At 43.7% G+C, this 57,671-nt stretch carries 52 protein-coding genes (2 of these 52 cut by a window edge); 32 read left to right on the top strand and 20 right to left on the bottom strand.

All coding sequences use genetic code 11. The annotated features are described in order from the left end of the window. Positions 1 to 37: the beginning of an aconitate hydratase gene (locus GVN16_RS01790; RefSeq protein WP_166562117.1), read on the bottom strand. The gene continues 2,234 nt to the left of window position 1, outside the view; 37 of the gene's 2,271 nt are visible here — the first part of the coding sequence; the start codon lies at positions 35 to 37; its stop codon lies off the left edge, out of view. A gap of 439 nt (positions 38 to 476) precedes the next feature. On the opposite strand from GVN16_RS01790, the gene topA reads away from it, so the two are divergent. Further along, a complete protein-coding gene (gene topA / locus GVN16_RS01785) occupies positions 477 to 2,951 on the top strand; it encodes a type I DNA topoisomerase (RefSeq protein WP_166562116.1) in 2,475 nt (824 codons plus the stop codon). A 110-nt stretch (positions 2,952 to 3,061) separates the two neighbouring features. Continuing rightward, positions 3,062 to 3,757 (top strand): NAD-dependent deacylase, encoded by a 696-nt coding sequence (locus GVN16_RS01780; protein ID WP_166562115.1) that lies wholly within the window; start codon positions 3,062 to 3,064, stop codon positions 3,755 to 3,757. 116 nt (positions 3,758 to 3,873) lie between these two features. Here GVN16_RS01780 and GVN16_RS01775 read toward each other — a convergent pair whose 3' ends face one another. Continuing rightward, positions 3,874 to 4,458 (bottom strand): 50S ribosomal protein L25/general stress protein Ctc, encoded by a 585-nt coding sequence (locus GVN16_RS01775; RefSeq protein ID WP_166562114.1) that lies wholly within the window; start codon positions 4,456 to 4,458, stop codon positions 3,874 to 3,876. A gap of 2 nt (positions 4,459 to 4,460) precedes the next feature. Further along, positions 4,461 to 5,411 carry a ribose-phosphate pyrophosphokinase gene (locus GVN16_RS01770; RefSeq protein WP_166562113.1) on the bottom strand — a complete coding sequence of 317 codons (951 nt, stop codon included), beginning with the start codon at positions 5,409 to 5,411 and terminating at the stop codon, positions 4,461 to 4,463. A 115-nt stretch (positions 5,412 to 5,526) separates the two neighbouring features. Between GVN16_RS01770 and GVN16_RS01765 the strand changes: the two genes are divergently transcribed. After that, complete coding sequence (locus GVN16_RS01765; protein ID WP_166562112.1) at positions 5,527 to 5,877, top strand: hypothetical protein; 351 nt, start codon at positions 5,527 to 5,529, stop codon at positions 5,875 to 5,877. Positions 5,878 to 5,898: 21 nt separating this feature from the next. On the opposite strand, the gene GVN16_RS01760 is transcribed toward GVN16_RS01765, so the two are convergent. Together GVN16_RS01760 and GVN16_RS01755 are read right to left on the bottom strand one after the other, a co-directional pair. Continuing rightward, complete coding sequence (locus GVN16_RS01760; RefSeq protein WP_166562111.1) at positions 5,899 to 6,726, bottom strand: DUF3822 family protein; 828 nt, start codon at positions 6,724 to 6,726, stop codon at positions 5,899 to 5,901. 11 nt (positions 6,727 to 6,737) lie between these two features. Continuing rightward, entirely contained in the window at positions 6,738 to 7,208 is a 471-nt protein-coding gene (locus tag GVN16_RS01755) for an NUDIX domain-containing protein (RefSeq protein ID WP_166562110.1), read from the bottom strand. Between the two features lie 150 nt (positions 7,209 to 7,358). On the opposite strand from GVN16_RS01755, the gene GVN16_RS01750 reads away from it, so the two are divergent. The 9 genes from GVN16_RS01750 to GVN16_RS01710 all read left to right on the top strand — a co-directional run bounded on the left by GVN16_RS01750 (position 7,359) and on the right by GVN16_RS01710 (position 12,087). Then, a complete protein-coding gene (locus tag GVN16_RS01750; RefSeq protein ID WP_166562109.1) occupies positions 7,359 to 7,652 on the top strand; it encodes a DUF3817 domain-containing protein in 294 nt (97 codons plus the stop codon). A 56-nt stretch (positions 7,653 to 7,708) separates the two neighbouring features. Then, entirely contained in the window at positions 7,709 to 8,140 is a 432-nt protein-coding gene (locus GVN16_RS01745) for an META domain-containing protein (RefSeq protein WP_166562108.1), read from the top strand. Beyond that, positions 8,137 to 8,667, top strand: coding sequence for a molybdopterin-binding protein (locus GVN16_RS01740; protein WP_166562107.1), 531 nt, complete (start codon positions 8,137 to 8,139; stop codon positions 8,665 to 8,667). Before GVN16_RS01745 ends, GVN16_RS01740 begins: the two co-directional genes overlap by 4 nt. 1 nt (position 8,668) lies before the next feature. Continuing rightward, positions 8,669 to 8,989, top strand: coding sequence for a low molecular weight protein tyrosine phosphatase family protein (locus tag GVN16_RS01735; protein WP_166562106.1), 321 nt, complete (start codon positions 8,669 to 8,671; stop codon positions 8,987 to 8,989). A gap of 6 nt (positions 8,990 to 8,995) precedes the next feature. Then, positions 8,996 to 9,199 (top strand): YwbE family protein, encoded by a 204-nt coding sequence (locus tag GVN16_RS01730; RefSeq protein WP_166562105.1) that lies wholly within the window; start codon positions 8,996 to 8,998, stop codon positions 9,197 to 9,199. A 135-nt stretch (positions 9,200 to 9,334) separates the two neighbouring features. Then, a complete protein-coding gene (locus GVN16_RS01725; protein WP_166562104.1) occupies positions 9,335 to 10,021 on the top strand; it encodes a hypothetical protein in 687 nt (228 codons plus the stop codon). 19 nt (positions 10,022 to 10,040) lie between these two features. Then, positions 10,041 to 11,072, top strand: coding sequence for a glycosyltransferase (locus tag GVN16_RS01720; protein ID WP_166562103.1), 1,032 nt, complete (start codon positions 10,041 to 10,043; stop codon positions 11,070 to 11,072). A 5-nt stretch (positions 11,073 to 11,077) separates the two neighbouring features. Continuing rightward, positions 11,078 to 11,800 (top strand): hypothetical protein, encoded by a 723-nt coding sequence (locus tag GVN16_RS01715; RefSeq protein ID WP_166562102.1) that lies wholly within the window; start codon positions 11,078 to 11,080, stop codon positions 11,798 to 11,800. Positions 11,801 to 11,877: 77 nt separating this feature from the next. Next, on the top strand, positions 11,878 to 12,087 hold the full coding sequence (locus GVN16_RS01710; RefSeq protein WP_166562101.1) for a heavy-metal-associated domain-containing protein: 210 nt from the start codon (positions 11,878 to 11,880) through the stop codon (positions 12,085 to 12,087). Between the two features lie 137 nt (positions 12,088 to 12,224). On the opposite strand, the gene corA is transcribed toward GVN16_RS01710, so the two are convergent. The 5 genes from corA to GVN16_RS01685 form a co-directional block, all read right to left on the bottom strand. Beyond that, positions 12,225 to 13,307 (bottom strand): magnesium/cobalt transporter CorA, encoded by a 1,083-nt coding sequence (gene corA, locus GVN16_RS01705; protein WP_166562100.1) that lies wholly within the window; start codon positions 13,305 to 13,307, stop codon positions 12,225 to 12,227. Between the two features lie 6 nt (positions 13,308 to 13,313). Next, positions 13,314 to 14,765, bottom strand: coding sequence for an ATP-dependent RecD-like DNA helicase (locus GVN16_RS01700; RefSeq protein ID WP_166562099.1), 1,452 nt, complete (start codon positions 14,763 to 14,765; stop codon positions 13,314 to 13,316). Between the two features lie 113 nt (positions 14,766 to 14,878). Next, on the bottom strand, positions 14,879 to 15,358 hold the full coding sequence (locus GVN16_RS01695) for a hypothetical protein (protein WP_166562098.1): 480 nt from the start codon (positions 15,356 to 15,358) through the stop codon (positions 14,879 to 14,881). A 102-nt stretch (positions 15,359 to 15,460) separates the two neighbouring features. Further along, positions 15,461 to 16,810, bottom strand: coding sequence for an NAD-dependent succinate-semialdehyde dehydrogenase (locus tag GVN16_RS01690; protein ID WP_166562097.1), 1,350 nt, complete (start codon positions 16,808 to 16,810; stop codon positions 15,461 to 15,463). 5 nt (positions 16,811 to 16,815) lie between these two features. Further along, positions 16,816 to 17,229, bottom strand: coding sequence for an Rrf2 family transcriptional regulator (locus tag GVN16_RS01685; RefSeq protein WP_166562096.1), 414 nt, complete (start codon positions 17,227 to 17,229; stop codon positions 16,816 to 16,818). Between the two features lie 202 nt (positions 17,230 to 17,431). Here GVN16_RS01685 and GVN16_RS01680 point away from each other — a divergent pair, with 202 nt between their 5' ends. Next, positions 17,432 to 18,718, top strand: coding sequence for an RsmB/NOP family class I SAM-dependent RNA methyltransferase (locus tag GVN16_RS01680; RefSeq protein ID WP_166562095.1), 1,287 nt, complete (start codon positions 17,432 to 17,434; stop codon positions 18,716 to 18,718). A 13-nt stretch (positions 18,719 to 18,731) separates the two neighbouring features. Here the strand turns inward: GVN16_RS01680 and GVN16_RS01675 are convergent, their stop codons facing one another. Both GVN16_RS01675 and GVN16_RS01670 read right to left on the bottom strand, forming a co-directional pair. Further along, a complete protein-coding gene (locus GVN16_RS01675; protein WP_166562094.1) occupies positions 18,732 to 19,154 on the bottom strand; it encodes a thioredoxin family protein in 423 nt (140 codons plus the stop codon). An 80-nt stretch (positions 19,155 to 19,234) separates the two neighbouring features. After that, positions 19,235 to 19,588 (bottom strand): hypothetical protein, encoded by a 354-nt coding sequence (locus GVN16_RS01670; protein ID WP_166562093.1) that lies wholly within the window; start codon positions 19,586 to 19,588, stop codon positions 19,235 to 19,237. Between the two features lie 338 nt (positions 19,589 to 19,926). Between GVN16_RS01670 and GVN16_RS01665 the strand changes: the two genes are divergently transcribed. Next, positions 19,927 to 20,544 carry an inorganic pyrophosphatase gene (locus tag GVN16_RS01665; protein WP_166562092.1) on the top strand — a complete coding sequence of 206 codons (618 nt, stop codon included), beginning with the start codon at positions 19,927 to 19,929 and terminating at the stop codon, positions 20,542 to 20,544. Positions 20,545 to 20,821: 277 nt separating this feature from the next. After that, positions 20,822 to 22,093: an amidohydrolase family protein gene (locus GVN16_RS01660; protein ID WP_166562091.1), complete on the top strand. Its 1,272-nt coding sequence runs from the start codon at positions 20,822 to 20,824 to the stop codon at positions 22,091 to 22,093. A 75-nt stretch (positions 22,094 to 22,168) separates the two neighbouring features. Here the strand turns inward: GVN16_RS01660 and GVN16_RS01655 are convergent, their stop codons facing one another. Both GVN16_RS01655 and GVN16_RS01650 read right to left on the bottom strand, forming a co-directional pair. Then, the gene (locus GVN16_RS01655) at positions 22,169 to 23,152 is read right to left on the bottom strand and encodes a pyruvate dehydrogenase complex E1 component subunit beta (RefSeq protein ID WP_166562090.1); all 984 of its coding nucleotides are present in this window, start codon (positions 23,150 to 23,152) and stop codon (positions 22,169 to 22,171) included. 216 nt (positions 23,153 to 23,368) lie between these two features. Continuing rightward, complete coding sequence (locus tag GVN16_RS01650; protein ID WP_166562089.1) at positions 23,369 to 23,698, bottom strand: tRNA-binding protein; 330 nt, start codon at positions 23,696 to 23,698, stop codon at positions 23,369 to 23,371. 121 nt (positions 23,699 to 23,819) lie between these two features. Between GVN16_RS01650 and GVN16_RS01645 the strand changes: the two genes are divergently transcribed. Next, positions 23,820 to 24,530, top strand: a complete 711-nt coding sequence (locus tag GVN16_RS01645) for a hypothetical protein (RefSeq protein ID WP_166562088.1) — start codon at positions 23,820 to 23,822, stop codon at positions 24,528 to 24,530. A gap of 32 nt (positions 24,531 to 24,562) precedes the next feature. Continuing rightward, positions 24,563 to 25,363, top strand: coding sequence for an MOSC domain-containing protein (locus tag GVN16_RS01640; RefSeq protein WP_166562087.1), 801 nt, complete (start codon positions 24,563 to 24,565; stop codon positions 25,361 to 25,363). A 343-nt stretch (positions 25,364 to 25,706) separates the two neighbouring features. Here the strand turns inward: GVN16_RS01640 and GVN16_RS01635 are convergent, their stop codons facing one another. Together GVN16_RS01635 and GVN16_RS01630 are read right to left on the bottom strand one after the other, a co-directional pair. Next, the gene (locus GVN16_RS01635) at positions 25,707 to 27,032 is read right to left on the bottom strand and encodes a T9SS C-terminal target domain-containing protein (protein ID WP_166562086.1); all 1,326 of its coding nucleotides are present in this window, start codon (positions 27,030 to 27,032) and stop codon (positions 25,707 to 25,709) included. Between the two features lie 35 nt (positions 27,033 to 27,067). Then, positions 27,068 to 29,890, bottom strand: coding sequence for a TonB-dependent receptor (locus GVN16_RS01630; protein ID WP_166562085.1), 2,823 nt, complete (start codon positions 29,888 to 29,890; stop codon positions 27,068 to 27,070). 981 nt (positions 29,891 to 30,871) lie between these two features. On the opposite strand from GVN16_RS01630, the gene GVN16_RS01625 reads away from it, so the two are divergent. The 6 genes from GVN16_RS01625 (at position 30,872) to GVN16_RS01600 (ending at position 40,309) form a co-directional block, all read left to right on the top strand. After that, entirely contained in the window at positions 30,872 to 31,543 is a 672-nt protein-coding gene (locus tag GVN16_RS01625) for an RNA polymerase sigma-70 factor (RefSeq protein WP_166562084.1), read from the top strand. 56 nt (positions 31,544 to 31,599) lie between these two features. Next, positions 31,600 to 32,592: a FecR family protein gene (locus GVN16_RS01620; RefSeq protein ID WP_166562083.1), complete on the top strand. Its 993-nt coding sequence runs from the start codon at positions 31,600 to 31,602 to the stop codon at positions 32,590 to 32,592. Positions 32,593 to 32,603: 11 nt separating this feature from the next. Next, positions 32,604 to 35,954 (top strand): TonB-dependent receptor, encoded by a 3,351-nt coding sequence (locus tag GVN16_RS01615; protein WP_166562082.1) that lies wholly within the window; start codon positions 32,604 to 32,606, stop codon positions 35,952 to 35,954. Positions 35,955 to 35,981: 27 nt separating this feature from the next. Then, positions 35,982 to 37,658: a RagB/SusD family nutrient uptake outer membrane protein gene (locus GVN16_RS01610; RefSeq protein WP_166562081.1), complete on the top strand. Its 1,677-nt coding sequence runs from the start codon at positions 35,982 to 35,984 to the stop codon at positions 37,656 to 37,658. A 63-nt stretch (positions 37,659 to 37,721) separates the two neighbouring features. After that, complete coding sequence (locus tag GVN16_RS01605) at positions 37,722 to 39,041, top strand: polysaccharide pyruvyl transferase family protein (protein WP_166562080.1); 1,320 nt, start codon at positions 37,722 to 37,724, stop codon at positions 39,039 to 39,041. A gap of 2 nt (positions 39,042 to 39,043) precedes the next feature. Further along, positions 39,044 to 40,309 carry a polysaccharide pyruvyl transferase family protein gene (locus tag GVN16_RS01600; protein ID WP_166562079.1) on the top strand — a complete coding sequence of 422 codons (1,266 nt, stop codon included), beginning with the start codon at positions 39,044 to 39,046 and terminating at the stop codon, positions 40,307 to 40,309. A 282-nt stretch (positions 40,310 to 40,591) separates the two neighbouring features. Here GVN16_RS01600 and GVN16_RS01595 read toward each other — a convergent pair whose 3' ends face one another. Beyond that, positions 40,592 to 42,268, bottom strand: coding sequence for a GH39 family glycosyl hydrolase (locus GVN16_RS01595; RefSeq protein ID WP_166562078.1), 1,677 nt, complete (start codon positions 42,266 to 42,268; stop codon positions 40,592 to 40,594). A 170-nt stretch (positions 42,269 to 42,438) separates the two neighbouring features. On the opposite strand from GVN16_RS01595, the gene GVN16_RS01590 reads away from it, so the two are divergent. The 4 genes from GVN16_RS01590 (at position 42,439) to GVN16_RS01575 (ending at position 46,518) form a co-directional block, all read left to right on the top strand. Continuing rightward, complete coding sequence (locus GVN16_RS01590; protein WP_166562077.1) at positions 42,439 to 42,672, top strand: hypothetical protein; 234 nt, start codon at positions 42,439 to 42,441, stop codon at positions 42,670 to 42,672. A gap of 62 nt (positions 42,673 to 42,734) precedes the next feature. Beyond that, on the top strand, positions 42,735 to 42,902 hold the full coding sequence (locus tag GVN16_RS01585) for a hypothetical protein (RefSeq protein ID WP_166562076.1): 168 nt from the start codon (positions 42,735 to 42,737) through the stop codon (positions 42,900 to 42,902). Positions 42,903 to 43,027: 125 nt separating this feature from the next. After that, positions 43,028 to 43,525, top strand: coding sequence for a hypothetical protein (locus tag GVN16_RS01580; RefSeq protein ID WP_166562075.1), 498 nt, complete (start codon positions 43,028 to 43,030; stop codon positions 43,523 to 43,525). A 197-nt stretch (positions 43,526 to 43,722) separates the two neighbouring features. Beyond that, complete coding sequence (locus GVN16_RS01575; protein ID WP_166562074.1) at positions 43,723 to 46,518, top strand: COR domain-containing protein; 2,796 nt, start codon at positions 43,723 to 43,725, stop codon at positions 46,516 to 46,518. 58 nt (positions 46,519 to 46,576) lie between these two features. On the opposite strand, the gene GVN16_RS01570 is transcribed toward GVN16_RS01575, so the two are convergent. From GVN16_RS01570 to GVN16_RS01560, 3 genes are all read right to left on the bottom strand, one after another. Further along, positions 46,577 to 47,476, bottom strand: coding sequence for an MBL fold metallo-hydrolase (locus tag GVN16_RS01570; RefSeq protein ID WP_166562073.1), 900 nt, complete (start codon positions 47,474 to 47,476; stop codon positions 46,577 to 46,579). A 531-nt stretch (positions 47,477 to 48,007) separates the two neighbouring features. Continuing rightward, positions 48,008 to 50,425, bottom strand: a complete 2,418-nt coding sequence (locus tag GVN16_RS01565; protein ID WP_166562072.1) for a M56 family metallopeptidase — start codon at positions 50,423 to 50,425, stop codon at positions 48,008 to 48,010. 7 nt (positions 50,426 to 50,432) lie between these two features. Next, positions 50,433 to 50,819, bottom strand: coding sequence for a BlaI/MecI/CopY family transcriptional regulator (locus tag GVN16_RS01560; RefSeq protein WP_166562071.1), 387 nt, complete (start codon positions 50,817 to 50,819; stop codon positions 50,433 to 50,435). Positions 50,820 to 51,074: 255 nt separating this feature from the next. Here GVN16_RS01560 and GVN16_RS01555 point away from each other — a divergent pair, with 255 nt between their 5' ends. From GVN16_RS01555 to GVN16_RS01535, 5 genes are all read left to right on the top strand, one after another. Continuing rightward, on the top strand, positions 51,075 to 53,417 hold the full coding sequence (locus GVN16_RS01555; RefSeq protein WP_166562070.1) for a PDZ domain-containing protein: 2,343 nt from the start codon (positions 51,075 to 51,077) through the stop codon (positions 53,415 to 53,417). Positions 53,418 to 53,950: 533 nt separating this feature from the next. Further along, entirely contained in the window at positions 53,951 to 54,535 is a 585-nt protein-coding gene (locus tag GVN16_RS01550; RefSeq protein WP_166562069.1) for a hypothetical protein, read from the top strand. 136 nt (positions 54,536 to 54,671) lie between these two features. Continuing rightward, positions 54,672 to 55,781, top strand: a complete 1,110-nt coding sequence (locus tag GVN16_RS01545) for a DUF2911 domain-containing protein (RefSeq protein WP_166562068.1) — start codon at positions 54,672 to 54,674, stop codon at positions 55,779 to 55,781. Between the two features lie 118 nt (positions 55,782 to 55,899). Further along, positions 55,900 to 56,694 carry a helix-turn-helix domain-containing protein gene (locus GVN16_RS01540; protein WP_166562067.1) on the top strand — a complete coding sequence of 265 codons (795 nt, stop codon included), beginning with the start codon at positions 55,900 to 55,902 and terminating at the stop codon, positions 56,692 to 56,694. Positions 56,695 to 56,765: 71 nt separating this feature from the next. After that, positions 56,766 to 57,671 carry the beginning of a S41 family peptidase gene (locus GVN16_RS01535; protein WP_229243997.1) on the top strand. The gene runs 2,202 nt beyond the window's last position, so only the first 906 of its 3,108 coding nucleotides appear in the window; the start codon lies at positions 56,766 to 56,768; the stop codon falls past the right edge of the window.

Genomic DNA, 57,671 nt, shown 5'->3' with positions numbered 1-57,671 from the left:
ATATTGCCTTAATCATGTCCAAATCAAATACTTTCATTTGTTTCTATATATATATTGAATAAAATATTGTACACTAACTGCCAAATTTACGAAGGGTTTATTAATAAAAAATAGGATTTTTCTAATTTTTTACTCTTTCATATTTATAATCATTCTATATATGGTGATAAGTGTTTGTTTATCAGATGTATATATGATAATTTCTTCGTGTTTTTTTTTATTTTGGTGTGTGAAAATAGAAAAACTATTGTTTTTAAATGCTTTTTTTCATCATCAGATTCAGGCTGAAATCATTTGCTGTTACAGTAATTGAAATATTCCAAGAAATTACTCTTATAATCTCTGAAAAATGACAGACCTGTTTAAAAAAATACCCCGGAATCCATAGTTTTAAAGGTATTTGAACATTTTCATTTCAATTTCTATTATTAATGTAGTTACTTTGTTTCGAAATCATTGAATTCTCAACAAAATATATGTCAAAAAATCTAGTAATAGTTGAATCCCCGGCCAAAGCCAAAACCATTGAGGGCTATCTTGGAAAAGATTTTATAGTCAAATCAAGTTTTGGGCACATCAGAGATTTACCTGAAAAAGAACTTGGGGTCAATATAGATAAAAACTTTGAACCGACTTATAAAGTTTCAGCTGACAAATCAAAAGTAGTCAATGAACTCAAAAAACTGGCCAAAGACAAGGAAGTGTGGCTCGCGACCGATGATGACCGCGAAGGAGAGGCTATTTCATGGCACCTGAAAGAAGCTTTGGGGCTGGACGACCAGACCAAAAGGATTGTATTCAGGGAGATCACGAAAAACGCCATCAACAAGGCCATCGAAAGCCCGAGGACCATAGACATAGACCTGGTCAACGCTCAACAGGCCAGGAGGATACTAGATCGTCTGGTAGGATTCCAGCTTTCTCCGGTGTTATGGAAGAAAATCAGGGCCGGAGCCGACCGTAAAAATCTCTCTGCCGGAAGGGTGCAGTCTGTGACTGTAAGGATAGTGGTGGAAAGGGAGAGAGAAATTGAGAAATTTGAATCGAAGTCTTCTTATAAGGTAGTAGCACAATTTTTAGTAGATAAAGGGAAAGTGCTTTCGGCTGAACTGGCCAAAAACTTTGAAGCAGAAAATGATGCCTATAAATTCCTGGAGGATTGTAAGCAAGCTATTTTCAAGATCAATGACCTGGAAGTAAAGCCAACGACCAAGTCGCCGGCAGCTCCTTTTACCACCTCAACGCTGCAGCAGGAAGCGGCCCGGAAAATGGGCTTCTCGGTTTCACAGACTATGATGGTGGCACAGAAACTGTATGAATCCGGTAAGATCACCTATATGAGAACGGACTCCACGAACCTCTCCCAGGATGCGATTGAGAGTGCCAAAAACCAGATTCAGGCCGCTTACGGAGAGAAGTTTTTTAAAGCAAGGGTTTACAAAACCAAAAGCCAGGGGGCACAGGAAGCTCACGAAGCCATCAGGCCGACTGATTTCTCTGTGATGGATGCCGGGTCTGACCGCAATGAAAAACGATTGTACGACCTCATCTGGAAGCGTTCTATCGCTTCTCAGATGGCAGACGCCATCATAGAGCGTACCATTGCTAAAATCGGTATTTCCACCAGAACTGAGGAACTTACCGCCACCGGTGAAGTTATCAAGTTTGAAGGATTCCTGAAAGTTTACCTCGAATCAACCGATGATGAAGACGAAGAAAACAGCGACATGCTGCCTCCGTTGAACATCGGGCAGGTTTTACAGTTGTCGACCATGAAAGCCACGGAGCGTTTTACACGTCCGCCGGCCAGATATACTGAAGCGAGTCTGGTGAAGAAACTGGAAGAACTCGGCATCGGCCGTCCTTCCACTTACGCACCGACCATTTCGACCGTTATTAAAAGAGAATATGTAGTCAAAGAAGACAGACCTGGTAATCAGCGTGATTACAAGGAGTATATTCTTAAGAGTCAGGAGATTACCACGAATCACGGTAAGGAAACCTTTGGTTCGGAAAAAGCCAAGCTGTTCCCGACCAACCTGGGGATCATTGTGAATGATTACCTGGTAGAGAACTTCGAAGACATCATGAACTATAAGTTTACGGCCAAGGTCGAGACTGAGTTTGATGATGTGGCAGAGGGGAAAGTGGCCTGGCAGTCTATGATCGATAATTTCTACAAAGAGTTCCAGTCTAAAATCGGACAGGCAGAAAGTGCGGAAATAGAACGTGGTACCAACTCTTATGAATTGGGGATAGACCCGGATTCAGGAAAGAAGATTTTTGCAAAAATCGGTAAATTCGGCCCTTATCTGCAGGTAGGAGAGTCTACAGATGAAGACAAGCCTGCTTTCGTATCCATCAAGAAAGGCACGCTGATTTCGTCGATGACCTTTGATGAAGCCCTGGCCATACTTAAAGGTCCCAAGCTTCCGCTGGAGCTCGGTATTTTTGAAGACAGCCCGTTGGTGGTAAACGAGGGAAGATACGGCCCGTATGTATTGCACAACGGCAAATACTTTAACCTCGACAAAGGAGAAGACCCGCTGTTAATTACCAAAGAAAGGGCTATAGAACTGATTGAGCTGAAGAGAAATGATCCGGGCAGTGCTTTGCCCCGTGAAATGGCTCCTTATGAAGATCAGCCGGTGATCATAGGAAAAGGTCGTTTCGGGGTTTATATCAAACACGGTGCGAGTTATTATAACCTCGACAAGAAAGAGAACCCGCTGGAGCTGACCGATGAAAAAGTAGTGGAAATCATTGAATCGCAGAAGAAAGAGGCTTCCAAGAAAATTATCAGGGAGTTTCCGGAAAATGATAAAGTGAAAGTATTGAACGGAAGGTACGGTCCTTATATCCAGATCGGAAAACGCAATGTCAAAATTCCGAAAGGCACTGAACCTGAAAGTCTTACGCTGGAAGACTGTCTGAAACTGGCAGAAGGCTAAGAACATAATATTTATATTAAAAGCACTTTGAATGGTTTTTCAAGGTGCTTTTTTTATTTTTGTGCAGATGGCTTTTCCATCTTTCAATGCAATAAGCATAACTGAAAAATATGAAGAGAATCGTTGTTTTAACCGGAGCGGGTATCAGTGCCGAAAGCGGCCTCAGGACTTTCAGAGACAGTGGGGGTTTATGGGAAAACTACGCCATTGAAGACGTGGCTACACCGGAGGGGTGGGCTAAAAACCCCGAGCTGGTACTTGAGTTTTACAATCAGAGAAGGAAAAGTGCGATGGAAGCCCTTCCTAATGCCGGTCATCTGGCCCTGGTTGAGCTCGAACAGTATTTTGATGTGACGATCATCACGCAGAATGTAGATGGCTTACATGAAAAGGCAGGGTCGCTGGAGGTGATTCACCTGCACGGGGAGTTATCCAAAGTCAGGAGTGTGAAAAACCCTTTGCTTATTTCGGATATAGGAGGGGACTCTATTCATTTGGGCGACCTGGCCGAAGACGGTGGGCAGCTGAGACCGCACATCGTCTGGTTTGGCGAAATGGTCCCACTGATCGAAACGGCTGCGGCCATTTGCAGCGAAGCTGATATTTTTATCGTGGTTGGTACCAGCATGCAGGTTTATCCGGCAGCCGGCCTGATCCAGTATGTTCCGATGGATGCTCCCAAGTTTATTGTTGACCCTGTTATTCCGGATATGTCATTCAAATACAAGAAAATGACCTATATTACAGACACCGCTACAGCCGGATTGCCCCCGCTGGCCCGGCGTCTCATTTCAGAGTACGCCTGAGGGGTCATGCTGTGATGTCCTCCTTTATCCATTTTCCTTGCTCCATCAGAATAAAAAAAGCCTTCCGGGATACGGAAGGCCTTAACCTATTAGAGTTTTTTAAAGACAAATAGAAATTAATCCTCGTCAGTCGCAACAGCACCTGCAGCACCACGAAGTGAACGTGGGATGGTTACTGTAGCTACCGGATTAGATTCAGAATCAATGATGGTCAAACCTTCCAGTTGGATAGATTTAACTTTGATCGCTTTACCCAATCCTAAAGTAGTAACGTCAAGGTCAACAAACTCAGGAATAGATTTAGCTGGTCCCTGAACACGTAGCTTACGCAATGTCTGAACCAGTTTACCCCCTTGTTTTTGTCCGATAGCCGTACCCGAAAGACGAATAGGAATCTCGATTTTTATGACTTTATCCGGAGTGATTTCAAGAAAATCAGCATGAACAAGTGAATCGTTTACAGGATGGAACTGCTTGTCCTGAAGAATAGCAGTGTATTCTGTACCTTCGATGTTCAATTTAACTTCGTAAGCATCAGACGTGAAAATCAATGGTCTGAACAAATAGGCCGGAGCATAAAAAGATACCTGACCTGAGCCGCCATATAATACACTCGGAACCATACCTTGGGCACGTAATTCCTGAGCCGCCTGACGACCGAGATTCGCTCTTTTAAACCCTACAATCTCAGTTACTTTCATAATTAAAATGCAATTTGATGTTGATAATTTATAAACAATGTACTAATAGATCCGTTGTCTCTGATTCTTCCGATGGCCTTGCCGAACAGTTCAGCTACCGAAAGGACTTTAATTTTTGGATTATCCTGTTTCAGCGGGATAGAATCCGTTACGATCAATTCAGTAAAGACCGAATTGAGGATGTTGTCATGGGCATTGTGCGATAACACCGGGTGGGTACAGATGGCTCTCACCGATTTGGCTCCTTTGTCCATGATCAGCTGAGCGGCTTTACAGATGGTTCCACCGGTGTCGATAAGGTCATCGACCAGCACGACGTTGGCTCCTTCCACATCCCCGATCAGTTGCATTCCTGCTATTTCGTTGGCTTTTTTACGGTATTTATCACAAATAACGATGTCAGCTTCGAAATGACTGGCAAATTTCCTTACCCTGGACACCCCTCCAACGTCCGGAGAAGCAAAAATAAGGTTTTCAATGTTCAGCGTTTTCAGATAAGGAACAAAAACGGAAGTTCCTTCAAGGTGGTCCACCGGGATATCAAAGAAACCCTGGATTTGTCCTGCATGAAGGTCAAGCGTCATGATCCTGTCGGCTCCTGCTGCTACCAGCATGTTGGCCACCAGTTTAGCTCCCACAGCCACCCTTGGTCTGTCTTTACGGTCCTGACGTGCATAACCGTAATAAGGAATAACTGCTACAACATAGTGTGCTGATGCCCTTCTGGCTGCATCAATCATCAGGAGCAGCTCCATCAGATTGTCTGCGTTGGGGAAAGTGCCCTGAACCAGAAATACGTCGCAACCTCTTACGGATTCTTCGTATGCCACAGATATTTCACTGTCTGCAAACTTCTGGATGGATATTTTACCTAACTCTTTACCATAGCTATCGGCTACTTTACTAGCCAGATACCTGGACTTTGTACCTGAGAAAATCTTTACCTCTGCCATTTTTGATATTTTCTGAAAAGTTCCGCAAAATTAGATAAATTCTATGGTAAAAACTATTTGAATTTAATTATTTTCCGTTTAATTTGTAAAAAAATTTATAAACAAGCATTCAGGCATGCAATTATCATTGGTTGACGAAATACCCGAATTATCCAAAAAGTATTTTCTTGACATTTATGCTGAGGCAGTATATGACTCTACCCGGGATAAAATGCGGTTAATGACTATCGACGGCCAGCATGTGCCTTGTAAACTCAAAGTGAGCTGTCCCAACCAGGTTATCGCCAGATATCCTGAAGGAACCATCTACAAACTGGACACCCGTCTGATCCGTAAAGAGGGCAGAGCTCCTTATTTTATAGCCCTTAACCAAAAGAGAGTACAAAGAGCCATAGAGTTTTTTGATTACAATCTTAAAGTTCAGAACGGCTTTGATTTTCGTATCGGCTCTAAACTGAACAAATAAGCGTTCAGAATGTTTTTTCTGTTAAGACAAAAGAAATAAACTCACGTACCTGTGCTGTGGCAAGTCCTGGAAGTATTGTGAAAACTTTACCCTGGCAGAGCTGGATCCGAACTTGATGTTTTTACAGGTCGTTTGCAGCGTTTTGAAAGTTGGTGAATACAAGGTCAGCTCACCGAAAACAAAGCACAGTTTATCTCCGAAGTTCTTAATCAGGTTGGTATATTCTTTTGATTGCAGGGGAAAACGTTCGATCTGCAAAGTATTGAACTGATCAAGATAATAGAAAGTAATGCAGGAGTCATCCAGGAAAATATAAACCAGGTTTTCAGGATCCTGGCCTTCTACCAGCGACCGGGTGATTTCTTCAGCCGTAAAATGAAAAGTCGTTTTTTCTTTGGGATATTTTGACGCAAAAAAGTGCTGAAAATAGGCCGGATAGGCAATCAGCAGTGTTGTCTGGCTTTCCTTGAAGTTTCTGTGCCGGAAAGCGAAATTTTCTGAAAGTTTGTGGTCGAAAAGGATATTCAGGTAATCTTTTTCCTTGCCGGGCATAAACAGGTGCTCAGGGCAAACCAGGTGAAAAGGAGAGACAAAGGACACCTGGACTTTGTGCCAGAAGTTCGCCGCCAGAAACTGGTGCTCTGTGTAAATTCTTTCAATGATGGATTGATTTTCTTCAAAATCGGCACCACCACCCAGGTAGTAATCTTCCAGCCAGACGATCAGGCCTGAACTGATGTTTTTTAGGGAGAACCTGAAACGCTCGGTACTGATTTCAATGGAAAGATCATGCTGGTCGAGGTTTCCAACATCAAATCTTTCATCAGTAACTTTATATATAGGTTCCATTTTAGAAATCGTTACACAAAACTAATTTTTGTATCTGTATTTAGCAATTCATTCAGACAAGAATATTTGTCGATAAATGCGGGTCTTGTACCGGGCTGCAACCCCCTGATTTTTTCAAAACTCATCCATTCAAGACCTGTCAGTATATTGAGTTCGGGATCTGAGCCCAGCTGTGCCGCCTGGCCGTCGCCCGAAACAAGGAAGTAAAGTTCCACACCATGCAGCGGCGGACGGATGAATTCGGTCAGCAGCAGAGGTTTTTCTATCACTACGTTCAGATGTGTTTCTTCAAGAAATTCCCTTGTCAGGGCCTGTTCCAGTGTTTCTCCCGGTTCAACGCCACCACCGGGGAAGCCCCAGAAAAAACCTGCCCCGCCCAGTCCTTCGTGCCTGACCATCAATATGTTTTCTCCTTTTAAAAGTAAGCCGCAGCATCTTATCCGTATTTTATTTCCGTATAAATCTGTGACAGGGTCTGACATATATGCTTTTTGTTTTCAAATTTAGAGTTTTTTTGCTGGTTATATCAAGATATTTCTCATGAAAATTATTATCAATTATATTCCCGGAGACCAAACTTTCATTTCAAAACCTGTGTTGCTTAATCAGAACCAAAATTTTCTGTACTTAATATGATGAATACTACATTGGGCCGTTTCAGGGCGGTGGCTTTCCTGGAAGGTTGTTCTTTTCTTTTGTTGTTTATTACGATGCCCCTTAAATACTGGATGTCTATGCCCAAACCTAACTACTTTGTAGGGATGGTCCATGGCTTGCTTTTTATTCTATATGTCCTTCTGCTGATTTCCGTTTCTTTCGAGAACAAGTGGTCATTCAAGAAGATATTCCTGGCTTTCATTGCTTCGCTGATTCCTTTCGGTACATTTATTGCAGATAAAAAACTGTACAGAACAGAACTCAATTAATTGAGGATAGTATACAATATCCTGAAAACGTTACGTTCACATAAAAACTTCTGGTTATGAAAAAAGCAATGCTTGTATTTGCTGCCGTCTTTTTGGGTTTCATTCCGGCATGTAAAAACTTAAAGACAACCACCGATATGAAAGCCGTTTCACATCTCAACGGGACCTGGGTGCTCAACTATATTTCAGGCCCGAGGATTGCCTTTGACGGATTGTACCCGGACAAGAAACCGGAGATTACTTTTGATCTCAGTGGTAAAAAAGTCAGTGGTAATACGGGTTGCAATAATTTCAACGGCGGGTTTACTGCCCATAATAACACAATCGACCTGAAAGGACCTTTTGCTATGACGAGGATGATGTGTGAAGGACAGGGAGAATCTCTTTTTATAGAAACCCTGAAAAAAGTCAATACTTTTGATGCGGATGAGTCAACCCTCACGCTTATCATGGGAGATATTGCAGTGATGAGGTTTATTAAGAAATGATGAACAGAAACACCATTAATAAAGCCTGCCTTTTCTTGTTTTTACTGGTCGCGGGCTATCCTTTGTGTGCCCAGCAACAGAAACCTACAGAGAAATTTGTTATAACCGGGCTTGTGAATAAGGAAGTGAGCATTGATAAGGACAAGCTCAGGTCTTATGAAGAAAGGAATGTCGGCAACATCCTGCTGATCAATTACCTCGGACATCCGCAGTCTACGCTGAGAAACGCGAGAGGGGTGAGGATCAAGGATATTTTTGCGGATGTATCACTGAAGACCGACAGCCTTGAAAAGTTAAGTGAATTTTACTTCGTTTTTGTCGGATCCTCGGGACACAAAGCTGTGTTTTCGTGGAACGAAATCTTTAATAATCCGGTCGGAGACGAAATCTACATCCTGACGGAACACGATAACCTGAAACTGGAGAGCCTGAAAGGAAGGTTGGCATTACTTTCGCCGTTAGATGAGGCGACAGAAAGAAGGTACGTCAAAAATCTTGAGAAAATCATCGTCAAAAAAGCAGAGTAAGTTGAAAGTTCTTTTTATTTGCAGCAGAAACAAATGGAGGAGTGCCACTGCTGAAACCATTTATAAAAATTCCGGCCGCTTTGACGTAAAATCGGCCGGAACCGAGCCTTCAGCACGGATAAAGGTCAATGCAGGTCACCTGTTATGTGCAGACCTGATCTTTGTGATGGAGCATAAGCATAAAAAGAGGCTCCTGGAGAAATTCAGGGAGGAAATGGCGGGCAAGGAAGTGGTGGTGCTTGATATTCCGGATGAATATCAGTACATGGATCCTGAACTGATAGAAGAAATTGAATCAAAAGTTGAAAATTATCTCATTTAAACGAATATGGACGGAAAAGTAAGAGCCAATATCAAACCCGGTGCCCTGGTGAAAATTGTACAGAAACACCATCAGAAAACCGGAGAACTTACTGAAGGAATTGTAAAAAATCTGCTGACCAGTGCTCCCCATCACCATCGCGGCATCAAAGTCAGACTGGATACAGGGGAGATCGGTCGTGTACAGGAGATCGTTGAAGAAGATTTTTGACGGAATTTCCTGACAAATGGCTCTGAAAGCCTCTGAAAGTCGATTCAGACAAGATTAATCAAATAAATAATATCATTATTCTTAAAAAATAGTGTTACTTTCGCATGTCTTAATTAAACCCTAAAACCCTTATCTATGAAAACTATCCTTTTACTTTTTGTTTCTACATTTACCTTCGCACAGGGATTCATGCCCGGTTTTGATACTTTTTCAGGAAAGAAGCCCTCGTACATCACATTAAAAGACGGAACACAGCTGGAAGGCTCCATTGACGACCTGGACCGCAAGAAAGGATTGATTGAAGAAATTACCCTTAAGATTGATAAAAAGAGCCGCAAAATTGAACCTTCAGAAATAAAAGAAATGTATTTACCCGCCAGCGGCTGGTCCAAACTGGGCAATACGATTGACGTAACCACGAAGGTTGACAAATGGGAGAACTCCAAAATCAATACCGAAACCATCAATAAAGGATACGGTTTTCTTGAAAACTCAATAGTGATTCTGAAAGGAAAGGAGCAGGAGCTTCTGATGCAGATTGTTAACCCTGCCTTTGCCAACAGAATCAGGGTGTATTTTGACCCTTGGGCCAGAGAAACCATGTCGGTAGGTATCGGCGGCCTGACCCTGGCCGGTGGTATTGACAAATCGTATTATGTCAAAGTAGGCAATAAACCTGCGTTTAAGATAGAGAAGAAAAACTACAAGGAATCTATTGATCTGATGTACGGAACCTGTCCGTCACTGGTGAAAAAACTGAAGGAAGATTATAAGTGGGAAGATTTTGCCAAACATGTTTATGAACACTCTAATTGTAAGTAAATATTTAATATAATTTGCCTTGAATTATCCTGATGTAACCATTCTGGTCGCCGCCCGAAATGAGGAAGATAATGTCGTGGATCTTCTGAAGTCGATAGAAAAACTTAATTATCCTAAAGATAAATTGCAGGTATTGGTGGGCAATGACGCTTCTACTGATGCTACAGAAGAAATCATTACGGCATTTATCTCGGGGAAACCTTATTTTAACCTGATCAATGTTGACGAGGCCCTGTTGGCTCAGCAACCTGAAAATATCCGTTCTCTGAAAGGAAAGGCCCGTGTGCTGGCGATCATGTCGCATCACGCTACGGGTGATTTCTACTTTTATACGGACGCAGATGTGGAGTTGCCCGTAACCTGGGTAGAGACCATGTTGAGTCATTTTGAGTTGCCGGACAATACCGGTACAGATACCAAACCTGTGGGTGTGGTTGTCGGTATTACGATTGTCAAAGCCACTTCTGTTTTTACGGCTTGTCAGGCCCTTGAGTGGATCATGGCTATTTCGGAAATGAAGCTTTTCAGCGTCATGAAAATAGCGACGACCGGTATGGGCAATAACATGGCCGTAAGAAAGGAAGCCTATTGGGAAAACGGTGGTTACGAAACTATCGGGTTTTCTATTGTGGAAGACTACGCCCTGTATAGGGCCGTTATCGACAGCGGCTATCCGTTTGTCCAGACTTTTGTACCCGGTGTGCTGGCCCATACCAAACCCCCGAAAAAATATTTTGAGCAACGCAAGAGATGGTTCAGAGGCGGGATGGAATCCAGGTCTTTTCTGATCGTTCCGATCATGATGCAGGCTCTGGCACTTCCGGCGGTGGTGATCCTGGGTTTTTTCAACCTGTGGCTGCCTTTGTACATTTTTCTGGGTGTACTGGTCATTAATCTATGTACCGGAACGTTTGTTTTAAGAAAACTCCGGCAGACATTTCTGATTCCTTATCTGCCTGTTTATACGGTTTATATGTTTGTTTTCTGGTTTTTTCAGCTGGTTTATTATATATTACCTACTAAACTGGTCTGGAAAGGCCGGACTTATTAATCATCATGAAAACTTTTTTCCGTCCTGTCATCGCTGTTGCTTTTGTTTTGGTAAGTGTCTTTTCCTGTCAGCAGAAAGACGAGAAACAGCAGGATGTTCCTGACAAAGCCTCCGTGGTTTTCGAGACGGATTCATTGCTGTTCGACAGCCTTGAGGCCGACAGTTCACTGGCACCGCTGACCGCTTCAGAAGTCAGGGAATTGACCGGCGATTTTTTTGATAAAGACACCCTCAATGATTTCAAATGGATTTTTGGTGAGTTTTACAGGATCGATTCGCTCAAAAAAGCGGGAAAATACAATGAGTACGTTGAGCACCTTGATCTGGGCATGACCAAAGACATAGCGGCCCGAAAACTGAAAGAAGTCAAACTGGAAGACGGTTCTGTTTTCAGAATCTGGACGGTGAAGCACGGAAGTTATGAAGCTTGTCCGTTTACAAGTGGCAGCGAGATATTCGCTACACTGGTGTATGACGGAAAAATAAAGGATTGTTTTTTGGTAGGGCAGGAGTTGCATTCTTCTGATCCCCCGGTCTGGCTGACTGTGGATAAGTATGGAAGTATTTATTCAAACGGCCTTGTGAAAGTTGACTCAAAGGAAAGCAATTGTGAGGGTGAAGTTGATAAAAACAATGTTGACATTGTGCTGAATAAGTTTGAAGAAATATCCTTTGTGATCAGGCAGGGAAAAACTACCAACCTGGTTACCAAGGCCTGGGATAATTAATACAAAAGAAAGGGGAATTTGTATAATGGCCTTTCAGCTGCCGGGTACTAAATTTGCATCAACAAAATGATAATCAAATGAAATTTAAAACAAGCATCAATTGCGGGGGATGTGTGGCAACTGTCACTCCGGTGTTGAATAAAATAGAAGAGATCAGTGAGTGGAACGTGGATACCCTTAATCCTGAAAAAATACTCAGCATTGAGACCTCAGAGCCCCTTGATCCCGCTAAAGTCATAGAAAAGCTGAAAGAAGCTGGCCACAAAGCCGAATTAATAGCTGAATAGTCTGTCAGTCAGCCTATGTTATAAAAGGGGGAAAGTCAGCAAGTTGTTGTTGCTCTTTCTCCCTTCTTTTTTTCTCCGATCAGGCCTTCCTCCATTTTTCAGCTCTCCGTTTTCCATTATCCTTCCTCCTTCCCTCATCAAATATACTTCTTCCATTTAAAGTAAAACCAAAGGAAAATCGTCAGGACGACCATGAAGCCCAGGGTATAAAAATAGCCGTTGGGCCAACGTAACTCAGGCATATTGTCAAAGTTCATTCCGTAAATTCCGGCAATGAATGTCAGCGGCATAAAAATCACCGTAAAAACCGTCAGGGTTTTCATGACGGAGTTCATGCGGTTGCTCAGCAAAGCATGATAACTGCTCATGATGTTTTCTGCGATCTCCCGGTATGAATCAAGGGTTTCTATCGTCTGGATCACATGGTCCTGAACGTCCCTCAAAAATACATTGGTGGTGCGGTCCATGATGGTGGACTCCTCTCTGATCAGGGCACTGATGATATCCCTCAGCGGAGCAATGCACTTCCTGATGACAGACATTTCCCGTTTGAGCCGGTAGAGGTCCTGCTGGTATTTGGTTTGCGGGTCATTCATCACACAATCTTCCAGGTCTTCGAGTTTTTCGCCCAGCTGATCCAGGATGACGTAATAATTATCCACCACAAGGTCGAGCAGGGCGTACAAAAGATAATCGGCCTTGTTTTTTCTCGTGCGGCTGTTTTCGCGGTAAAGCCTTTCCTGTATCTGATCAAAGACGTTGAGACTGTCTTTTTCCTGGAATGAGATCAGGAAATCTTTCCCTAAAACGAAACTGGCCTGTTCTATGTCGGCTTCCCATTTTACCGTATCCAGTTTGATGGCTTTAACGACCACAAAGATCTGGTTTTCATCCTCGAAAAACTCAATTTTAGGCTTCTGGGTGGTATTCAGGATGTCTTCAAGCATCAACGGGTGCAAACCGAATTTTTTACCGACCTGCTCAATCACCGCGGGCTCATGAACACCATCCACATCCAGCCAGAAAACTTTCTGATCATTGGGGCTCTGGCGAAGTTCGGAAATGGTTTTAATATTTTTTTGCTCTATCGAATCCTTGTTGTATTCGATGAGTTTGATGTTGGTGGGACCGGTTACCTCATTGCCAACGTAAAACAAACTTCCCGGTGAAGTGAAAGCCTTTTGCTTCGGACTTTTGAAATGTTTCTTTTTGCCTGGCATAGATATTTAAGGTTTTGGTGCTGCGGTTTTGATTTGTCCATTGAAAAAGTCAGGGTGAAAGTTGATCAGGAATACTTCTTTCACGCCCCTTGTAATGGCGGTATACAGCCATCTGATATATTCTGAATCTATCTGGTTGTCAGGTAAATATCCCTGGTCAATAAAGACGGCGTCCCACTGGCCACCCTGTGATTTATGGCAGGTGAGGGCATAGGCAAATTTAACCTGGAGGGCTGAAAGGTACTTGTCGCTGTTGATCATCTTCTTTCTTTCCTTTTTGGATTTTACCCAAAAATAGTCTTTCAGTACATTCTCATACAGTTCTTTGTTTTCTGCCTGGCTCAGACTCGGTGCATTGGAGTAGAGCGTATCTACAAATATCAGGGTCTCAAATTCAGGTTCTTCGGGATAATCCACCAGTTGCAGGGTCACGTTGACAAAGCGGTGTCCGTGCATTTCTTCTTCCCTGCCGATGCGTTTGACCTGTACAAACTCGCCGTTGGCAATAAATCCCGCCTGCGATTCCTCCCCGAGTATGGTATAATTATTTTTAACGACCATCAGCAGGTCTCCGTTGTCCAGTTCGCTTTCGCTGTAGTCAATTTTATTACGGATATACTGATTATACTGAACCGCATTTTTGTTTGACCTGGTGATGATGATAGAGTTTTCTCGGCCATATTTATCATAGGCATAGCGGATGCCATCTTCGAGTTTTTCTCCGCCCATGCGATAGAATCCCTTGGTGCCTTTGGTTTTCAGCATGATGTTGGTGGCATTCTGAACCAGGAGTTCTCTCAGCTGGGTAGCGTTTTCGAGAATGCCCGATTCTCCTTCCTGTCGCATGACTTCCGTCAGAACATGATGAGTGATGTCTGTTCTGTAAAAATGGGCCAGGTGCTCAATATCCAGTGCCGGACTGAGACTCATCGAAACCGGCGGAAGCTGGGCCTCATCACCGATCAGCAGGAGTTTATTTTCAGTGCCTTCAAAAACGTAATCGATCAGGTCATGAAGCAGGCTGTTTTTGCCGAATTCACGGGTGTCGGAAATCATCGAGGCCTCATCAACGATAAACAAGGTACCTTCACTTTTATTAGGCTGGCGTTCAAAAGCCAGATTGCCCGAGCCGGGGTCTTCTACCTGTTTGTATATTTTGCGGTGGATGGTCTGGGCATTTTTTGAGGAGTAGGAGGTCATTACCTTGGCCGCCCTGCCCGTCGGAGCCAGCAGGACAGACTTCCATCCAAACTTCGGCAGTACTTTGATCAGCGTGCTTAAAAATGAGGTTTTACCCGTACCTGCATAACCTTTCAGGACAAAAACCGGTCTTTCAGATTCTTCATCCAGCAGAAAAGTCTCCATTAAGCTGAAAAGCTTAGCCTGGCCGAAAGTAGGAGTGAACTTATACTTTTTTAATAAAAGCTGCGATATGCTTTGTTCTTCCTCTTTTTTCATTTTCAATTGATCATTCACCCCCAAATTTAGGAGTATATTTCGAAAAACAGTAACGTTTTAAAACAAAGAAGCCCGGATCATCCGGGCTTCTTCAATATGATAAAAGGCAATAATTACCTCATATGTTTCAGATTAACACCATATAGCACGCAGAAAATAACCCCGATAAAGGCTACACCGCTGCTTGAAATAGCACCGACAAATCCTCCGTAAATGATGATGGGAGCCACAACACCCACGGCGGTTCCGATAACATAAAGCCAGAATCCTTTTTTATCAAGACCCCACATCAGGATGGCCCCGATTAAAGTAAGAATGGCAGAAATACCTGAAGCCAAAGCACTGTTTCTGATGGTTTCCACGGTCAGGCTGCCGGAAACGGCTCCTATGATCTTATTGGCGAATTCTGCTCCTTTTTCAGTTTCAGCTTCGTTTTCAATTTCATCCATGGCATTATTAAGAGCATCTTTGGTCATTCCCGCTGTAACGTCAGCAGTAGTGTAGGAAGTGATGGCACTATAAATAGCAAAACCGCTTCCGATGAAAGTAAGAATACATAAAACGGTCAGAAAAGTAGGTCTGATTTTGTCCATAGGGGTACTTATTAAGGTTTAGAAGTCAAAAAAAATGATTTTTATGATTGAAAACAAGTTTTACTGATGAATATTGATAAATGCCCCTGGCTTATAAACCTTTCAGGCGTCTACCCAAACTGATTTTACGTTGGTAAATTCATGCATCCCGAAATAGGACAGCTCACGGCCGTATCCTGAGTCTTTCACTCCTCCGAACGGGAGTTTAGGGTCTGATTTTACCATATTGTTGACAGAAACAAAGCCGCTTTCAATCAGCTCGGCCAGTCTTTTACCTTTTTCAAGATCGCCGGTCCAGATGCTGGCACCCAGCCCGAACGTCGTCTCATTGGCGAAGTCAATGGCTTCCTGTTCATTCCGGGCTTCGTAAATACATGCCAGGGGACCGAACGTCTCTTCATTGAACACACTCTTGCGGTCTTTATTCATGGCTATCAGGGTGGGCTGAAAATTACAATCTTCATAGGTGCCGCCCGTAAGCAGTTCGTTATTTTCTTTTTTCAGAAAGGCAATCTGTCTGGCCAGGCTTTCTGCCAGGTCGGGTTTGGCCAGAGGGCCGAGGTGCGTTGAGCTGAGAAGCGGATTACCCTGACTGAGTTTACCGACTGCAGCGGATACCTTCTCTGTGAATTCTGCCGCCACTTTTGATTCGACGATCCATCTTTTGGCCGCAATACACGTTTGCCCGGCATTCTGAAACCTTGATCTGACGGCTGTTTCAGCAGCTTTGGCAATATCGGCATCATTAAGCACGATAAAAGGATCGGAGCCACCTAATTCAAGTACCGATTTTTTAATGTATTTACCTGCCAGACCTGCTACTGAAGAACCTGCTTTATTGCTTCCGGTCAGGGTTACGCCCCTCACCAAAGGCGAACTGATGATCATTTCCATATTGCCGGAATCGACAATCAGGGTCTGAAATACACCTTCAGGAAAGCCTGCTTCCAGGAATAGTTTTTCCAGGGCCAGGGCACATCCGGTTACATTGGAGGCATGCTTTAAAACTACCACGTTACCACAAAGAATGGTAGGAATAGCAAACCGCAGCACCTGCCAGAAAGGGAAGTTCCAGGGCATAATGGCCAGGATCACACCCAAGGGGTCAAAACGTATATAAGATTCCCTTGCGTCGGTACTGATCATACGCGGACTGAGAAACTCATCCTGATGCTCAATGTAATAATTTACGGTGAGGGCAGATTTCTCAACTTCGGCTTCAGCTTCTCTGAGGATTTTTCCCATTTCGGCCGTGACAAGACGAGCCAGCTGAGTTTTGTTTTTGATCAGTAAATGACCGAGGTTCTGCATTTTAGAACTTCTCTCGCCAGTTTTCCATGACTTAAAGGTTTTGTTGCCCAGTTCAAGTTTCCGGGATAACTCCGCCTCACTCATCACCTTATATTCTTCCAGGACTTCCTTTGTGTAAGGATTTATACTTTTTAAGATCATTAGTTTCAGGATATCATATCCAATAAAGTAGTTTTTTCATAAACATTGAGGTTGGCATCCCTGATACGCTCCATAATCGGGCGTATTTTACAGGATTCCTCATCAGAGCAGTCATCACATTTGCCATAGAAGTGAAGCGAAACACAAAGCATCGGGGCAATAGGCCCATCAATGATCCTGATGATTTTGGCAATAGTCACCTTTTCAGGCTCAATTCTGAGCATGTATCCGCCACCTTTGCCTTTCTGGCTATGTAAGACACCATTATTTCTAAGCTCGAGAAGGATCGCTTCAAGAAACTTCTTAGGAATATTTTCTTTTTCGGCGATTTCTGAAATCAACATAGGTTTTTTTTCAGAAAAATTTTCTGCCAGAATTTTCAGTGCTTTTAATGCGTATTTAGCCTTTTTGGAAATCATTTGGTCACTTTTCGTTGATAGTGTTTAGACAAAAGTACAATTTTTCGATTCAATTCGAATATTTATCAGGCAATATTTTTGAAGAGCATAAATGGCCGTATTTACCTGCTGATGCACCACCCCGGCATTTTTAAATCAATGTTTTTAAATGCCTCACCCTTTTTATTTCATACTTTTGTAGTCCTCATTTAAAAGAATAACAATGGCAAAAGATAATTTGGTTTCAAAAAAGAAGCAGGAAGCAGCACCGGCAGTCAGAATATACCGCCCTCTGGCAGAGGCAGTAGTCATGTGCCTCATGCGGATTTTTAACGACGGAACCAAAGCCGACAAGGTGATAGAGAGTGTGCTGAAGTCTAATCCGAAATGGGGTTCAAGAGACCGCGGCTTTATTGCCGAAAATACCTATGAAATTGTCAGGTGGTGGAGATTGTTAAAATTCTGTGGTGGTCCGGGCTGTGTAAAACTGGAAAGTAAAGAAGACTTCTTTTTGATTTCAGGAGTCTGGTATACCCTGAAAGGCATTGAACTGCCCGATTGGTCTGAATTTAAAAGCATTGATAAGAAGGATATTCAGGATAAATATAAGGAAGCCCAGCAAACCAGGAAAATAAAGGAATCGGTGCCTGACTGGCTGGATGAACTCGGAGAAAAAGAACTGGGAGAGCAGTGGGACGCAGAACTGGCGGCCATGAATCACAGGGCGGAAGTGTACCTGAGGGTAAACACCCTTAAAACAGATCTCCCGAAACTGGCAGGTCTATTGAGTCAGCGGGGCATTGTGACGAGTACCGTTGAAGGTTGTTCTGATGCCCTTAAACTGGCTGAAAGAAGTAACGTTTTCGGACTTCCTGAGTTTAAAGAAGGATTGTTTGAAGTGCAGGATGCCGGCAGCCAGATCATTTCTGATTTCCTGGATATTGAGCCGGGCCAGAGGGTAGTGGATGCCTGTGCCGGGGCAGGAGGGAAGTCTCTGCATATCGCGGCTAAAATGAAAAATAAGGGAAAGCTGATTGCCATGGACGTGGAAGAGTACAAGCTGACAGAGCTTAAGAAACGTGCGAAAAGAAACGGCGTTGATACGATAGAAACCAGGCTGATAGAGGCGAAAACGATCAAAAGGATGCATAATTCTGCAGACCGTCTTTTGCTGGATGTGCCTTGTTCAGGTCTGGGGGTGTTAAAAAGAAACCCGGATTCGAAATGGAAGCTGAAGCCTGAATTTATTGAAGAGATAAGAAAAGTACAGGAAGAGATATTGTTTAACTATAGTAAGATACTCAGAGCCGGCGGCAAGATGGTTTATGCTACCTGTAGTGTTTTGCCTTCGGAGGGGGAGAGGCATGTCCGTAAGTTTTTAAGGAAAAACAAAGCCTTTGAACTCCTGGAAGAGAAGAGGATTTCACCTGCCAAAGATGGATTTGACGGCTTTTATATGGCATTGATCCAAAAAAAGAAGGTGGAAGAAATCCTCCCACCTTCAGTATAAGATAGTTTATATCTTAGATTTTCTTTTTGGAGTTGGCTTTCATCCCCAGCTGAAGCAATTGCTCGGTGGTTTGATAGCCCAACACCTGGGTAACGATCTTACCTGAGTTCGGATCAATGAACAATAGGGTAGGATAGCCCTGGATCGGATACCTGTTGGCCAAAGCCGGCCCTTCGCCTTGTTCCATGTCTACTTTAGCGTTCACAAAATTAACATTGAAGAAGTCTCCCAATGTCTTTTCAGGGAAAACCCTCGCCTGCATGGCTTTACATGGGCCGCACCAGCTGGTATAAGCGTCAAGGAAAACAAGTTTCTTTTCACTTTTGGCCTTTGCAATGATATTCTTCCATGATTCATGCTCAAACCTGATACCCGACTGAGCAGACGCAGCACTGGCAAAAACAGAGAAAATAACTACGAATAATGCGTTCTTCATTTAAAAAAGCGTTTTAGTTTCCTAACGTAAGGGTAATAATTAAAATCTTTCAGGACAATGGCTTAACATTTGATTAACAATTAATCATAGCTGTCGTCATCGTCATCATTACGGCTGTTGCCACCGATTTTCATCGTATCGAGATCGGTATATTTGTCTTCGTAATCGTCTTTGATATCATCTTTCAGGTTGCCGTCGTCATCATAGTCTTTATCTTCCTTGATGATTTTATGGGCCTGGGCATTGGTCATTCTCATGAGATAGTATTTATCTTCTGTTTCGTATGGCAATGCACTTACAAACTTGCCGTCTTTATCCGTAAATCTGATCAGGTGTTCTGCAAATCCCGTCGGATAATTAAGTTTTATCTGCTCTTGTAATTCAGCATCAAGTTTGTCAAAATCCTTTATAACTTTTGGTTTCGAAATGCTCATTGTATTTGCTTTTTGTATAGTATTTCTGACTTAACGTAAAAATTTAGATTATGTTTTAGCATGACTAAAGGGATGCTAATAAATAAAAATATTTGTATAAAATCAATAAAATCTGCTGTTTTTATACAAACATAATTCAAAAGGTCTGAATAAGGTTCAAACAATTTGTTAAAAACGACAAATCGCCGCTGAAGAAGGCTGTTGCCTGCTTTTCTGACGACAAGGGTTCTTGAAATGCAGACTTTTGAGTATTTTAAGAATAAAAATTTGGATAAAAAATTTATTTAAATGTAGACTTTAGGGATTTAAACTATATTTGTTTTTTTAAAAAATATTAAATGAAACCAGTATATAAATCTCACCCGTGGCATGGTATCCCGATCGGCGAATCTGCCCCTCAGACTGTCACCGTTTTTATTGAAATTGTACCCACTGACACATTGAAATATGAGGTTGATAAAGAATCAGGGTATCTGAAGATCGATCGCCCTCAGAAATATTCCAACCTTGTTCCGACACTTTACGGATTCGTTCCCCAGACTTACTGCGGAGATGGCGTGGCTAACCTGGCCAGGACCAACGGTGCCGAGAAAGTGCAGGAAGGTGATGGTGACCCGCTTGATATCTGCGTGTTGTCAAGCCACCACATTTCTCATGGAGATATCCTGTTGCAAGCCATTCCGATCGGAGGATTTTGTCTTCTTGACAAAGGAGAGGCTGATGATAAGATCATCGCCGTATTGATGGGTGACCCGATTTACGGTCAGTACAAAGACATCACGGATCTTCCGGATGCGGTATTGATGAAACTGAAGCACTATTTCTTAACTTATAAGAACCTTCCGGGTGAGCCGCAACACTGTGAGATCGCCTATGAATACGGAAGAGCGGCTTCGCATGAAGTTATCAGAACTTCGATGTCTGATTACAGGGATTTGATTTTCAAGCCTATTTAAAGGATACATTCTTTGTTTTGAGGAATCCGGCCATGTGAATGGCCGGATTTTTTTGTTTTGTTTCATTGAATTTCTCCCATTCAAATTCTCAATTCTCAGGCCTGAAGACCTGAGCAAATTGTGGGAGGGATTTGGGTCTGAAGGCCCGGGTGGATATGGCTAATGGCTTAGAGCTTACACCTTATCGCTTACAGCCCTGCCAAATATTTTAACCTCAATCACATTGAAATGTACCGCGACTTTGTAACTTGTGGCAAATTAATCTTGACATTAACATATGAGAAAAATTACACTTCTATTTCTGTTTTTAATTTCTGCTGCCTCGTTCGGGCAAAAGACCGTTTTGCACTGCGGTAACATCATTGATGTGGCTACGGGAAAACTGGTACCTCAGCAAACCATCATTGTTGAAAAAAATAAGATCACCGACATCCAGAATGGCTATGCGAAGCCGGGAGCCGGAGATGTGGTGGTCGATTTAAAGAATAAGACGGTTCTGCCGGGGCTTATTGATATGCACGTGCACATCGAAAGCGAGACGAGCAAAGACCAGTATATCAAAAGAATGAGTAACACGCCTGCTGACATTGCTTTCGAAGCTCAGAAACATGCCCTGACGACCCTCATGGCCGGTTTTACAACTGTCAGGGACCTCGGGGGCACGGGCGTGAATATCTCGCTGAGAAACGCCATTAATAAAGGCCTGGTATCCGGTCCGAGGATTTTTACTTCTGGTAAGACCATTGCTACTACCGGCGGACACGGTGACCCGTCTAACGGATGGCGTCAGGACATCAAACTGCCTGAGGGCTCTGAGAATGGAGTGGTTGACAGCGAGGAAGAAGCCAGAAAGGCCGTCAGACAAAGGTACCAGGACGGAGTGGATTGCATCAAGATCACCGCTACCGGTGGTGTTTTGAGTATCGCCAAAAGTGGTAAGGCTCCGCAGTTTACACCTAATGAACTGGACGGGGTCATCCAGACTGCGAATGACTACGGATTCCACGTGGCAGCACACGCCCATGGAAAAGAGGGTATGGAAAGGGCTCTGAAAGCCGGTGTGACGACCATAGAACACGGCACTTTCCTGGACGATGAAACCATTAAGTTGTTTAAAGACAAAGGAGCCTACCTTGTGCCTACGATCATCGCCGGTAAAACGGTCGCGGATTCGGCTAAAGTGAAAGGCTATTATCATCCGCTGGTAGTACCTAAAGCGATCGAGACCGGGGCTAAAATCCAGGAAGCGTTTGGCAGGGCCTACAAGGCAGGAGTGAAGATTGCCTTCGGAACCGACGCCGGGGTTTATCCGCACGGGTACAACGCCAAAGAATTCCAGTATATGGTTGAAGCCGGGATGCCGATGGAGGAGTGTCTGAGGGCCGCTACTTTGGTCAGTGCCGAGATATTAGGCATGAAAGACCAGATAGGCAGCCTTGAGAAAGGAAAGCTGGCAGACATCATTGCTGTGGAAGGCAACCCGATAGCCGATCCTAAAATCCTGATGAAGGTCAGCTTTGTGATGAAAGACGGTAAAGTGTATAAATAAGACAGGCAGATACCATAAAAAAAGAGCCTTTCCCAGATCGGGAAAGGCTCTTTTTTTTGACTGATCGCAGCAGTCTTATTTTTTATACATCACTTCTTTCACCGCTTTGATGGTACGTTCCACATTAGGAAGTGTAGCTTCAATCAGCGTAGGAGCATAGTGTACAGGAATATCCATTGAATTGACACGGATTACCGGGGCGTCAAGGTAATCAAAAGCATTTCTCTGAAGGTGATAAGTAATTTCAGATGAAATCGCAGCCAGAGGCCAGGCTTCTTCTACTACTATACAACGGTTGGTTTTCTTTACAGAGTTAACCACAGTCGCATAATCAATAGGACGCACCGTTCTCAGGTCGATCACTTCCGGCTTGATACCTTCTTTTTTCAGGGCTTCAACAGCAGGAAGAACGACTCTCGGAAGCATTTTTCCGAAAGTGACGATGGTCACATCAGAACCTTCTTCAACGATCTTTGCTTGTCCGATAGGCACCAGGTATTCGCTTTCAGGCACCTGGCCTTTGTCACCGTACATTTGCTCAGATTCCATGAAAATAACCGGGTCATTGTCACGGATGGCTGATTTAAGCAAACCTTTGGCATCATAAGGATTGGAAGGTACGATCACTTTCAGACCCGGAGTGTTGGCAAACCAGTTTTCGAAGTTCTGAGAGTGCTGGGCTCCTAATTGTCCGGCGTTTCCGGTAGGTCCTCTGAAGACAATCGGGCAGGTATATTGACCGGCCGACATGGCCATGATTTTTGCAGCACTGTTGATGATCTGATCTATGGCTACCAATGAAAAGTTGAAAGTCATAAACTCAATAATCGGACGACAGCCATTGATGGCTGCTCCAACGCCAATACCGGCAAATCCTAGCTCAGCTATGGGTGTATCAATAACTCTTTTCGGGCCGAACTCATCTAACATACCCTGGCTGGCTTTGTAAGCACCATTGTATTCAGCAACTTCTTCTCCCATTAAAAATATGCTTTCGTCACGACGCATTTCTTCTGACATCGCTTCTTTGATCGCATCTCTAAATTGAATTTCTCTCATATTATCGGCTTAGTGTTTATATCGGATATTAACTCTCTAATAAAATGTGATGCAAAAGTAGCTAAGGAATTGCAAATATGGAAATTTACAATAATTATTAAATCAAATGTATTTTGTGTGGGGAATGGAAAAAGGAGAAAAGACAGAAACCATATAATAGGGGAAGCCTGTTTTGCGGAAACAAGTGACTTCATTATGAATGTTTTTTCTGAATCATCAGCCGATTTTCAGGCCGTTCGGGCATGGAAGTCCGGGTTCGAGGAGTATCACTTCGCCGTTTTCGCCCATGGCTCCCAGCACAAGACACTCGCTCATGAAGGTCCCGATCTGCTTCGGGGGAAAGTTTACCACGGCAACGATCTGTTTCCCGACCAGGTCTTCGGGCTGATACCTGAGTGTAAGCTGGGCGGATGATTTCCTGATACCGAGGTCTCCGAAGTCTATCAGTAGTCTGTAGGCAGGTTTTCTGACATTTTCAGCGGGTCTGGCTTCCAGGATGGTACCTACTCTCATGTCCGTTTTTTCGAAGTCTTGCCAGGTGATCATGGTTTTTACTATTTTTTGAAGATAAATTGGGTATTTTTATTGAAACGGTATTAAAAAATTAACAAATTCTTGTTTCTTATTTACTAATTTGATAAAATAGGTTATTAAATCATCATACCTTATGTCAAAACTCAATCCTGAATGGCTGACTGAGCAACTCATTGACCCGGAATATAAGAAGTATGTTATTCTGGCCTATCTCAAATCTGTAAAAGAGAATTTTGATCAGAAAAAGTTATTTCCTGATCTCAAAGAAATTGAAAATCATTATTCTGCTTCTCTTGACATCAAAGAAAAGAAAAAGACGCTGAAAGGCCAATTCCCCCAAAAGATAAGTGATATTAATTTTTCGAATTTCCAGCTGATCAGGGAAAGCCTGACGGGGGAAGACCTGGAAGACCTTGACATTATCCTTGATTATGCCATTCCGAGGTTTAAACATGTGATGCAGCTGGGGGCGGAGATTGACGGGATGGTGAGTGATTCTTTAAAGGTGAGCCCGGTGGGTATTGTGCCTTTGCACCTTGATGAGGGCTACATCCTGCTTTATGAGGAGATCATTAATGAGACCCGGATATATAAGTTTAAAGTGACTGTTTTTGAAAGTGCCCGTGAACAGCACAGGCGGGTGAATACGACTTTTATTGCCTCAACCCCCAAAACGATCACCAATTCGTTCGAAAATATCAAGTTGCAGCTGATCAAAAACAATCGTTCGATTCCCAATCCGGCGACTTATCTGGTGGAATCCAGGTTTATTTACCCGTTGGAAGAAACACTTTTGCCGATTGCCAGAAGAAAGGTGGCCCAATATATTTCAACAATTTCCTGAAAATGAGTAGATTTGTGTCTGAACAATAATATATGGTTGTAAAAAACTTATTTATTTACCCCATCAAATCTTTAGGAGGGATTTCACTTCAGCAGTCTGAAGTGACCGTCAGGGGCTTAAAATATGACCGCCGCTGGGTGCTGGTTGATTCGAACGGCCGGTTTATCACGCAAAGGACCTTGCCGCACATGGCTCTTTTCTCTGTTGGTATTGAAAAGGACCATTTATTGGTCACCCATCGCACGAGCGGTCAGTTCATCCGGATTCCGCTGGAACCTGAGACCACCGAAAAGCAGATTGTTACCGTATGGGACGATGAAATAGAGGGTGTCAGGGTTTGTGATGAAGCAGATCAGTGGTTTTCCGAACATCTTGGATTTACCTGTTATTTATACTACCAGCCTGAAGCCTCGATCCGTAAAGTGGATGCCAAGTACCAGGTTTCGGGGCATGAACACACCAGTTTTTCGGATGCGTACCCGGCTTTGGTTATCGGGGAAGCCAGTCTGGAAGACCTGAACAACCGCCTGGAGGTGAAAGTCGAAATGAAGCGGTTCAGACCCAATATCGTAACAGGGGGTGGTGAGGCTTTTGAAGAAGACTATCTGAAAAGGATAAAAATAGGTTCGGCGGGACTTTATGGTGTGAAGCCATGTTCAAGATGCATCCTGACGACCATAGACCCTGATTCAGACGAGCCGAAACATGGCAGTGAGCCGCTTAAAACACTGGCGGGGTACCGCAGGGTAGGAAATAAGGTGATGTTTGGTCACAACCTGGTGGTGCACCAGGAGGGAGTGATTTCTGTGGGGGATGAGATTGTGATTCTCTGAAAACCTTCTGAAGGAAATAAGTATCAGAACTGCGATCGTCAGGCCGGAACCGGCAGGGAATAATAATACGCCATAAAAATCAACAGCAAGAGGTGAAATCCCCAGTTTTTTAGAAATGCTTTGACGGCTTCTGAATTTGCTTTCATTTTTCTCCTCTTTGGTTTAATGGTGCAAAAGTAAAAATCTTGTATTAACTGAATATTTCCCCAGTATTATCAAAAACAAAAAACCAGAGCAAGGCCCTGGTTTTTTGCGATTTTACCAATATGAATCAATTATGATTCAAAAAGATCAAGCGTTTCAGCTCTATATTTTTCAGAGAACAGTGACCTGTTCATCCATATTAATAATCAGTATTCTGTGGGTCAAAATTGGCCCATTTGTCTGTCCAGTCGGTAGTGTTGAAAGCTCCGATGTAAGAGTTCTGCTCAAAACCTGAAGGAAGTGTAACACCGCCTGTCAATAGTGGAGAACCTGTTTTAGGCAACAAACCTGGTTTCGATCCCAACTTGTTGTAAGCATCAGCCAGCAACAAAGTAGTTACGTCTGTCATGAATTTGTTTTTGTAAGCAGCAGTGTTGAATTTATCTGTGCTTCCTGATACGATAGGCTTGGTAGGGTGAACTACCGCAAGACCCTGGAATTTGTTTTTATCAGCTAAGAAGTTATCAGCCACTTTATCCTGAAGCTCGATTCCACCTGTGTTCCATTTTCCTGAAGAAACGGTGTTGTAGATAGAAATTTCGCTGCTTCTTCTGATTCTGAAGTGTGAACGGTATTTAGCATCGATCGTAGCACCATCACCCATGAATACAGAAACGTTGGCAAATTTAGCAGATGTTTTAGGAGTAGCTTCAGTTCCGGCAGCGTCATTGTCAGATTCAAAACCATTTGAATCACCAGCCTGGTCAGCAATAAGCGGATCACGGAGGATCAGACCATACTGAATGTTACCGCTGAAACCGTTATCCGTATCAAAGTCATCATCAAGTGTTCTGTAAGCGATAAGGTGTTTCGCGTTAACTGTTCCACCGAACCATTCGAAAGCGTCATCACCAGAGTTTGAAACCTGAACGTAGTCGATAGTAGTACCACTACCTACACCACCGAAAGTAAGACCGTTAATTTCTTTGTCAGTTTCGAAAGCGATACCTGCGAACTCGATACGTACATATTTAAGGATACCAGAGTTGTCGGCAGCGTCTGTTCCACCGAACTGAGTGGTGTTTTCACCCTCAACGATGGCCGGAGTCTTGTTTACCGGTGCTTTACCCAACAGGATCACTCCACCCCAGTCACCTGGTTTTCTTGATCCTTTAGCCTGGTTTGACGTGAATACGATAGGTTTGTCAACCGTACCTTCAGCGATGATTTTAGCACCCGGCTCGATGATAAGGGAAGCTTTGGTAGCCAAATCACCTTTGATCACCACACCTGGTTCGATAGTCAGTGTAAAACCTGGTTTAACATAAGTAAAACCTTTCAATAGATATGCTTTTCCGTTGTTTTTCACAACGCTGTTTTTCGTGATGTTGCCCTCAATTACGTTGTTGGCAAAATCTGCAGGAACTTCAGGTTCCGGTTCTTTTCCACCCTCATCACTACAAGACATAAAAGTAGCTGAGAATCCGACGGTTAATGCCAATAAAAGAATTTGAATCTTTTTCATTTTGAATTGATTTTAAAAAGAATAATAGAATTTAATTAGAATTTGTATGTAACACCTACACTGTAATAAGCACCTCTGCGGAACGACTGGATCAGGTCATCTTCACCCGCTGTATGTTTTCTTGAAATTTTACCGTCCAGGTTAGTGTCCTGATAAATTCCGAACACGTTGTTCAGCAGATCCTGTACACCCGCTTTGATCTCCAGTCTCTGACCTATGCCTTTGATCACGTTGATATCAAGCATGTTACGTGGAATTTCGTACTGATCAGGATAAAGACCATTCAGGTTTGATTTGTTTTTGTCACCTACGTAGACAATTCTCTGACCAATGATGTTGTATACCACATTGACCTGGAATTTGTGGTCGGCATCGTTATAGAACACACCACCGTTGATGATGTAAGGCGATTGTCCCTGCAGCTGACGCTCTCCGAATCCTGAACCGCCACCTGATGATTTAACATTCGACTGTATCAGGGAAGTATTCAGTAAGAAGCTCAGGTTATTGATAAACTTGCTTGAAGTCAGGTCTGTCAGGTTCTTTCTCAATTCCAGCTCAATACCTCTTGAATAAGCCCTGCTGGCGTTGGCATAAGAGAAGTTAACTCCTGAACCAGAATATCTGATCACCTGCTCAATAGGATTCTTGAAGTCTTTGTAGAATACACCCAGTGAGATCAGCTCACTTTGAGTAGGGTAGAACTCGTAACGAAGGTCGAAGTTATTTACTGAAGCATTTTTCAGGTCCGGGTTACCGGTCTTGCTGGCGTTCAGGTTAAAGTCATAATAGGTAAACGGAGCAAGCTCTCTGAATTCCGGTCTGTTCAGGGTCATACCCCAGGCCGCTCTCAACAATGATTTTTCAGTGAAATTGTATGAAACGTTAACCGAAGGCAGGACATTGAATTTAGAAAGACCTACTTCAATAGGATTTCCTGAACCCCTTCTTTTACTTTCAAGCGACTGGTCGTTATATTCGCCTCTAACACCTGCTGTAGCTTTGAATTTACCCATCGGCAACACTGCACTGGCAAAAGCAGAAGCATTCAGGTTCCGGGCTGTGTACTTGTCGTCGTAGTTGGTTCCTTCATTGACATACAGTCCGTTGGTAGAAAGATTGGAAGGGGCAAAGAACTCTTCAGGAGACAACTGGGTAGAGACTCTGAACGGGTTTACAAAACCAAACCATCTCGCACCGAAATCCCTGTTTTTTAATTCTGTATAGAATCCGGCTTTCAATTTTACCGGTTCTTTATCTTCCCCTTTTTCGATTCTGTATTCGTAGTTTCCGCTGGCCATTGTTACGGTTTCAGACAAGTCAGAGAAGAATCTTGAAGCCTGCTCAAGTACCGGGCTTGACAGCCTTGGAACGTTGATCGCGAAAGGCTCGTCCAGTGTGCTTCTTCCGACGATAAATCTGCGGGTATCAGGTTCATATCTTTTGGTGAATCCGAAACCGGCATTCCATCCGAATTCAGAATTATCATTGATGTCGTGCTTGCCGCTCAACTGACCTGAGTAGATGCTCCTTGTGTCAAACTTAAAACTGTATGCTGTTAAATCTGCAAAACTGTCTGTAGAACCGTTTCTGTAGTTGGTTTCTTTGTTGGCCAGCTGGTTAAACAGGTTTCTGAATTCAATTTTGTTTTTGGCATTGATGATATATGACCAGTTAGACATGATCCCGATACGGACGTTGTTCTGGAAAACCCTGTCTTTGAAATCATTCGGAAGCTGATCAGCGAAAACATCCGCTTCATATCTTTTGAATACCAGGTCCTGGTTCTGGAAAGCATTATTGGTATTGCTGTAGTTAGCTGAAGTATAAGTGTTAAGATCTTTAGAACCGATCTTCATTTTCCTGGTCCATAAAAGACTGAATCTCAGATCAGGACTTACCGTTTTTTGCTGTAGGGTGTAAAACGGGTTAAGGTTTTTGAAAGCATCCACATTAGCGGCTGAGTTTGGCTGAGACTGGATCTGGTTCGTGGTCGGGAATGAAGAAGGAAGCCTTCTTGTACCGTCATCAAAACCCAGCCAGTCAAATTTACCACCTGAGTAGTCATTTACTTTAGCACCTGTGGTCAGAGCCCTGGTTCCCAGTGAAAATCCTACTTCGAATTTGTTGGCATCAGGAACGGTCTTCGTGAACAACTTGATAACACCACCTGAGAAATCACCGGGAAGCTCAGCTGAAGGTGATTTGTAAACGATCATCCTGTCAATGGCACCACTCGGGATCAGGTCAAATGAGAACGCTCTTGTATCTACTTCTGTTGACGGCGAAATCGCGTCATTCAGCATCACGGTGTTGTATCTTTCGTTCAGACCTCTCACTACCACGAAACGGTCGTCAAAAATAGAAATACCCGGCACCCTTCTGATGACCTGGGCAGCATCCCTGTCCTGCGTTTTACCGATCTGTTCTGCCGAGATACCTACTGCTACGGCTTCAGCCTGCTTGATTTCAGTGATAACGGACACATCTGAGAAGGTAAATCTGCGGGCCACTACTTTAATTTCCTGTAATGACTGCGAATCTTCGACAAGTGAAGAGTTAATTAAGGTCGTCTGACCTCCGAAAACTTTGATATCTTTCAGTTCGGTATTTTTATATCCTATAAATGATATCTTAATGGTATATGTACCTGCGGCTACTTTCGGTATTTCGAAATTTCCTTCCACATCTGCAATGGCCCCGATGGTTGTTCCCGGAATAGAGATCGTAGCACCGATAACCGCTTCATTGTTTTTTGAGTCTTTTATAGTTCCCCTGATGGTTCCGAACTGGGAAAAGGCACTCAATGAGAAGGATAGAAAAAATAATAAAAAGTAGATTTTTAGATTCTTATTCATATTGGTAATTGACAATTTGATTTGACGCCACAAAAGTAGAATGTCAATATTACCTCAATGTTAAGTGAGTATTAAGGATAGGTTAGTATTTGGGAGACACGGAAGATTAGGGGGCTGAAGTGTGGTTTTAAACATGAAAATTAAATTTCGGGAACTTTTTGACCTGAAAATGGCGTTTATTTAATGTGATTGCCTGATGTGGAAAACAAAATGTATGTAATTACATAAAATATAATCTCAAAAAGTTTGCAATTATATTTTTAATACATAATATTGCATCGCAATCGGGAATCAACGCAAGGTTTTGCAGAGATCGCGGGAAGAAAAAAAAAATATTTTTTTTGCATTTTTTAAATCTTAGTTGTAAATTTGCATTGTTGAGTAAGAGTTATAGCCCGAAAGGGATTTATATATAGATATTAAAGATAAAAGTTGTGTGGATTTAGTAGCGGGAAAGGCTGGAGCATTTTGTTCCAGTCCTTTTTTTTTGTACTGATTCCTGATTTTTTTTAAGTTAAAGTGCTGTCAATGTGATACTTACAGGACAAGTATTTATTCTGCAGTTTCTTTTTATCCTGTCCTCCGTTTTCTTTTCTGCTTATTTGTACTATTACAGGAATCATTAAAGTATTCAGGATCAGCTGCCCTGTTGAGAATTATCCACGTTTTTTCAGCCTCGTCAGACCGCTGTTTTGTTGTACCACCTCTGCTTTTTCACGATGTCACAAGTATTTCTTTGACAGAAATGGTATTTCAGGCGAAGTGAACTGTGTTTTATTAATATTTAAACATTTTCTAAATAGGCCGGATATCCTGTACCTTTATCCTGTCACCTCATTTATTTTATCCGTCTTTTTAATCTTCCCGTAAATTCTTTAAAAAAAAATAAAATCCGCTAAGTGTTTTGAGTGGTTGTATCGTCTACCTTTTGAGTACGATATAATTTAAAGATTTCAAGAAAAAACTTATCTTTACTTAGAAATGGGATTGGTTAAGCTGAATATGCAAGTGGATGATGACGGTGAGAGACCTCTTTTCAGGATTCAGGAAGGAGGAGGAGATCACCAGGAAAAACCGAAGGTACTGGACCCGGAGCTGTTGATCCGTCAGGCATTCCAGTCTGAACCGGAAGCCGGTATGTCTATGCTGTTTCATCAGTATTATCCGATGCTTTGTAATCATGCGGTGCGTTTTGTTTCTTCAAAAGCCATTGCAGAAGACATTGTGTCGGACATCTTCTTTGAGTTCCATTCCCAGCAGCGGTATCTTCATATCACTACTTCATTCAGGGCATTTCTGTTTACGTCGGTCAGGCACAGGTCTTTTGATTATGTCAAACGCGAACTTCACCGCAATGCCTCACTAGACAACGCCGCCCAGTTTTCCATGGCCTCTACTTATGAGCCGGATTCCATCATTCAGTACGAAGAGCTTTGCCACGATGTCGAAAACGCCATAGGCCAGATGCCCCTGAAACGCCGCCAGATTTATATCATGCACCGGTTCGAAGGAAAAAAATACCAGGAGATCGCCAATGAGCTCCATCTTTCGCTCAGGACCATTGAGGCTCATCTGTATCAGGCCATCCGCCAGATCCGCAAGGCATTGCAGGATAAATGGCTCATATTACTTATCTTTTTCTTTTGGATTTAACAGTCCGCTAAGTGTTTTATGAGGTTTATCCGTCATTACTTCAAATTCTTTCTAAAATGAATACCCAGGTAACCAAAGAAATATTGTTTCATTACTTTTCAGGCCGTGCTACTGTATTTCAGAAGCAAACGATTGAGGATTGGGCAAAGGACCCGGGCAACCGGGAGGTGTTTTTCAATCACCTGTTCGCATGGGAAAAGGAGAATGCACAATATGAACCCGATACAGCGGCGGCTTTTGACCGTCATAAGGAAAGAATGTCGGTATTTAAGGCCGACAGCAGAGACGATGAGCATGAAAAAACGGGCCTCGGCCGCCGTTTTAACTTCCTCATGGTGGCTTCTGTCGTCGTTTTGCTGCTGGCAGGAGCCTGGTTTTTTCGTGAGAACATCATGTTTGATATTTATAAAACAGGTTACGGGCAGATCCGCTCGCTTCAGCTACAGGACGGAAGCAAGGTGGTAATGAATGCCAATTCTGAACTGAAGGTGCCGAGATTCGGGTTCGGAAATTCAACCCGTCAGGTAGAACTGACCGGAGAAGCCGATTTCTCAGTGACACACCGGGCCGATAACCGGAAATTTGTGGTAACCACCGACCGGAATTTTGAGGTAGTGGTTTTCGGAACTGAATTTGTCATTAACACACGCAGGAAAGGAGCAAAAGTCGTACTGAATAAGGGAAGTGTACAGCTCAGATATCAGGAAGGCACCGCACAGAAAAACATGATGATGAAGCCCGGCGACCTGGTGACGCTTGATGAAAGGAATCAGGCCAGTATCCGGCAGGTTGCTTCTACTCAGCAACATTCAGCCTGGAAGGAACACCGGCTGGTATTTGACCAGACCACACTGGCAGAGGTGGCCCAGATGTTTGAAGACAATTACGGACTGAAAGTGGAAATACCCGACTCAGAATTAGCCGGCTGGACGATTTCGGGTTCTTTTTCAGCAGATAACAGCGAAGAACTTCTGCAGACACTCACAGAAGCGGCGGGGCTTACCTACCGCAAAGAAGGAAACAGGATTATTATTTCAACCGACCATTAAATCGTTTTACTATGAAAAAACCGATACTTACCCTGCTCTTACTGGGGGTATTGCTGGCTGGAGTATACCCGGGTTTTGCCCAGATTCTGGCCAGTGCCCAACCGCAGCAAGGCAGAGAGACCCAGACCAAACCTGCCCAGAAAAAACTCAAAGATGTACTTAAGGAGCTCAAAGACCATTATCGTGTGGATATTTTGTTTTTCGACCGCAATGTTGAAGGTTTCAGCATAGGGGCCAATGCCGTGAGATTTAACCTTAAACTGGAACAAAACCTGGATGCTATACTGAAACCTAACGGGCTGAATTACAAAAAGTCGAAAAACGGAGGATATGTGATCATCAGTCAGAAGGAAAAGAAAGCAGAAAAACCGGAAGCCGGGTTTTCCGAAGAAACGGTAACGCCCCAGCCACAATCGCTGAGAGCAGATGAAGACCGTGACATACCGGTTTTGGAGAGGGCTTTTGAACAGACCGTCAGCGGAAAAGTGACGGATGATGAAAAAAAAGAAGGTTTGCCGGGCGTCAACGTCATTCTTAAGGGAACAACCAAAGGGGTAACTACCAACACCGACGGAAGCTTTTCCATCAGCGTACCTGACGGCAAGGCAGTGCTCGTATTCAGTTTTATTGGTTATGAGCCCCAGGAAGTCACGGTAGGTAACCAGACTTTTATCAATATCAGCCTCAAATCCGATCTGAAAGTACTGTCTGAAGTGGTGGTGGTGGGCTATGGTACCCAGAAGAAAAAAGACCTTACCGGGGCTGTGACCCGTGTGGACCCCAAACTGAATGAGACCAATCCCAATGTCAATGTGGTACAAAACCTCAGGGGCTCTGTGGCCGGGGTGAGGGTGGTAGACACAGGCCGTCCGGGAGCCGACGGTACCATCAGCATCAGGGGAAACAATTCAATATCCGCCAACACCGCCCCTCTGATTATCCTGGACGGCATCATTTACACAGGAGGGCTTTCAGACATTTCCTCCAATAACATTGAATCCATCGATATCCTGAAAGACGCCAGCTCGGCGAGTATTTATGGTTCAAGAGCTACCAACGGTGTTATCCTGATCACCACTAAAAAAGGAACCAGCAACAAACCACGATTGAATTACAATACTTATTATGGTTTCTCGGATTTTGCAAGGACACCAAAAATGATGGGTCCGGAAAAATACCTGGAGATGAAAAAAGATGCGGCAGCCTACCTGGGTCGCCCGCTGACACTGAATGTTATTGAAGAAGCCAACCTCGCAGCGGGCAGAACCATAGACCCCTGGCAGGCCATATCGCAGGACGCCCCCATGTCAAATCACGAGATCAGTTTATCAGGAAGGACCGAGAAAGTCAATTATTACCTGTCGGGGTCTTATACAGATATGAAAGGGAGGATCATGGGTGATAATTTCTCGCGTTTTTCTTCCCGTCTGAACCTGGACGTGGCGGTGACCGGCTGGCTGAATGTGGGTACCAACACCGGGTATAATTTTAAGGATTATTCGGGCGTGAGGGCCTTGTGGGGCAATGCCAGCTATCTGAGTCCTTATTCGTCCATATTTTATGAAGACGGGGCCTTGAAGCAACTGCCGATGGACGACGGGCTGGCTCCTAACCCGGTTTTTGCTACCCTCCGGAATGATAACCTCAATACTTCCAATACCCTTTTCAGTAATATTTATGCCGATGTGGCTTTGCCATTGCCGGGTTTGTCTTACAGGATCAACGTGGGTAATAACCTGAGGTTTAACGAAGAGGCCAATTATGCTCCCTCGGTGAGCGAGCCGCGTGACAATAACTTTGTCCTGGGAAGCGGCAGCAAGGGGCATCGCAAGCACCATTACTTTACTATCGAAAACATTGTTAAATATCAGAAAGTGTTTAAAAAGGACCATGCTTTTGATCTGACCTTACTCCAGAGTTTTGAAATTACGAAGGAAAGTGCCTCCAGTCTTTCGAGCAACAATATCTTTAACGACGCCTTGTCATACAACGGGCTGGGAATCGGGGAGAACCAGCTGATCACTTCCAGTGCTACTGAAACCAAGGCCAATTCCTACATGGGCCGGGTGGGTTATAAGCTGAAAGACAGGTATATGCTGAATTTTACGATCAGAAGAGACGGGTTTTCGGCCTTCGGGTCGGGGCGTAAGTACGGTAATTTCCCTTCAGCGGGTATAGGCTGGCTGATTTCAGAAGAAGGGTTCATGTCTGATCTCAGGAATATCACCTATCTGAAACTGAGGTATTCTTATGGAAAAAACGGCAACAGGGGCATTTCGGCTTATTCGTCGCTGAGCAATATGAGCCAGGTAGACAACCAGTATGTTTTCGGAGATAACGGCTCTACCAGTATCGGGATTACACCCACCACCATGGCGAATAGTTTTTTGGGATGGGAAACCACCGTGGCGTCTAACATCGGTCTGGATTTCGGCATCCTGAAAGACAGGATTTCGGGTTCACTGGAGTATTATTCTATGCATACTTCTGATTTGCTGTTGTCGCTCAGAATACCGAATATGACCGGATATGAGTCTTTCTTTACGAACATCGGGGCTACAACGAACAAAGGGCTTGAGCTGACGCTTAATTCTACAAACTTTACCAAAGGCAGGTTTACGTGGTCAAGTAACCTGGTTTTCTCCTTTAACAGGAATAAAATTGCCAAGCTGTCAGGAATTGACCTGAACGGCGACGGTAAAGAAGACGATGACATTGCCAGTAAAAGGTTTATCGGCTATCCGCAGGGTACCAATTTCGATTATGTGTGGGACGGCATCTGGCAAACCGGTGATGACATTTCGATTGACCCGTCTGCCAAGCCCGGATTTATCAGGTTTAAGGATGTGGACGGAGACGGGAAAATCACGCCGTCGGATCGTCAGGTATTGCATTCTTCGCAGCCTGATTTCCTGACAGGGCTAACCAACAGGCTTTCTTACGGTAATTTTTCTTTCTCATTTTTACTGAACGCCGTGGTGGGAGGGTACAGCAGTAACGGACTGCTGAATCATGGTACTAATTTCTTTGACCGCACCAACCTGATGGACCTGCCTTACTGGACCCCGGAAAACCCGCTGACCGACAGGCCGAGCATTGGTTATCCTAATCCGCTTGGGTATGGATTTTATCAGAGCCGTACGTTTATGAGGCTGCAGGATGTAAGTCTGGTATATGAATTTCCGAAGATGCTGCTTTCCAAAGCAAAGATCAATAACCTGAGGATGTATATCAGCGGTAAAAACCTTCAGACCTGGACCAAATGGGCCGGATGGGACCCTGAGCATGGGTCGGGTGGCCGGGATGCTACCAACGGACCTTTGCTGAAATCGTGGGTGATCGGACTTGACCTGGGACTCTGAACAACAACCTTATTATTACTAATCAAAATGAAATCATTGACTATATTTTCGAAAACTGCCGCTGCTTCCCTGTTTTTCATCCTGCTGGGGGTAAGCAGCTGCAAGGAAAGTTTCCTGGACGAAAAACCGCTGGACCGGTTCAGTCCTGAAAACCTGCTGACCAATAAATCAGGTTTTGAAACGGTAATTGTGGCCATTCACAAGGCCGCCAGGGAAGAAAGGACACTGGACCGCCCTGATCAGATGGGGATCGGCACAGATGTGTCAACCAGCGGTGTGGCTGACGGCCGTTTTATGAAAGATTATAAACTGGTGCTGCCTAATGACCAGATAGTGACTTATTACTGGGACTGGGCTTATGCAGGCATGCTGAAAAACTGCAACCTGGTGATCACCCGTTCTGAAAAGCCGGGCATTGACTGGACCGAGGCAGAGAAAAACGCGATAGTGGCAGAAGCTAAGTTTTTCAGGGCTTTTACTTATAATGTACTGGTCAATTTATTCGGAGGCGTGCCGATTGTGGATGCGGAACTGACCCAGCCCCGTTTTGATTTTAAGAGGGCAACGAGGCTTGAAGTGCTCCAGTTTATCAGGACAGACCTCGAATTTGCCATTCAGCACCTGCCCAATGTAGAAAATGCCGCGACCAAAGACGGCCGGATATTTAAGGCAGCGGCTTTGCATTTATTATCTGAAGTGTACATCAGTCTGGGCAGGGAAACCAAGGACGCGACGTTTTATGACAAGTCGATAGAGGCAGCCACGAAAGTCATTGACGGGTCTGCAGGCCAGTACAAACTGATGACGGAGCGGTTCGGGAATACCAGCCGCCAGGGAGATGTGTTTTCAGATTTATTCTGGACCAACCAGCAGAACCGTGCTTCGGGCAACCTGGAAACGATCTGGGTGGTGCAATATGAGTACCTGACCGTAGGCGGTGCCGAGCAGATGAACCACGACATGCGTTGGTGGGGGCCGCAGTTTGAGAATATCCGGTCTCCGGACAACAAAAGGATCCTGGTCAATGACTCCCTGGGGAGGTCTCAGGGTGGTAACCGCCCGACCAACTATTTCTTTTACGATATCTGGAAAGATAAAAACGATATCAGGAATTCGAAACATAACATCAGGAGAGAATGGTATTATAATGACCCGACGTCAGCTTATTTTAAAAAGAAAGCAAAGTATGTGGTAGTCGGAGGCAAGGCTTTTATTGCCGATGAAGCGGGAAAAGCAACGACGATCGCAGTGGATACACTGAGATGGTTTTATCCGATGATCCGTAAGATAGAAGGGGTGCTGCCCCAGCCGATTTCGGGCAGAACCAATAATGACCAGATCAGGATGCGTCTGGCCGAAACTTACCTGCTGAGAGCAGAGGCTTATGTGCATAAAGGGATGAACGCCCAGGCTGCTGCCGACGTGAACGTGGTCAGGGCAAGGGCCAAAGCCCAGCCGGCACTGGCTTCCGAAATGAGTCTTGATTACATCCTGGATGAAAGGGCCAGGGAACTGATCATCGAGGAAGCGAGGAGAAGGACCCTGGTCAGACTTGGGCTGCTGTATGAAAGGGCTGTCAGATATAACTGGGATGCCAAAGCGACCATGCAGCCTTTTAATGAGCTGTGGCCGATCCCTCAGAAAGCGATCGACGCGAACAGGGATGTAAAACTGCCGCAGAATCCGGGATATGCCGGATCTTAACAAAATCAGTCAGAGACTTCAGGTGCTCAATCTTTGTTTGTCCTGAAATAAAATTAACATACTATGGAAAATAATTCCCGGAGAGATTTTCTTAAGCTGTCAGCTTTGCCTTTGCTGACCCCGGTATTTAAACAGGGTAATATACATCTTAAAAAGAAACCCGTCATTGTGCTGCGGTCGTCGTGGAATGATAACAACATCGGAGACATAGGGCATACGCCCGGCACGTTGAGAATATTGGAAACACATTTGCCTGAGGCAGAAATCATGCTATGGCATGCCCAGCCTCGACCTGTAACGGAGGCTCTGATCAGCAGGAATTTCCCGAAAATAAAGATCGTCAGAGGCAGTTTCTATGATGAGAACGGAGAGTTGACAGGGGAACTGAAGGATGCTTTTGAGCGAGCCGACCTGTACATTCACAATTCCGGTATGTCTATGAACTACGGCCTGTTCAATTTTGAATGGGGCGGGCCGATGTCTAACCTGGCACCGTTTTATTACTGTATTGAAAACAACAAGCCCTTTGGTTTGTACGGGCATTCCTTCGATAAGTTTGTGCAACCTTCCATGTCCTTGTTCCGGGACGTGCTCAGCCGGGCATCGTTTATTTATTGCAGGGACGGGGATTCGGTGAAGTTTCTGAAAGAGAACCGGTTTAAAACCCCGGTCCTGGAATTCGGTCCCGACGGATGTTTCGGTATAGATGTCAGGGACGAGTCCAGGGGACTGGCTTATCTCAAAGAAGCAGGGCTGGAGGAAGGGAAGTTCCTGGTGGTTGTGATCAGGACCAATACCCCGCATCTGAACAGCACAGGAAAAGGCGACCTGATGAATCCGGCACCAAGCCCCGAGCAACAGGAACAGGACAAATCACGGATGAATAAAGTAAAAGACCTGATCAGTACCTGGGTACGTCAGACCGGGAAAAAAGTGCTGATAGCTCCGGAGGCACTGAAAGAAACCCGGTACGGTAAAACCATGCTGTATGATACGCTTGATGAGGACGTAAAAGCCAGAGTGGTCTGCCGCGAAACCTTCTGGAATGCCGATGAGGCGATGTCTGTTTATGCCAGGGCCCACTGTATGTTTGGGATGGAACCGCATTCGCTGATCATGGGGGTGGCCCTGGGTGTGCCTGTGGTGCACGCCCGGCCGCTGAAACATGGCCGCAAAGGCTGGATGTTCAGGGATATCGGGGTGCCGGAATGGCTGTTTGAGATAGACCAGTCGGAGTCTGCAGCCATAACAGGAGCCATCATGAAAATTCACGAAGATTATCCCGGAGCAAAAAACAAGGTGAAAAAAGCCCTGGATGTAGTAAAAGACCGTCAGAAGGAAACGATGGTAACCGTAAAAAAACTAGTTAAATACGAAATCTAAATATGAAACGTCGTCAATTTTTACAGCAGACCTCGCTTTTGACAGCGGCCGCTTTTATTCCTTTTCTTAGCCGTGCTGCCGGTAAGGCCGATCCGGTTTTACTGATCACCTCCGGCTGGCAGGATGTGAACATCGGCGACATAGCCCATACGCCCGGTTTGATCGGGCTGTTGAGAAAGCGATTGCCCAAGGCAAAAATCATCCTCTGGAAAAAGAGTAAAAGCCAGATGGTAGAAGACATGCTGAATAAATACTATCCGGAAGTAAGAATTATTCACGGAGCTGTCAATAAAGAATCTGAGCCGCAATCTGATGAAGTGAAACAAGCTTTTAAAGAAGCAGACTTCTTTCTTCACGGATCGGGGCCGTCTGTGGTTGCTTCTGATTATCTGCAGGCCTGGGATAAACAAACGGGAAAACCTTTCGGGATTTTCGGGGTCACCACACAAAATGTAACGCCTGCCCTGAAAGACCTGCTGGTCAAAGCAGCCTTTATATTTACCCGCGAAACGGCTTCGATAGAAAAACTGAAAGAGGCCGGGGTGACCGGGCCGCACATTGCTTTTGCCCCTGATGCCACATTTGTGCTGGAAATCCATGATCCCGCCAGGGCCAATGATTTTATAAAAGCGAATCAGCTGGAGTCCAGGAAGTTTATCTGTGTGATTCCCCGCCTGAGGGTGACGCCGTATTATAAGATCAGGTCGAATAATGCAGGGTGGACCGAACAACGGATCAGGGAAGTAGATGAACTGAACGACAAATGGAAGGAGATTGACCACGCCAAAGTAAGAGAGGCTATGGTGGCCTGGGTCAGAACCACAGGCAATAAGATCGTGGTTTGTCCTGAAATGACTTACCAGGTTGATATTATTGATGAATTGCTGGTTAATCCGCTGCCTGATAACGTAAAGCCTTTTGTAGTGAAACATGGCTACTGGCTGCCTGATGAAGCGGCTTCTTTGTATGCACAGGCACACACGGTGCTGAGTTACGAATGCCATTCCCCGATCATCGCGGCAGCTAACGGCACACCTGCTTTCTACCTTCGTCAGCCTGAAGATACTATTAAAGGACAAATGTATTATGACCTGGGTTTAAAAGACTGGACTTTTGAGATCAACGAAACGACAGGAAAGCAGATCAATGAGCGTTTAATGGAAATTCATAAAAACTATAATGCTGCCAGGAAGAATGTGAAAACCTCTATCGGCAAAGTAAATCAGCAGTACGATGCGGCTTTTGAGGTGATAAAGTCGAAGGTATGAGGCTTAGAAAGGCCAGGAAGTGCTGAACTTGGCATAGGCATAGAACAAGACCAGCAGAATAAATACCCCCTGGAGCATCTTTGTTACACAGAATTCTACCATTGATCTGAAGTCTTTCATCACTATATAATTTCTCTTAAATGTAAAACAAAAATAGTAATAAATTGGTTTTTTGTTTCACAATTCTTTTAACCGGACTTATAGGTTGATGAGAGGAGGGGCTCCATAAAACAAACAGCCCGCGATTTAAACCGCGGGCTGTTTGTTTGAAAGATCTTTGTTTTACCATTTAAACTGCAGAAACGAGACCCCTTGTCTTGGCAACTGCATTTTGATCTGAGCGGTGCCTTTGACCGGGCTGATCCACTCCGGGGAAGTAAGGAGTTGCAGCTGACCTGCTTTTTCCAGGGCTGAAATCTGCTCCGCAGTAGGTTGTTTCGGTGAACCCATGCGTTTCCAGGCTTCGTAAGCATTGCTGTTGTTCTGGTCTATCCTGTAATGCGAGACCAGTATTCTGCCCGCAGGAAGGCCTTTGACCAATACTTCTACAGCGGCATCAGGTGCCGGAACGTTATCATCGTGGTAGTTCCACACCATCACACCTGCCGAATTGGTGCTTTTGGAGGCCAGCCCGTTGATATCGGCGGCTTCGCGGACGCTTTGGTCGCGTACTTTTTTATAATCGTAGGCCAGGTTTTGTTTGACTTCCACCCGGTTGCCTTCCATCATACCGAACATCCTGAAAACATTGAGCACCGGTTTGTCTACGCCATTGGTGGCCAGATCGCGGAAACCTCTGAACCAGGCCTGGTCTTCAAACTCAAAGGCCCAGGTGACAGCCCCGAGCAGATTCACCCCACGGGCATCTGCCAGTTCATATTTACGGGCAAAAGACGCGGCAGTGTAACTTGAATACATGGTGCCGTTGCGGTAAGCATTCTGCGGATGCAGGTCTTCAGAACAAGCCGCACAGCCTTCCGGATCCGATTCTCCGATCACGATCGGTAGTTTTTTGAGGGTGGGGTAAGAGGCCACGATCTCAAAACCCTTGTCGATGTCGCGAAGTTGGGTACCCATGTTCATCTGCACATGCCCGTCTACAATTTTCGGGGCACCTTTAGCATGATAGGTAATGAAATCAAGCGGAGACCCAATTTTACCCGTCGCATAGTTCTTTCCTTTGGTCACATGGTCCAGGAAAGTCCTCATGAACGTCGCTGACTTGTCCCACGATGGCCCGGTGACTTCCGGTCCGCCCATTTTGGCCGTCGGCAATGCCCTTTTGACGGCGTCGGCCGAGTAATCATACAATTTGATGTATTCTTCTGTCGTCCCTTTCCAGTAGCCGATGTTCGGTTCATTCCAGAGTTCCCAGTACCAGCTTTCCACTTCTTTCTGGCCGTATTTAGCCACCGAGTGTTTCACCCATTGGTAGATCAGCTCCGCCCATTTTTTATAGTCTTTGGGAGGGTATGCCCATCCGGTGTAAATGTCGTTGTAGTTGTCGCCCGGTTTCCAGTAGTGGCGGTAAGGCACCGGTTTGCTTGACAGGGCCTCCGGCATAAATCCGATCTGGGCCATGGGTTTCATGCCCCTTTCTATATAAGTATCGAATATTTTATCGACGATGGTCCAGTCGTAAACCGGGTTACCGTTGGCATCTTCGGTGTAGGCGTTGGTAGAACCCCACTTCAAAGCGGCCACGCCGTCTCCCGTTACCAACAAACTATGAGCCCTCACAAACACAGGCACTTTGCTCAGTTGGGATATTTCGGTGAGTAGCTTTTTACCATCTTTCATGTAGGTGTAGTTCGGTTCGTCGTACCCAAACCAGGCCCAGATGGGCTTCATAGGGCCTTTGACTTTGTTGAGGTCCACATCGATGGTGACGGGCTGAGCAAAAGCCGGGACAGAAACGCCGATGCTGACAAGTAAGAGGAGTAAGTAAATTTTACGCATATTTTAAGGAGATTATTTGAGGTAATGATAGGGAATAATTGTCAAATCTACATCCTGCCGGAGAGGGGTTTTGTGTTTTCAGCAGAGTATATGCCCGATTTTATCGATATCTGCTCAAAATCAATGCCCGGCAGAGGCCCGGACAGAGTTTGGTTTACACTCCCCTCGATATGATCTCAGAGATCCTCGATAAGACCAAAAAGCTGCTCGATATGATCTCAGAGGTCCTCGATAAGACCAAAAAGCTGCTCGGTATGATCTCAGAGGTCCTCGATATGATCAAAAAGCTGCTTGATATGATCTCAGAGGTCTTCGATAAGACCAAAAAGGTGCTCAGTATGATCTCAGAGGTCCTCGATAAGACCAAAAAGCTGCTCGATATGACCTCAGTAGCTCCTCAATAAGACCAAAAAGACGCCCGGTATGACCTCAGTAGCTCCTCGATTAGACCAAAAAACTGCTCGATATGATCTCAGAGGTCCTCGATAAGACCAAAAAGCTGCTCGGTATGATCTCAGAGGTCCTCGATAAGACCAAAAAGATGGTCGATATGCTCTCTGAGGTCATATGTATGACGAAAAAGATGCTCGGTACCCTGTTTGAGCTCATGTTAAAGAAAGTTGATGTCGGCTGAATGACTAAGATGCTTCCAATCCGGAGAATAATCAATATCTTGACGGCTGTTTGAGGCCGGATTCTCGGTTTTAAGCATGCTCAAGTGTTTAAATGTTTGATTTTTAATAGTTTAAAAATATCGATATGGGAGTTTCAATCCATGTATATAAAATAGAGGCGAGTGAATCGCTGGAATCCGTGGTAGACCTGGAAGAGCAATTGCATGAAAAGCAGGACGCTAAAGAATTTGTCGACCTGTTTCAGTTGTATGAAGACCTGGCCATGGTGCTGGCGAATGTGGTCGATCCTTTTGAGGAAGAAGAAACGTTTGAATACCAGGTGATCTGCGGACAGGTGGTGCCGATGGGCGACGAACCCGACGCCAGTTATTTCCAGGTAGGGGGATTCCTGTCGTCACAGCAAGTCAAGGCATTTTACGCCACCATCAAAGAAAGAAGCCTGGACACCGAAGCCGGTTTCCTGGCCTTATACGACCGCCTCGACGAAGAAGTGAAAACGACCCTGGAAGAATACGGCTCACCCGACAAAGAAATTTTGTACGAAGGCTATTTAGAACCCCTGATCAAACTCTATGCTGAGACCGCCGCTGAGGGCGGGGCTTTGGTGTTTTGTGCGGGGTGAAGTAAGGCCTCACTACGCTCCGGATATATCCTTCATTACCCATACAGATGAGGGATGTATTTAATTTCTTCACCAGGTCATTTACTCCGGATGACTACCTCTTTTTTAATTCCTCTTATTTTGCGGGTTTACGTTTATATATTATCTTGATTCGTTTTTTCAAAGAAACGATATAATAACCTTTAAACTTATCCCCGATGTCCGACCTCGCCAGGCAGTTAATTGCAGAGAATAAAAAGACCAAAGCTACTTTTCTGGATTTGGGTATGTGTGGTTTGGTGAATGAGATTCCTGAAGAGTTGGGGGATTGTGTTTGGTTAGAGGAGTTGAATTTTGGAAAATATTATATAAACGAGAATGGAAGAGATACTGAAAGTGAGAATGGCTATGTTCAAAATGAGTTTGTGGGGTATAGGTTACGGATCTTATCAAAACTGAAAAACTTAAAGTTTTTGCATTTATATGCTCTTGGAATTTCTGATCTGAGTTTTATAGGTGGCTTATCTCAACTAATTTGTTTGAATTTGAGCCATAATAGAATTTCCGATTTACGGTTTATATTTAGTTTAAAAGGGTTGCAGCGTTTAGATTTAAGCTATAATAGAATTTCTGATTTGAGTTTTATTAGTGGTTTTAGTGACTTACAATATTTGGATTTAAGTCACAATAAAATTTCTGATTTGAGTTTTATTAGAGGTTTGAGTGGCTTACAATATTTGGATTTGAGCTATAATAGTATTAATGACTCAGGTGATGGTCATTACTTAAAAGGTCTAAAATATTCGAATTTGGATCTTAGTAAGGTCTCTGATTTGAGTGCTATTGGTGGACTAAATGGTTTGAAGTATTTAGATTTAAGTGTAAATAATGTTTCGGATCTGAATTTTATATCCGGACTTTATGATTTAATGTGCTTAAATATTAGTAGAAATGATGTAAAAGATATATCTCCACTTTTATATCACATAAAGAAAGGCCTATCTGTAAGATTAGAAGAGGGTTTATTCACTGATAATGGAATTATTGTAAGCGATAATCCTATAATGATTCCACCAAAGGAGGTCTTGTTGCTGGGGAACGAGACTATTATTGAGCATTTTGAAGGGAAATTAACACCACTAAATGAATGTAAACTTATTTTTGTTGGAGACGGATCTGTAGGTAAAACAAGTTTAATGAAATGTTTGGTAGGTATTGAATTTGATAAGTATGAAAAGACAACTCATGGAATTAATAAAATTGCATGGACTGATTTAAAAACTAAAAAGAAAGAAGCTATAAAAGTGAATCTTTGGGATTTTGGAGGACAGCATATACAACATTCGCTTCACCAGTTTTTCTTTTCGGAAAGGGTTATATATGTGTTAGTATTGGATCCAAGAAATGACCAAAAAGCCAACTATTGGTTAGAACAGATTGAAAAGTTAGGATGTGATTCTGAGATTTTCATTGTTTATAATTGGAAAAATAAAGAAGATAAAGTAGCTAACTTTTTAGGGAATTTTTATGAGCTTAGAAAAAGATATACGAACCTAAGAGAACCCTACTTACTGTCTTGTAAAACAGGTGAAGGAGTTATTAAATTCAAACGAGAACTAAGTAACTGCATCAAGAAAAGTGAGGGATTAACGACTAAATATAGAAAGGAGTGGTTTAAGATTAAGAATCAGCTGGAGATTGATGTTTCTGTTGAAGCTAATTACATTGATTATGATGATTATAAAACACTTTGTATAGGAACAAACTATTACGATCCAGAAAGTCAGCAAAGGTTGTTGAAAATACTAAATTCAATTGGGTCAATTGTATATTTTGACAAACCTATTTTGGATCAGTATCCTGTACTTAACCCTGAGTGGATTACCACCGGAGCTTATGCAGTGTTAACGGCTAAACAGACCAATGATAAAAACGGGCACCTTACTTGGAATGATTTAAAGCAAATTTTTAAAGAAGAAAAAGAGATTTTTTCAGATAAAAGTATTAAAATAAAGTATAATGAAAATCAGTTCCTTTTCATTATGCAACTGATGATTAATTACAATCTGTGCCAAATCAAACCTTTTGCAGAACATGAGTATCTGATTCCCTCGGCTTTCGGCGAAAGGCCTCTGAAAGAATATGAAACAGCAAAGGCGGATGCCAGGCAATACCGTTTTCAGTTTGAATCACCTTTTGAAATGCTGATCATTCACCGATTCATTGCCATGAATATTGAGAAATCACAGGGGGAAGATTATTGGCAATCAGGTATTTATATTAAGCATTCCAGTGAAACCTATGCTTTGGTCGAGACGAATCAATACTCGAACAGGATTGATTGCTGGATCAAAGGTGAAAATATCAGGGGTTTTTGGGAAGTCATAAGAGCCGATTTTAGAGAGATTTTCAGGGTATATAAAAAATTCTCTTTTGAAGAAGAGGTTCTGTATCTGAAAGACGGAAAGGAGTATTTTCTATCTTACAAGGAAATGGAAACTTGTTTTAAAGATGGTGTAACTTTTCTCACTTATCACCCTATCCACAGAATATCGGTTAATGTTTTAGAAGTGTTGGAATTATTTCAGGACAAAAGCGAAACAGAAAAAATTATGAAGGAAGAAAAGAAGACGGATGTACATCAGGTATTTAACTTCAATCCGCATTTTGAACAGAACAATACAAACAGCAATGTCACCAATGTAAAAGTTGATATCACAGGATCTGATCAATTGGAAGCCATCAAAGAAATCTTACTTGATCTGCAGGATACAAGTGCTGAGAATAAAGAATGGCGGGATATCCTGATAAAGAGTCTGGACGAATTCAGCCGTCTGGAAATGGCAGAAGACAAAGCAGCTCAGAAAACATCTGTAAGTATTATAGAAAGAAGCTTTAAAAAACTAAAGGATTTTAAAGATGTGGTTACCATTGGTTTATTGCCTGTAGATATGACCAAGAAAATCCCTGAGTTGTTTAAACTTTGGGATGATTTCAAGCTTCATTTTTTATAGTAAAAAGCCCCCCCGGAAACATTCCAGGGGTGCTCCAATAATATCTTTTAATTCAATCTCAAACCCCACCCAGTTCCTCGTAAGTAGCCTGGATGCTTCTGACGATGCCATCGCCCTGCATTTCCGTAACGCCGGGAATAGCAGTGATTTTCAGGATTTCTTCTTTGGTTTTGCCGGCTTTGATTTCCTTGCCGATGTGATCATACAATTTCGCCAGGTAATCCTGGAACACTTTGATGTCTTCTTTTCCGACAACGATTTTCTCCGGATCAAAGGCATGACCACACACAAAGAGGGTTTTACTGTCGAAGGTCGTCAGGGCTTTGCCCAGCACCATCACCCAGTTTTTGGCGGAGGCCCCGGCTGCCCGGTCTACAAAAGGATATCTCCTGTTGAAAAGCAGGTCGCCCATGTGGGCAATGTTGGCGTTTTCAAAATGGATGATGCTGTCGCCGTTGGTATGTCCGGGTCCGAAGTAATATGATTTGATGCTTTCGTTTCCTACTTTTTGTTTCCAGGTATCGGTAAATGTCAGGTCAGGGTAAAGCTGTTTGTCTTCTGTTTTGGCTTTTTCTGCACTGATCTTCTGGTTTTTCAGTGAGTTTTCATGAGCCACCACATGCTCTGCAATGCCCTTGAAAGAAATATTTCCTCCTGAGTGGTCGCCATGGTGGTGGGTGTTGATCAGGAATTTGATAGGCTTCTGGTTCAGTTTCTTAAGTTCATCAATCAAATGAACGGATGGCTCCGGAAACTGGGAATCTACTACGGCCATGCCTTCCGGTGTCAGTAAATAGGCGATGGTGCCGCCTCTTTCGGTAAAAATACCGACGCCGCCGCGGAGGTCCTTCATTTTGTAAGGGTTTTCTGCCAGCATTTGTGCCAGTAGTGCTTTGCCTGACAGGGCCATGGTGCCGACGGTCAGTGCTGAGGTCTGAATAAAATGTCTGCGATTCATAGTTTAATATGGGGTTTTAAAAGTAATTTCTGCTGCATCTAATACGATATAAAGTTAAATCAGAATCCGGAATAAACAGGAAGAATAGATGAAATATTAAAGAATGAAGATGAAAGGGATTTTATGAAATACGGGACGCTGTGATGGAGGACAAAATGGGATTCATGTAAGACCCGGGATAAATTGAATTGTGGACTTTAATGACAGATGAGTAGTTGAATTTATACATGTTGATGATATAAGCAATTGAATGCCCCGGCGTGAAGGCGGGGGCAAATACAATTGTGGTTCAAGCCGGGCCCGGAGTCTTTTCTTCATGTGTAATGGAGGTCGTTCCGGCTGACTATATTAAATAAACGTGTCGTCGAAGCCCAGTCCGGATAAAGGAAAGAGAATCAACGACACGTTTATCTGTACCTTTTCTGAGGTAAACAGACATGGAAATACCCGGCTCCGGAATGGAACTTTTAAGTACAGATACAGTTGAATTTTGAATCCGGCCTGCAGAGGAAGGCCTGATGTTTAAAGGTTTTATTTATCCAGGAACACCCCGGTACCTGTCATTTTTACAGGGCCATAATACAGTCCTTTGCCGGGTTTGATGCCGTATTTGTTTTTGAGCCTGGCCTGCAGTTCGGCAGATTGTTTTTTACCGTTGACTACAAGTTCTTCTTCGCTCAGTCCGAACCACTCTACCTCTTTAGGTTTAGCGACCACCCTGGCTTCCAGCAGTTCGTTAATAACCCCATTTACCCTGGCCAGATCTGCGAGGTAGTCTTTCTCGTTCGGTAGTTTTTTTCCTTTTATGTTGACCTCTTCAGACATCCTTTTCTTTCTTAATGCTTCATTCTGCTCTTTTGACCTGCTGCGTTCATCGTCCTTACGTTGCCATTTTTCTTCTTTCTCTATTTTTTCCATCTTCTCCGGTTTCTCTTCCTTTTCTACTTTTTCCGGTTTCTCTTCTTTTTCTATTTTCTCCTTCTTCTCCTTTTTGTCAAATTCGATCCTGGAAAGCTTGTCTTCCTTTACTTTGTACTTGGCTTCTTTCTCCTTTTTCCATTCACGTTTATCCTCCTTTCTGTCAAATTCCATTCTGGAAAGCTTATCATCCCTTAGCTGGTACTGTCTTTCTTTCTCTTTTTTCCATTCACCTTTATCCTCCTTTCTGTCAAATTCCACTCTTGAGAGCTTGTCTTCTTTCAGTTTGTGCCTGTCCGATGCTCTGTCAAATTCTACTCTTGAGAGTTTGTCTTCTTTCAGTTTGTATTTTTCTTCCTTTTCTTTCTGCCTGTCCGATGCTCTGTCAAATTCTACTCTTGAGAGTTTGTCTTCTTTCAGTTTGTATTTTTCTTCTTTGTCTTTCTTTAGTTCATACAGCTTATCAGATTCTGTTTTCTGAAGCTTCAGTTCTTTCTCTTTCCTGATGTCGGATAGCCTGTCTTGCTTTTCCTGCATTTTCAGATCGTTTTGGATCACTTCTGCTCTTCTCTTTTCCTGTGACAATGCCAGGTTTTTTTCCATGGCGTTCTTTTTCTCTTCACGGGCTTTATCAAAGGCTGCCATCATTTCGTCGTAAAGGCCTTCATGTTTGGGTAAGTCACTTTCCGGCACAGGCTGACCGTCGATTTTCAAGGCTGTCAGTTTCCGGTCGGTAAAGCTGGCGGTGTATTCTTTACCATTTTCATAAACCCCGGTGATTTCCTGGTTGAGCATGTCGGCATTGCCTTTGGAGAAACGGATGCTCTTTAGTTTTTTGGTAGAATCTTGCGTGGACACTGCCGGGTAGATTTGAATCACAGGAGACACTTTTACGTCATTGCTGATCTCCCTGTTAAGCGGGTTTTCAACAGAAGTTTTAAGCTGAGCAGAGACATTTTGTTCAGGCTTGGCGGCGATCTTCGGAACCTGAAGTTCCTCAGGCAGATAGGAGAAGGCCGATGCGACGACCACTCCCGTAATTAACAGGATTTTTTCCATAGTATTCAATCGTTTATTTTCATTGTAAATAATTCTTTTCAGGCGGTTGGCGAGTTGGTTTCCTTTCAGGCCCAACGCTAAGGCATGGGATGAGGTAAGTGGCTGGCTGTGGTGAAAAGCCAGCAATGCTTCCAGGTAATTGCTTTTGACTGAAGTGTGGGCCAATACGAGGTCGTCACAGCAGTTTTCACGTTCATCCCTGATCTGGGCTGATACCCAAAGTATACCCGGATTAAAGAAGAATACGGCTTCTGCGATGTTCTGGAGCAGGTTTACGAGGTAATCTTTGCGGTGAATATGGGCCAGTTCATGCCAGAGGATCGTATCAATCTGTTGCGGAGGCAATTGAAGGATAAGCCCGAGAGGAATGAGGATCACAGGTTTAAAATGGCCAACGGTCACGGGCACTTTGATGAGACCGGACTGCAACAACCTGACGGTGCGGTTGATGCCCAGCTGTTGACAGAAACTGTTTATTTTTTCGGTGTAGGCCTCACCGAGTTCATCAACCTGCGTGGTCCGGATACGGCGGATGTACAGGAGGGCACCGATAGTATTGACGCTCTTGAACAAAAAGAAGGCCAGCCAGAAAGCAAAGATCCAACCCGAGTATTGGTTGACCCGGCTGGTGATGACAGAGATAAAATCATTTTCTGCCACATTAATGCCCGGATGTACAAAGTCAGGGTTTTCCAGGAAGACATTGCCTGACAGATTTGCGGTTTTATGGCTGGTATTACCGACCGTCTGCAATTCCGTCATAAATACATATCCGACAAGCAGGACAAAGAGCAATAGCGAGCCGCATAAAAGCCGGTACCTGAGTTTCGCAGACGATTTCCGGGTGAGGGTCATCAGTAATCCGGCCAGGGCGGCGGTCAGGAAACCTATCCATAAAGAGTGGATCAATGTCCACGAAATAGCCCTGATGTGTTCGTTAACCAGCATTTGAGATACAAATAAAGGTGTCATGATTTTGTTATTTTTGATCCATTTTTTTGATCAGCTCCCTGAATGTCTCCATTTCCTCTTCCGACATCTTTTTGTCGCCCAGCAGTTGCATCATCAGGTTTCCGGCAGAACCCTTAAAAATGGTATCGACCACCCTGTCGAGCAGCAGTGCCTTGGTTTTCGACTCTTCCTGTGCAGGGCGGTAAATGTGTTTCATGTTGGTCTCATCTTTTTCAAGGAAACCCTTTTCCACCATGATCTGCATGAGTTTCAGGGTCGACATGTAAATCACGGGCCTGATATGCTGGTTCAGGTGATCATTGACAAACCGGGCCGTGGAAGGGCCAAATTCCCAGAGTACCTGGAGGATTTCCAGTTCTGAGCGGGTGGGTTCGTTACTTGTTTCTTTTTTCATCTGGAATATAATTAAGCAGGCTTTTTCCGGCAGGAAAATGTTGACCCCCTTCAGGGTCATCAATGCAGTTTTAAGCCTTTTCATGTTTCGTTAAACAAACCTAAGAAACTTTTCTTAATTAACCTAAGAAATGTTTCTTATTTATTTGAAAATTTTATTTCTGATTTAAAATGAAGGTTTGCGATGTTGATTTAAAGTCCTTTTCTTAATTTGGAGATTCATTGTCAACCTTATTTCTTACCGGATAATAAAGCTATGATGTTCAGATTGTGTTTCCTGTTCCTGTTCGCGTTTTTTGCAGTCAAAGCCCAGGTCAAAGAAGTTTATGTGGCCGTTAACGGTTCCGATAGAAATATTGGCTCAGCTGCTTCTCCATTTAAAACCCTGGATAAGGCTTTGCAGTTTTCAAAGTCTGCCGGAAGTAAATCCGTACGCATTCATGTAAAAGCAGGGGTGCATTACCTGGATAAAACACTAGTTATTAAAAGTGAAGATTTTAAGAATACCTCTGTTCAGATCATCGGCGAGCAAAATGCGGTGATCAGTGCGGGGCGTCGTCTCACCTTAAAATGGCGGCCGTACAAAGACGGCATTTATGTAGCCATGTTGCCGGACGGGCAGGGTTTTGAGCGGTTGTATGTCAATGGAGAATTGAAACCTCTGGCCCGTTTCCCGGATGATGATGCAGCAGCGAGGGTTTTTCACGGAACCTCTAAAGACGCCATCAGCTCGGAAAGGGTCAGCCGCTGGAGAGACCCGGCGGGAGGATATGTGCATGCCCTGCATGAACACGAGTGGGGTGGGTTTCATTATCTGATCAAAGGTAAGAAAGCTGATGGCACACTTGACCTGACAGGAGGCTGGCAAAACAACCGGCCCTCGGGCATGCATAAGGAATACCGTTTTGTAGAAAATATTTTTGAAGAACTGGACGCTCCCGGAGAATGGTTCGCGGATAAAAAAGAGAACAAACTTTATTATTATCCGGAAAAAGGGACAGATATCAATAAAGTCATTGTAGAAGTATCCCACCTGAAAAACAGTATTGAATTAAAAGGCTCACTGGCTCAGCCATTGCAGAATATTGAGCTTAAAAATCTCCGGTTTGTCCATAACGAACGCAGTTTTATGGATACCCGTGAACCTTTGGTGCGTAGCGACTGGACGATTTACAGGGGAGGGGCAGTGCTGCTGGAGGGCACAGAGCTTTGTAAAATAACAGATTGTACGTTCAACGGAATCGGAGGCAATGCCATTTTCTTTAGTTTTTATAATAAAGGGGCAGTGGTCAGCGGATGCCATATCAGTCACATCGGTGCCAATGCTGTGGCGTTTGTAGGTGACCCTGAGGCGGTGCGTTCGCCGTCGTTCCGTTATGAAGATTATGTGTCTTATGACAAAATGGACAAGACACCGGGACCACTGACGCAGAATTTTCCGCAGGAATGTGTGGTGACAGACAACCTGTTTCATCATCTCGGCGAAATAGAAAAGCAGGCCACAGGTGTGCTGATTGAAATGTCGGCTTCAATCACCGCCGCTCATAACACCATTTATCATACCCCCAGGGCCGGGATCAACATCGGCGATGGTGCCTGGGGCGGGCATGTCATTGAGTTTAATGATGTGTTTGAGACGGTCCTTGAAACGGGTGATCACGGGGCTTTTAACTCGTGGGGGCGTGACCGTTTCTGGGCTCCGGGTAGAAAATACATGGACAGTCTGGTGGCGAAGCACCCTGAGCTGATATTGCTGGATGCGGTAAAACCTGTGATTCTCAGGAACAATCGCTTCAGATGTGACCATGGCTGGGACATTGATCTCGATGACGGCTCGTCTAATTATGAGATATATAATAATGTATGCCTTAACGGCGGTCTGAAACTGCGGGAGGGATTTTACAGGAAAGTGACCAATAATATCCTGGTCAATAATTCCTTCCATCCACATGTATGGTTTTTAAACAGCGGGGATGTTTTTGAACATAATATTGTCATGAAAAAATATTTCCCGATCAGGATAGACAGCTGGGGTGGGCGGATAGATCATAACCTTTTTCCGGATGAGGCGGCCCGGAGCGAAGCCCGTAAGAATGGTACAGACGGGAACAGCCTTTTTGGTGATCCTATGTTCAGAAATGCTTCGAAAGGAGATTATTCGGTATCTGATAATTCCCCGGCCCTGAAACTGGGCTTTAGGAATTTTCCAATGGACTACTTCGGAGTCAGGAAAGCATCATTAAAACAGATAGCCGCTAAACCGGAAATACCGAGGCTGAGTACAAATGAAAACCTGGCTAAAGGTACACAGGAAGCATTCCTGGGCGGAATCATCAAAAATGTCGAAGGCCTGGGCGACCGCTCTGCCTACGGCCTGCCGGATGAAACCGGTGTGGTTATCGTTTCAGCGGCCGCTAACAGCCTGCTTTATAAATCAGGATTAAGAGAACGGGACGTCATCAGGTCAGCCGATAATGAGCCCGTTAAAGGTATGAAAGACTTGCTGGATATTTACCGTTCAGCCAACTGGAAGGGAAAGGTCGAGGTGGAATTTTACAGAGATCAGCAGTTGAGGAAAGGAATGATGTTGTTGAAGTGAGGGGACTGGAGAAAAGGAGAAAGGTTATTCGTGGTTGCTTTGGCTGTTATGTCGGCTGTTTTTATGCAGTTAGTAATTTCAGATAAAAAGGTATTTCCCGACCCCGCCAGGGTAAAATATCTGTAGAATACAAATATTGACGAATAATTATGACCCCGGAACAGGTCAAATGTTTTTTGTATTTTTGGCTGGTGGCTGTGTGGCTTTTAGCGGTTATCAGCTTTTTTGTCTGGTAGAAAATGTTGTAATGTTGTTGAGAGGCTATTTGAATTTTATGAATTATTGAGATATTGTTTTAGTTATTATGAATATGCTCAGTTTACATTTTGTTTTGTAGATTTTAGTATTCTATATTTGTCTTGATTTATAAGCAAAACTTTTAATATGACCGGAAAGGATTTAGCCAATTATCACAAAATCTTGAACGACAAGATTAAAGAAGTCAAGAGTAGTAAGGAAGCTGCTCTTAATGTGCTTGTTGTGGGTGGAATCCTTACCAAAAACGGAAATCCCACAAGACGATATAAAGAAGCATGTATTTCCCTAATCAAGGACTGACTCTAGGATTTCACGGCTGCGATTCTACAGTTGTTGAAAAAGTTATCTCAAAAACAGAAAATCTTAATCACAGTACCGCAGCTCATGAGTGGTTAGGTGATGGTATATATTTTTGGGAATATAGCCAGATGAGAGCATTTGAATATGCAGAAGAGTTGAAATTGAAACCCCGCAAAAATGGTCCGTTAATCGTTACCCCTGCAGTCTTAGGAGCAGTATTGGATCTTAAAAATTGTCTGGATTTAACAACCAGAGAAGGTTTGGATTTGCTCAAGACGGGGTATCAAATTTTATACGAATCCTATAAGATATTGGGAAAGGAAATGCCAAAAAATCTGGGGACGGATCCGGCCGGGATTTCATTAAGGAGAGTTCTTGATTGTGCAGTTATTAATAATCTGAATAAAGAACTGAAGGCATTTGATAGTATCAGAGGTGTCTTTTGGGAAGGCGATGAATTATATCCTGGTGCGGGATTCAGAGAGAAAAATCATATCCAGATTTGTGTAAGAAATCAGAATTGTATATTGGGATATTTTCATCCCAGAGATGAGGTGTGATTTTGTTCTATCATGTCTATTCATCATTCAAAATAAAATCCTCACCTCCAATACCTTCAAAAAAGAATTAATGGTAACTTGTACTGATTTAGTACAGAACAAAATTTTAGCTTACCCTTATATCTCCCGAACCTTCATGAAAAATTTCAGACTCTTATTTGCACTTGTTTTTATTTCAAATGTCGTTTTTGCCCAGCTGGATGTGCCGCCTGTGGCGGGCAATCCGAGAGCCACTGTTACCGAGGAAGTTGGCATCACTTCTATTTCCATTAAATATTCGAGGCCTGACGTCAACAAGCGGGAAGGTAAAATATGGGGAGACGGAAACCTGGTTCCGAACGGATTTACGACCAACAGTTTTATCACCAATAAAAACACCTCTCCATGGCGTGCCGGTGCCAATGAGATCACGGCCATTACATTTGAACACGATGTGAAAGTAGAGGGCCAGCCTTTGAAAGCCGGAACGTACGGATTATTTATAGCCATGGCCCCTGATAATGCCACGCTTATCTTCTCTACGCAGGCCGAGGCCTGGGGAAGTTTTTATTATGAAGAGAAATTCGATGTGCTGAGAGTGAATGTAAAACCAGTGGCACTTGACAAAAGCGTAGAGTATCTGAAATATGAATTCATAGACCATAAGGACAAAAGTTGTGTGATTGCCTTACAATGGGAAAAACTCTCGATTCCTTTTAAAGTAGAGGTAGACACCGATAATATTGTATTGGCGAGACTAAGAGAACAACTCGTAAGCCAGAAAGGGTTTAACAGCACCAACCTGATCCAGGCTGCCCAGTTTTGTGTGACCAGGGGCATTAACCTGGACGAAGCCCTGGTCTGGAGCAACAGGGCCATCACAGGCAACCAGGGCCAGAGAAGTTATGTATCACTCAGAAACCTGGCTTCGGTTTATGAAAAAATGAACCGCACCGCACAGGCAGATTCTGTGATGAACGAGGCTTTGTCATTAGCCACTGCTGTTCAATATACCGCTTATGGAAGGATATTGATTTCACAGAAAAAGGCAGATAAGGCTATGGAAGTTTTTACGGCTTCTCAGAAGAAATTCGGGGATGTTTTCGGGGTAAACAGTGGCCTGGCCAGCGGTTATTCAGCCAAAGGAGACTTTGCCAATGCTTTGAAATATGCCGGGAAAGCAGTAGCCCAGGCACCGAACGAAAACACCAGGAAACAGATAGAGGCTCAGATAGCTAAACTGAAAGAAGGAAAAGATATCAATTAATAAACAAAGCCCGGGAATTTTCTGATGCTGTATTCCGAATGTAAATTTTCATTTTCAGTAAACTGTGTAACCTTTTTGGATAACATAGGTTTACAGACCCGGATGAAATATATTCGAAATGGAAGTATTGGAGAAAGGGTCATATTCAGGGAATGTGATTTTAAGCCATGGCAATGAAAACCTGTTAGGCTGCATTACGGCCTATACCAGTGATAACTTTAACGGAGAACTGCATTACCATGAAAATGCTCACCTGAGTTTCTTCCTGGAAGGTGGTTGCGTTGAAAAAAAGAAGGATCGGTATGAGATCAGTCCGGGTAAAGTGACTTATTATCCTGCGGGAGAGTTGCACCAGGTCCTCCTGGTTGCTAAACCATCCCGCAGGATTAACCTGGAATTACAACCCTGTTTTTTCGAACAAGCTAAAATCTCCGGCCTATCCCTGCAATCCCTCTTTTTGAATAATCCGGATGTTAAATTCCTGATGGTAAAGATGTACCGGGAATTACTTCTGCAAGATGATTTTTCGATGGCTTCTCTTGAAATGCTGTTGTTGGACCTGATCTTTAAAAACGAAAAATGTAAAGAACAAAACCACTGGCCACGGTGGGCGGTGCTGGTCCGCGATTGTCTGCATGACCGCTACAACGAGAAAATCACCCTTCATGAACTGGCCGGCGTTGCAGGAGTTTATCCGGTAACGATCTCGAAATATTTTCCTCGATATTTCGGTTGCACACTGGGTGAATACATCCGTAAACTTCGCGTGGAATCAGCCCTCAGTTTAATTAAGTCTTCCCGTTTGTCATTGACGGAAGTGGCATTTGAATGCGGCTTTTTTGACCAGAGTCATTTTATCAGGGCCTTTAAGGAATTCAATGGTATTCTGCCGGCAGCGTATAAAAACCTTTAATACAAGGCAGTATAATTTCATCCTATTTGGTATTCCGGTTCCGTTTTAGCTTTGCCTTATCAAACCATATTATGATGATAAAGCAAACCCTGTTACTTATTTTATGCGGGCTGGTTATTTTCCGGTCATCAGCTCAGTCTTCTTCTGAAGCCTCTTTTTTTCTTTCTTATCCCTGTTTAAGTCCTGACGGCAGTACGGTCGTTTTCAGTTACGACGGTGATCTCTGGATTACCTCTGTCCATGCCCTGAAGCCCCAAAAACTCACCTCGATGCCCGGATATGAAACCGGGGCCCGTTTTTCACCGGATGGCCGGTGGATTGCGTTCACAGGTCGTCGATCCGGTAATGCCGATGTGTTTATTCTCTCAGCAGATTCGGGAGAGATAAAGCAACTGACTTTTCACAGTGCTGCCGATGAGGTCAATTCCTGGAGCCGGGATTCAGATTTTATCTATTTTACCTCCGACCGTAACGGACCCTTGTCAGGTTACAAAGTCAGCCTGAAAGGAGAAACCCCGGTCAGGGTACTGGGCGATTACTATTTTCAGAATGACCACCTGCTTGCAGAACATCCCCTGACCGGAGATATATTTTTTAACAATACCTGGGAAAGCAGTTACCTGGTACAGAGAAAAGGTTATAAAGGACCCTTTAACCCGGATATACAGTCTTATAACCCTGTCACAAAGCAGTACCGGAAATACACAGATTATATTGGAAAAGACTATGGAGCTACCTTTGATGCTCAAGGAAACCTGTTTTTTCTTTCTGATGAGGGAAACGGGGAAGCAAATCTCTATACCATTAAAAATAATAAGAAAACGGGCCTCACCCGGTTTGGTACCTCCATCCGGAATGCGGTGGTAAATGCAGAAGGCAGCCGGGTGGTGTTTGAGAAAGATTATCAGTTGTTTATCTACGATGTAAAAGCCGGGATAAGTGAAAAGCTGAGCATCACACTGCCCCGTGGTGCCGGT

This window comes from Emticicia sp. CRIBPO, assembly GCF_009905725.1.
GTDB lineage: Bacteria > Bacteroidota > Bacteroidia > Cytophagales > Spirosomataceae > Leadbetterella.
This window is presented reverse-complemented; position numbering and strand designations above follow the sequence as displayed.

What these genes read in the sequence shown, in the direction of transcription:
- topA (WP_166562116.1), top strand. Translation starts at nt 477, where the DNA reads ATGTCAAAAAATCTAGTAATAGTTGAATCCCCGGCCAAAGCCAAAACC.
- GVN16_RS01780 (WP_166562115.1), top strand. Translation starts at nt 3,062, where the DNA reads ATGAAGAGAATCGTTGTTTTAACCGGAGCGGGTATCAGTGCCGAAAGC.
- GVN16_RS01775 (WP_166562114.1), bottom strand. Translation starts at nt 4,458, where the DNA reads ATGAAAGTAACTGAGATTGTAGGGTTTAAAAGAGCGAATCTCGGTCGT.
- GVN16_RS01770 (WP_166562113.1), bottom strand. Translation starts at nt 5,411, where the DNA reads ATGGCAGAGGTAAAGATTTTCTCAGGTACAAAGTCCAGGTATCTGGCT.
- GVN16_RS01765 (WP_166562112.1), top strand. Translation starts at nt 5,527, where the DNA reads ATGCAATTATCATTGGTTGACGAAATACCCGAATTATCCAAAAAGTAT.
- GVN16_RS01760 (WP_166562111.1), bottom strand. Translation starts at nt 6,726, where the DNA reads ATGGAACCTATATATAAAGTTACTGATGAAAGATTTGATGTTGGAAAC.
- GVN16_RS01755 (WP_166562110.1), bottom strand. Translation starts at nt 7,208, where the DNA reads ATGTCAGACCCTGTCACAGATTTATACGGAAATAAAATACGGATAAGA.
- GVN16_RS01750 (WP_166562109.1), top strand. Translation starts at nt 7,359, where the DNA reads ATGATGAATACTACATTGGGCCGTTTCAGGGCGGTGGCTTTCCTGGAA.
- GVN16_RS01745 (WP_166562108.1), top strand. Translation starts at nt 7,709, where the DNA reads ATGAAAAAAGCAATGCTTGTATTTGCTGCCGTCTTTTTGGGTTTCATT.
- GVN16_RS01740 (WP_166562107.1), top strand. Translation starts at nt 8,137, where the DNA reads ATGATGAACAGAAACACCATTAATAAAGCCTGCCTTTTCTTGTTTTTA.
- GVN16_RS01730 (WP_166562105.1), top strand. Translation starts at nt 8,996, where the DNA reads ATGGACGGAAAAGTAAGAGCCAATATCAAACCCGGTGCCCTGGTGAAA.
- GVN16_RS01725 (WP_166562104.1), top strand. Translation starts at nt 9,335, where the DNA reads ATGAAAACTATCCTTTTACTTTTTGTTTCTACATTTACCTTCGCACAG.
- GVN16_RS01715 (WP_166562102.1), top strand. Translation starts at nt 11,078, where the DNA reads ATGAAAACTTTTTTCCGTCCTGTCATCGCTGTTGCTTTTGTTTTGGTA.
- GVN16_RS01710 (WP_166562101.1), top strand. Translation starts at nt 11,878, where the DNA reads ATGAAATTTAAAACAAGCATCAATTGCGGGGGATGTGTGGCAACTGTC.
- corA (WP_166562100.1), bottom strand. Translation starts at nt 13,307, where the DNA reads ATGCCAGGCAAAAAGAAACATTTCAAAAGTCCGAAGCAAAAGGCTTTC.
- GVN16_RS01700 (WP_166562099.1), bottom strand. Translation starts at nt 14,765, where the DNA reads ATGAAAAAAGAGGAAGAACAAAGCATATCGCAGCTTTTATTAAAAAAG.
- GVN16_RS01695 (WP_166562098.1), bottom strand. Translation starts at nt 15,358, where the DNA reads ATGGACAAAATCAGACCTACTTTTCTGACCGTTTTATGTATTCTTACT.
- GVN16_RS01690 (WP_166562097.1), bottom strand. Translation starts at nt 16,810, where the DNA reads ATGATCTTAAAAAGTATAAATCCTTACACAAAGGAAGTCCTGGAAGAA.
- GVN16_RS01685 (WP_166562096.1), bottom strand. Translation starts at nt 17,229, where the DNA reads ATGATTTCCAAAAAGGCTAAATACGCATTAAAAGCACTGAAAATTCTG.
- GVN16_RS01680 (WP_166562095.1), top strand. Translation starts at nt 17,432, where the DNA reads ATGGCAAAAGATAATTTGGTTTCAAAAAAGAAGCAGGAAGCAGCACCG.
- GVN16_RS01675 (WP_166562094.1), bottom strand. Translation starts at nt 19,154, where the DNA reads ATGAAGAACGCATTATTCGTAGTTATTTTCTCTGTTTTTGCCAGTGCT.
- GVN16_RS01670 (WP_166562093.1), bottom strand. Translation starts at nt 19,588, where the DNA reads ATGAGCATTTCGAAACCAAAAGTTATAAAGGATTTTGACAAACTTGAT.
- GVN16_RS01665 (WP_166562092.1), top strand. Translation starts at nt 19,927, where the DNA reads ATGAAACCAGTATATAAATCTCACCCGTGGCATGGTATCCCGATCGGC.
- GVN16_RS01660 (WP_166562091.1), top strand. Translation starts at nt 20,822, where the DNA reads ATGAGAAAAATTACACTTCTATTTCTGTTTTTAATTTCTGCTGCCTCG.
- GVN16_RS01655 (WP_166562090.1), bottom strand. Translation starts at nt 23,152, where the DNA reads ATGAGAGAAATTCAATTTAGAGATGCGATCAAAGAAGCGATGTCAGAA.
- GVN16_RS01650 (WP_166562089.1), bottom strand. Translation starts at nt 23,698, where the DNA reads ATGATCACCTGGCAAGACTTCGAAAAAACGGACATGAGAGTAGGTACC.
- GVN16_RS01645 (WP_166562088.1), top strand. Translation starts at nt 23,820, where the DNA reads ATGTCAAAACTCAATCCTGAATGGCTGACTGAGCAACTCATTGACCCG.
- GVN16_RS01640 (WP_166562087.1), top strand. Translation starts at nt 24,563, where the DNA reads ATGGTTGTAAAAAACTTATTTATTTACCCCATCAAATCTTTAGGAGGG.
- GVN16_RS01635 (WP_166562086.1), bottom strand. Translation starts at nt 27,032, where the DNA reads ATGAAAAAGATTCAAATTCTTTTATTGGCATTAACCGTCGGATTCTCA.
- GVN16_RS01630 (WP_166562085.1), bottom strand. Translation starts at nt 29,890, where the DNA reads ATGAATAAGAATCTAAAAATCTACTTTTTATTATTTTTTCTATCCTTC.
- GVN16_RS01625 (WP_166562084.1), top strand. Translation starts at nt 30,872, where the DNA reads ATGGGATTGGTTAAGCTGAATATGCAAGTGGATGATGACGGTGAGAGA.
- GVN16_RS01620 (WP_166562083.1), top strand. Translation starts at nt 31,600, where the DNA reads ATGAATACCCAGGTAACCAAAGAAATATTGTTTCATTACTTTTCAGGC.
- GVN16_RS01615 (WP_166562082.1), top strand. Translation starts at nt 32,604, where the DNA reads ATGAAAAAACCGATACTTACCCTGCTCTTACTGGGGGTATTGCTGGCT.
- GVN16_RS01610 (WP_166562081.1), top strand. Translation starts at nt 35,982, where the DNA reads ATGAAATCATTGACTATATTTTCGAAAACTGCCGCTGCTTCCCTGTTT.
- GVN16_RS01605 (WP_166562080.1), top strand. Translation starts at nt 37,722, where the DNA reads ATGGAAAATAATTCCCGGAGAGATTTTCTTAAGCTGTCAGCTTTGCCT.
- GVN16_RS01600 (WP_166562079.1), top strand. Translation starts at nt 39,044, where the DNA reads ATGAAACGTCGTCAATTTTTACAGCAGACCTCGCTTTTGACAGCGGCC.
- GVN16_RS01595 (WP_166562078.1), bottom strand. Translation starts at nt 42,268, where the DNA reads ATGCGTAAAATTTACTTACTCCTCTTACTTGTCAGCATCGGCGTTTCT.
- GVN16_RS01590 (WP_166562077.1), top strand. Translation starts at nt 42,439, where the DNA reads ATGATCTCAGAGATCCTCGATAAGACCAAAAAGCTGCTCGATATGATC.
- GVN16_RS01585 (WP_166562076.1), top strand. Translation starts at nt 42,735, where the DNA reads ATGATCTCAGAGGTCCTCGATAAGACCAAAAAGCTGCTCGGTATGATC.
- GVN16_RS01580 (WP_166562075.1), top strand. Translation starts at nt 43,028, where the DNA reads ATGGGAGTTTCAATCCATGTATATAAAATAGAGGCGAGTGAATCGCTG.
- GVN16_RS01575 (WP_166562074.1), top strand. Translation starts at nt 43,723, where the DNA reads ATGTCCGACCTCGCCAGGCAGTTAATTGCAGAGAATAAAAAGACCAAA.
- GVN16_RS01570 (WP_166562073.1), bottom strand. Translation starts at nt 47,476, where the DNA reads ATGAATCGCAGACATTTTATTCAGACCTCAGCACTGACCGTCGGCACC.
- GVN16_RS01565 (WP_166562072.1), bottom strand. Translation starts at nt 50,425, where the DNA reads ATGACACCTTTATTTGTATCTCAAATGCTGGTTAACGAACACATCAGG.
- GVN16_RS01560 (WP_166562071.1), bottom strand. Translation starts at nt 50,819, where the DNA reads ATGAAAAAAGAAACAAGTAACGAACCCACCCGCTCAGAACTGGAAATC.
- GVN16_RS01555 (WP_166562070.1), top strand. Translation starts at nt 51,075, where the DNA reads ATGATGTTCAGATTGTGTTTCCTGTTCCTGTTCGCGTTTTTTGCAGTC.
- GVN16_RS01550 (WP_166562069.1), top strand. Translation starts at nt 53,951, where the DNA reads ATGTATTTCCCTAATCAAGGACTGACTCTAGGATTTCACGGCTGCGAT.
- GVN16_RS01545 (WP_166562068.1), top strand. Translation starts at nt 54,672, where the DNA reads ATGAAAAATTTCAGACTCTTATTTGCACTTGTTTTTATTTCAAATGTC.
- GVN16_RS01540 (WP_166562067.1), top strand. Translation starts at nt 55,900, where the DNA reads ATGGAAGTATTGGAGAAAGGGTCATATTCAGGGAATGTGATTTTAAGC.